The 57,671-nt window shown below is 35.4% G+C and carries 58 protein-coding genes and 1 riboswitch (1 of these 59 running past the window's edge); of the genes, 49 read left to right on the forward strand and 9 right to left on the reverse strand.

The window, feature by feature from the left end; genetic code table 11:
• Window positions 1-19 precede the first annotated feature (19 nt).
• Complete coding sequence (locus CDIMF43_RS05380) at window positions 20-778, reverse strand: FtsX-like permease family protein (RefSeq protein WP_074401949.1); 759 nt, start codon at window positions 776-778, stop codon at window positions 20-22.
• Window positions 779-942: 164 nt separating this feature from the next.
• A complete protein-coding gene (locus tag CDIMF43_RS05385; protein WP_109841399.1) occupies window positions 943-2,202 on the reverse strand; it encodes a BaiN/RdsA family NAD(P)/FAD-dependent oxidoreductase in 1,260 nt (419 codons plus the stop codon).
• Window positions 2,203-2,383: 181 nt separating this feature from the next.
• Here CDIMF43_RS05385 and CDIMF43_RS05390 point away from each other — a divergent pair, with 181 nt between their 5' ends.
• The 6 genes from CDIMF43_RS05390 (at window position 2,384) to CDIMF43_RS05415 (ending at window position 11,057) form a co-directional block, all read left to right on the forward strand.
• A complete protein-coding gene (locus CDIMF43_RS05390; RefSeq protein WP_109841400.1) occupies window positions 2,384-3,235 on the forward strand; it encodes a GRP family sugar transporter in 852 nt (283 codons plus the stop codon).
• 131 nt (window positions 3,236-3,366) lie between these two features.
• Complete coding sequence (locus CDIMF43_RS05395) at window positions 3,367-4,758, forward strand: amino acid permease (protein ID WP_109841401.1); 1,392 nt, start codon at window positions 3,367-3,369, stop codon at window positions 4,756-4,758.
• A gap of 118 nt (window positions 4,759-4,876) precedes the next feature.
• A complete protein-coding gene (locus tag CDIMF43_RS05400) occupies window positions 4,877-5,578 on the forward strand; it encodes an ABC transporter ATP-binding protein (protein ID WP_109841402.1) in 702 nt (233 codons plus the stop codon).
• A 15-nt stretch (window positions 5,579-5,593) separates the two neighbouring features.
• Window positions 5,594-8,899 (forward strand): ABC transporter permease, encoded by a 3,306-nt coding sequence (locus CDIMF43_RS05405; protein WP_109841403.1) that lies wholly within the window; start codon window positions 5,594-5,596, stop codon window positions 8,897-8,899.
• Window positions 8,900-9,045: 146 nt separating this feature from the next.
• The gene (locus tag CDIMF43_RS05410; protein WP_074401955.1) at window positions 9,046-9,561 is read left to right on the forward strand and encodes an NfeD family protein; all 516 of its coding nucleotides are present in this window, start codon (window positions 9,046-9,048) and stop codon (window positions 9,559-9,561) included.
• Window positions 9,562-9,599: 38 nt separating this feature from the next.
• A complete protein-coding gene (locus CDIMF43_RS05415; RefSeq protein ID WP_034571005.1) occupies window positions 9,600-11,057 on the forward strand; it encodes a flotillin family protein in 1,458 nt (485 codons plus the stop codon).
• Between the two features lie 20 nt (window positions 11,058-11,077).
• Here CDIMF43_RS05415 and CDIMF43_RS05420 read toward each other — a convergent pair whose 3' ends face one another.
• Entirely contained in the window at window positions 11,078-11,671 is a 594-nt protein-coding gene (locus CDIMF43_RS05420) for an FUSC family protein (protein WP_074401956.1), read from the reverse strand.
• A 30-nt stretch (window positions 11,672-11,701) separates the two neighbouring features.
• Entirely contained in the window at window positions 11,702-12,334 is a 633-nt protein-coding gene (locus tag CDIMF43_RS05425) for a hypothetical protein (RefSeq protein WP_109841404.1), read from the reverse strand.
• Window positions 12,335-12,471: 137 nt separating this feature from the next.
• Between CDIMF43_RS05425 and CDIMF43_RS05430 the strand changes: the two genes are divergently transcribed.
• Window positions 12,472-13,452: an aromatic acid exporter family protein gene (locus CDIMF43_RS05430; protein WP_074401958.1), complete on the forward strand. Its 981-nt coding sequence runs from the start codon at window positions 12,472-12,474 to the stop codon at window positions 13,450-13,452.
• Window positions 13,453-13,578: 126 nt separating this feature from the next.
• Here the strand turns inward: CDIMF43_RS05430 and CDIMF43_RS05435 are convergent, their stop codons facing one another.
• A complete protein-coding gene (locus tag CDIMF43_RS05435) occupies window positions 13,579-14,511 on the reverse strand; it encodes a helix-turn-helix transcriptional regulator (protein WP_074401959.1) in 933 nt (310 codons plus the stop codon).
• A 210-nt stretch (window positions 14,512-14,721) separates the two neighbouring features.
• Between CDIMF43_RS05435 and CDIMF43_RS05440 the strand changes: the two genes are divergently transcribed.
• From CDIMF43_RS05440 to CDIMF43_RS05470, 7 genes are all read left to right on the forward strand, one after another.
• Window positions 14,722-15,360 (forward strand): DJ-1/PfpI family protein, encoded by a 639-nt coding sequence (locus CDIMF43_RS05440; protein ID WP_109841405.1) that lies wholly within the window; start codon window positions 14,722-14,724, stop codon window positions 15,358-15,360.
• 220 nt (window positions 15,361-15,580) lie between these two features.
• Window positions 15,581-16,723, forward strand: coding sequence for an ABC transporter substrate-binding protein (locus tag CDIMF43_RS05445; RefSeq protein WP_109841406.1), 1,143 nt, complete (start codon window positions 15,581-15,583; stop codon window positions 16,721-16,723).
• A 100-nt stretch (window positions 16,724-16,823) separates the two neighbouring features.
• Entirely contained in the window at window positions 16,824-17,702 is an 879-nt protein-coding gene (locus CDIMF43_RS05450; protein WP_074401962.1) for a branched-chain amino acid ABC transporter permease, read from the forward strand.
• A 9-nt stretch (window positions 17,703-17,711) separates the two neighbouring features.
• Window positions 17,712-18,683: a branched-chain amino acid ABC transporter permease gene (locus CDIMF43_RS05455; RefSeq protein ID WP_034570974.1), complete on the forward strand. Its 972-nt coding sequence runs from the start codon at window positions 17,712-17,714 to the stop codon at window positions 18,681-18,683.
• Window positions 18,680-19,453, forward strand: coding sequence for an ABC transporter ATP-binding protein (locus CDIMF43_RS05460; protein WP_074401963.1), 774 nt, complete (start codon window positions 18,680-18,682; stop codon window positions 19,451-19,453). Before CDIMF43_RS05455 ends, CDIMF43_RS05460 begins: the two co-directional genes overlap by 4 nt.
• Before the next feature lies 1 nt (window position 19,454).
• A complete protein-coding gene (locus tag CDIMF43_RS05465) occupies window positions 19,455-20,159 on the forward strand; it encodes an ABC transporter ATP-binding protein (protein ID WP_109841407.1) in 705 nt (234 codons plus the stop codon).
• A gap of 3 nt (window positions 20,160-20,162) precedes the next feature.
• Window positions 20,163-20,813: a CBS domain-containing protein gene (locus CDIMF43_RS05470; protein ID WP_109841408.1), complete on the forward strand. Its 651-nt coding sequence runs from the start codon at window positions 20,163-20,165 to the stop codon at window positions 20,811-20,813.
• Between the two features lie 57 nt (window positions 20,814-20,870).
• Here the strand turns inward: CDIMF43_RS05470 and CDIMF43_RS05475 are convergent, their stop codons facing one another.
• Entirely contained in the window at window positions 20,871-21,839 is a 969-nt protein-coding gene (locus tag CDIMF43_RS05475) for a Gfo/Idh/MocA family protein (RefSeq protein WP_109841409.1), read from the reverse strand.
• A 212-nt stretch (window positions 21,840-22,051) separates the two neighbouring features.
• Here CDIMF43_RS05475 and CDIMF43_RS05480 point away from each other — a divergent pair, with 212 nt between their 5' ends.
• From CDIMF43_RS05480 to CDIMF43_RS05555, 16 genes are all read left to right on the forward strand, one after another.
• Complete coding sequence (locus tag CDIMF43_RS05480) at window positions 22,052-23,083, forward strand: AI-2E family transporter (RefSeq protein WP_109841410.1); 1,032 nt, start codon at window positions 22,052-22,054, stop codon at window positions 23,081-23,083.
• Between the two features lie 479 nt (window positions 23,084-23,562).
• Window positions 23,563-24,096, forward strand: a complete 534-nt coding sequence (locus tag CDIMF43_RS05485) for a hypothetical protein (protein WP_414734973.1) — start codon at window positions 23,563-23,565, stop codon at window positions 24,094-24,096.
• 127 nt (window positions 24,097-24,223) lie between these two features.
• The gene (locus CDIMF43_RS05490) at window positions 24,224-24,757 is read left to right on the forward strand and encodes a hypothetical protein (protein ID WP_109842338.1); all 534 of its coding nucleotides are present in this window, start codon (window positions 24,224-24,226) and stop codon (window positions 24,755-24,757) included.
• Window positions 24,758-24,770: 13 nt separating this feature from the next.
• Window positions 24,771-26,096 carry a hypothetical protein gene (locus CDIMF43_RS05495; RefSeq protein WP_233218295.1) on the forward strand — a complete coding sequence of 442 codons (1,326 nt, stop codon included), beginning with the start codon at window positions 24,771-24,773 and terminating at the stop codon, window positions 26,094-26,096.
• 1 nt (window position 26,097) lies between these two features.
• A complete protein-coding gene (locus CDIMF43_RS05500) occupies window positions 26,098-26,403 on the forward strand; it encodes a hypothetical protein (protein WP_109841412.1) in 306 nt (101 codons plus the stop codon).
• A 17-nt stretch (window positions 26,404-26,420) separates the two neighbouring features.
• The gene (locus CDIMF43_RS05505; RefSeq protein ID WP_109841413.1) at window positions 26,421-26,684 is read left to right on the forward strand and encodes a hypothetical protein; all 264 of its coding nucleotides are present in this window, start codon (window positions 26,421-26,423) and stop codon (window positions 26,682-26,684) included.
• 427 nt (window positions 26,685-27,111) lie between these two features.
• Window positions 27,112-27,645 (forward strand): hypothetical protein, encoded by a 534-nt coding sequence (locus tag CDIMF43_RS05510; RefSeq protein WP_074401970.1) that lies wholly within the window; start codon window positions 27,112-27,114, stop codon window positions 27,643-27,645.
• A gap of 428 nt (window positions 27,646-28,073) precedes the next feature.
• Window positions 28,074-28,829: a M15 family metallopeptidase gene (locus CDIMF43_RS05515; RefSeq protein WP_109841414.1), complete on the forward strand. Its 756-nt coding sequence runs from the start codon at window positions 28,074-28,076 to the stop codon at window positions 28,827-28,829.
• 38 nt (window positions 28,830-28,867) lie between these two features.
• A complete protein-coding gene (locus tag CDIMF43_RS05520; RefSeq protein ID WP_227001198.1) occupies window positions 28,868-29,500 on the forward strand; it encodes a glycoside hydrolase family 73 protein in 633 nt (210 codons plus the stop codon).
• Between the two features lie 88 nt (window positions 29,501-29,588).
• Complete coding sequence (locus CDIMF43_RS05525; RefSeq protein ID WP_109841415.1) at window positions 29,589-30,284, forward strand: beta/alpha barrel domain-containing protein; 696 nt, start codon at window positions 29,589-29,591, stop codon at window positions 30,282-30,284.
• Between the two features lie 21 nt (window positions 30,285-30,305).
• On the forward strand, window positions 30,306-30,626 hold the full coding sequence (locus CDIMF43_RS05530) for a putative heavy metal-binding protein (RefSeq protein ID WP_109841416.1): 321 nt from the start codon (window positions 30,306-30,308) through the stop codon (window positions 30,624-30,626).
• A gap of 138 nt (window positions 30,627-30,764) precedes the next feature.
• Window positions 30,765-32,792, forward strand: coding sequence for a penicillin-binding protein PBP4(5) (gene pbp4 / locus CDIMF43_RS05535; RefSeq protein ID WP_233218296.1), 2,028 nt, complete (start codon window positions 30,765-30,767; stop codon window positions 32,790-32,792).
• Window positions 32,793-32,858: 66 nt separating this feature from the next.
• The gene (locus tag CDIMF43_RS05540; RefSeq protein ID WP_109841418.1) at window positions 32,859-33,500 is read left to right on the forward strand and encodes a DNA alkylation repair protein; all 642 of its coding nucleotides are present in this window, start codon (window positions 32,859-32,861) and stop codon (window positions 33,498-33,500) included.
• A gap of 194 nt (window positions 33,501-33,694) precedes the next feature.
• Window positions 33,695-33,795: riboswitch (purine riboswitch) on the forward strand.
• A gap of 118 nt (window positions 33,796-33,913) precedes the next feature.
• Window positions 33,914-34,498 carry a xanthine phosphoribosyltransferase gene (locus CDIMF43_RS05545; RefSeq protein ID WP_074401977.1) on the forward strand — a complete coding sequence of 195 codons (585 nt, stop codon included), beginning with the start codon at window positions 33,914-33,916 and terminating at the stop codon, window positions 34,496-34,498.
• 53 nt (window positions 34,499-34,551) lie between these two features.
• Window positions 34,552-35,814, forward strand: coding sequence for a nucleobase:cation symporter-2 family protein (locus CDIMF43_RS05550; protein WP_233218340.1), 1,263 nt, complete (start codon window positions 34,552-34,554; stop codon window positions 35,812-35,814).
• A 61-nt stretch (window positions 35,815-35,875) separates the two neighbouring features.
• Window positions 35,876-36,451 carry a DUF2179 domain-containing protein gene (locus tag CDIMF43_RS05555; protein ID WP_152877661.1) on the forward strand — a complete coding sequence of 192 codons (576 nt, stop codon included), beginning with the start codon at window positions 35,876-35,878 and terminating at the stop codon, window positions 36,449-36,451.
• A 73-nt stretch (window positions 36,452-36,524) separates the two neighbouring features.
• Here the strand turns inward: CDIMF43_RS05555 and CDIMF43_RS05560 are convergent, their stop codons facing one another.
• Window positions 36,525-36,971, reverse strand: coding sequence for a VOC family protein (locus tag CDIMF43_RS05560; protein ID WP_109841420.1), 447 nt, complete (start codon window positions 36,969-36,971; stop codon window positions 36,525-36,527).
• A 117-nt stretch (window positions 36,972-37,088) separates the two neighbouring features.
• Here CDIMF43_RS05560 and CDIMF43_RS05565 point away from each other — a divergent pair, with 117 nt between their 5' ends.
• From CDIMF43_RS05565 to tuf, 6 genes are all read left to right on the forward strand, one after another.
• Complete coding sequence (locus CDIMF43_RS05565; RefSeq protein WP_109841421.1) at window positions 37,089-38,033, forward strand: helix-turn-helix transcriptional regulator; 945 nt, start codon at window positions 37,089-37,091, stop codon at window positions 38,031-38,033.
• Window positions 38,034-38,139: 106 nt separating this feature from the next.
• Window positions 38,140-38,628 (forward strand): 5-(carboxyamino)imidazole ribonucleotide mutase, encoded by a 489-nt coding sequence (gene purE, locus CDIMF43_RS05570; RefSeq protein WP_199198153.1) that lies wholly within the window; start codon window positions 38,140-38,142, stop codon window positions 38,626-38,628.
• Window positions 38,615-39,742: a 5-(carboxyamino)imidazole ribonucleotide synthase gene (gene purK, locus CDIMF43_RS05575; protein ID WP_414734734.1), complete on the forward strand. Its 1,128-nt coding sequence runs from the start codon at window positions 38,615-38,617 to the stop codon at window positions 39,740-39,742. Before purE ends, purK begins: the two co-directional genes overlap by 14 nt.
• 14 nt (window positions 39,743-39,756) lie before the next feature.
• The gene (gene purB / locus CDIMF43_RS05580) at window positions 39,757-41,055 is read left to right on the forward strand and encodes an adenylosuccinate lyase (protein WP_074401982.1); all 1,299 of its coding nucleotides are present in this window, start codon (window positions 39,757-39,759) and stop codon (window positions 41,053-41,055) included.
• Window positions 41,056-41,354: 299 nt separating this feature from the next.
• On the forward strand, window positions 41,355-42,119 hold the full coding sequence (locus CDIMF43_RS05585; protein WP_109841422.1) for a DUF817 domain-containing protein: 765 nt from the start codon (window positions 41,355-41,357) through the stop codon (window positions 42,117-42,119).
• A gap of 126 nt (window positions 42,120-42,245) precedes the next feature.
• A complete protein-coding gene (gene tuf / locus CDIMF43_RS05590; RefSeq protein ID WP_109841423.1) occupies window positions 42,246-43,433 on the forward strand; it encodes an elongation factor Tu in 1,188 nt (395 codons plus the stop codon).
• Between the two features lie 45 nt (window positions 43,434-43,478).
• Here the strand turns inward: tuf and gloA are convergent, their stop codons facing one another.
• Window positions 43,479-43,859 (reverse strand): lactoylglutathione lyase, encoded by a 381-nt coding sequence (gloA, locus tag CDIMF43_RS05595; RefSeq protein ID WP_109841424.1) that lies wholly within the window; start codon window positions 43,857-43,859, stop codon window positions 43,479-43,481.
• A gap of 189 nt (window positions 43,860-44,048) precedes the next feature.
• Here gloA and CDIMF43_RS05600 point away from each other — a divergent pair, with 189 nt between their 5' ends.
• A complete protein-coding gene (locus CDIMF43_RS05600; RefSeq protein WP_109841425.1) occupies window positions 44,049-44,909 on the forward strand; it encodes an MBL fold metallo-hydrolase in 861 nt (286 codons plus the stop codon).
• A 189-nt stretch (window positions 44,910-45,098) separates the two neighbouring features.
• Here the strand turns inward: CDIMF43_RS05600 and CDIMF43_RS05605 are convergent, their stop codons facing one another.
• The gene (locus CDIMF43_RS05605) at window positions 45,099-45,305 is read right to left on the reverse strand and encodes a LapA family protein (protein WP_109841426.1); all 207 of its coding nucleotides are present in this window, start codon (window positions 45,303-45,305) and stop codon (window positions 45,099-45,101) included.
• A gap of 425 nt (window positions 45,306-45,730) precedes the next feature.
• On the opposite strand from CDIMF43_RS05605, the gene purC reads away from it, so the two are divergent.
• From purC to CDIMF43_RS05665, 12 genes are all read left to right on the forward strand, one after another.
• Window positions 45,731-46,450, forward strand: a complete 720-nt coding sequence (gene purC / locus CDIMF43_RS05610) for a phosphoribosylaminoimidazolesuccinocarboxamide synthase (RefSeq protein WP_074401989.1) — start codon at window positions 45,731-45,733, stop codon at window positions 46,448-46,450.
• Between the two features lie 27 nt (window positions 46,451-46,477).
• Window positions 46,478-46,726 (forward strand): phosphoribosylformylglycinamidine synthase subunit PurS, encoded by a 249-nt coding sequence (gene purS, locus CDIMF43_RS05615; RefSeq protein ID WP_034570911.1) that lies wholly within the window; start codon window positions 46,478-46,480, stop codon window positions 46,724-46,726.
• A complete protein-coding gene (purQ, locus tag CDIMF43_RS05620; RefSeq protein ID WP_074401990.1) occupies window positions 46,727-47,401 on the forward strand; it encodes a phosphoribosylformylglycinamidine synthase subunit PurQ in 675 nt (224 codons plus the stop codon). It begins immediately after the preceding gene.
• Window positions 47,401-49,629 (forward strand): phosphoribosylformylglycinamidine synthase subunit PurL, encoded by a 2,229-nt coding sequence (purL, locus tag CDIMF43_RS05625; RefSeq protein ID WP_109841427.1) that lies wholly within the window; start codon window positions 47,401-47,403, stop codon window positions 49,627-49,629. The genes purQ and purL overlap by 1 nt, the downstream gene beginning before the upstream one ends.
• Window positions 49,614-51,053: an amidophosphoribosyltransferase gene (gene purF / locus CDIMF43_RS05630; protein WP_109841428.1), complete on the forward strand. Its 1,440-nt coding sequence runs from the start codon at window positions 49,614-49,616 to the stop codon at window positions 51,051-51,053. Before purL ends, purF begins: the two co-directional genes overlap by 16 nt.
• 41 nt (window positions 51,054-51,094) lie before the next feature.
• The gene (gene purM / locus CDIMF43_RS05635; protein WP_109841429.1) at window positions 51,095-52,135 is read left to right on the forward strand and encodes a phosphoribosylformylglycinamidine cyclo-ligase; all 1,041 of its coding nucleotides are present in this window, start codon (window positions 51,095-51,097) and stop codon (window positions 52,133-52,135) included.
• 2 nt (window positions 52,136-52,137) lie between these two features.
• The gene (gene purN / locus CDIMF43_RS05640; protein ID WP_109841430.1) at window positions 52,138-52,719 is read left to right on the forward strand and encodes a phosphoribosylglycinamide formyltransferase; all 582 of its coding nucleotides are present in this window, start codon (window positions 52,138-52,140) and stop codon (window positions 52,717-52,719) included.
• 22 nt (window positions 52,720-52,741) lie between these two features.
• A complete protein-coding gene (gene purH / locus CDIMF43_RS05645; protein ID WP_109842341.1) occupies window positions 52,742-54,274 on the forward strand; it encodes a bifunctional phosphoribosylaminoimidazolecarboxamide formyltransferase/IMP cyclohydrolase in 1,533 nt (510 codons plus the stop codon).
• A gap of 71 nt (window positions 54,275-54,345) precedes the next feature.
• Window positions 54,346-55,614 carry a phosphoribosylamine--glycine ligase gene (gene purD, locus CDIMF43_RS05650; RefSeq protein WP_109841431.1) on the forward strand — a complete coding sequence of 423 codons (1,269 nt, stop codon included), beginning with the start codon at window positions 54,346-54,348 and terminating at the stop codon, window positions 55,612-55,614.
• A 30-nt stretch (window positions 55,615-55,644) separates the two neighbouring features.
• A complete protein-coding gene (locus CDIMF43_RS05655; protein ID WP_109841432.1) occupies window positions 55,645-56,292 on the forward strand; it encodes a GntR family transcriptional regulator in 648 nt (215 codons plus the stop codon).
• A 98-nt stretch (window positions 56,293-56,390) separates the two neighbouring features.
• Window positions 56,391-57,497, forward strand: coding sequence for a YibE/F family protein (locus CDIMF43_RS05660; protein ID WP_193553778.1), 1,107 nt, complete (start codon window positions 56,391-56,393; stop codon window positions 57,495-57,497).
• On the forward strand, window positions 57,494-57,671 hold the 5' portion of the coding sequence (locus CDIMF43_RS05665; protein WP_109841433.1) for a YibE/F family protein. 581 nt of this gene lie beyond the right edge of the window; the window shows 178 of its 759 coding nt (coding positions 1-178); its start codon is at window positions 57,494-57,496; its stop codon lies off the right edge, out of view. The genes CDIMF43_RS05660 and CDIMF43_RS05665 overlap by 4 nt, the downstream gene beginning before the upstream one ends.

Here is a 57,671-nt window from a genome sequence, read left to right on the forward strand (position 1 = left end):
TGTATACCTCCTTTGAAGATCAATTAAACGAGTTGCTTCTTTGGACAAAATAGAAAGTGGGCAAAATTAAGCTGCTTGCAATAAAAGCGTTCATTACTAAAATAAACTTTAAATAATCTTGAACAGTAGTCGCAAAGTTCACCGTGAAATTCTCTTGAGAACGCGTAATCGGCAAAGTAGTATTAAAACGAGTCACCTTCATTTCATTATCAGACTGACTTGGTTCATTGTTTAAGGATTCCTGGTGTGGAGAGACAGATAGTGCCACTTGATTGCTATGAATAAAATTTAATTCAAGTTGTTGAATTTGAGTGGTAATTGGACGAGTAAAAAAACTTAAAATAACAACTAAACTCAATAACGCAACATTTAAAACAAGAACATTTTCTAATAAGATTTGTGCGAACAGGTTCTTCTTTTTTTCTCCAATTAAACTAAAATTTTGAAATTCTTTTTTTCGTTGATATAAAAAGAAAGATTGAAGTGCCAGTAAGAAAAGCAAAGAGAAGATCACTATCAGTACCAAATAGTGATTAAGCGTCTGTTGTTGTTGCGTAACATTTGCTAATAAGGTTTTAAAAGATTTAGCAAGTGCAATTTGATGCTTTTGATTAAAGGATAAGGCATCATTTAAATAGAGTAAGGAATTACTCAACTGATTTTGAATAGAAAAGAGGACATAGAACGTAGAGGCAATGCCAATGTAGATTAGAAATAATAGACTGTTTTTGACAGGTCGATGTCGAATACTTAAAACGGCCCGTTCCATCAATGACATATAAAGTAGCTCCTTTCTATTTCCAATTGTTCATTTAATTATATAAAAGAGTTGTGAAAAAAGTGTGAATAGAGAATGTTTTTTCTGGTAAAGAAGAAAGGTAACCTAACTAAAAAAAACAAGGGCATCAAGAATTAGTTCTTGATGCCCTTGTTTTGATAAGGTTAATCTAGTGCAGCGTGCATTCCTGCAATGCGTCCAGTTACAAAAGCAGCCGTAATATTATAACCGCCGGTGTAACCATTGACGTCGAGGATTTCACCCGTAAAGTACAACCCGTTTTTGAATTTACTTTCCATCGTTTTGGGATTGATTTCTTTTGTGTTGATTCCGCCACCTGTGACAAAAGCTTTTTCTAAAGGATGTGTTCCGTTAGCTGTAAAACGAAAATCTTTTAAGAAACTGCAAAAAGCTTTTAGTTGGTCAACCGTTAATTGTTTTAAAGGCATATTTTCATCTAAGTTTAAGCGTTGGAAACAGAAAAGTAAATAGCGCTCAAAGACCAGTCCTTTTAACGCATTTTTTAGACTTTTATCGCCATCGTTTTTTAGTAGTTTTTGAAGTTCTTGTTCAACTTGACCTAGGCTTAAATCTGGGAGTACATCTAGTTTCATGGTTACTTCTTCCGATTTATCGCGATTCATTGTCTGATGAACAAACATCGAACAACGCAAGGCTGCTGGACCAGAAACTCCAAAATGGGTAAAAATCATATCCATTTGGTGGGTGATAACGATTTTTTCTTTTTTATTTAAAACACTTAATGCTACATTACGCAAAGATAATCCTTGAAGAGTTTTATCTTGAATAAAGGGTTCGTCAGATAAAATAGGGGCTTCGGTTGGGTAAAGCGTCTTTAGTGTATGCCCTGCTTTTTTAGCCCATTTGTAGCCATCTCCAGTTGAACCTGTCCGTGGCATGGCGCGACCACCGGTGGATAAAATCACTTTGTCCGCTGTTAAAGTACGGCCATCAAGTAGAAGGACACCAGTGACAGCATCTTCACTATAAAGAACGGTTTCTACTGGATTTTCAGTAATAATGTCAACACCTAATTGTTCCATTTTTGTTTGCAATGCTTCTAGGATCGTTTTTGATTTATCTGTAACGGGAAACATTCTGCCGTGATCTTCTTCTTTTAAACGAACGCCATTTGATTCAAAGAAATTGATAATATCATAGTTATCAAATTGGTGAAAAGCGCTATATAAAAAGCGACCATTGCCAGGGATATGCTGAATGATTTCGTCGGCATCACGATTATTGGTTACATTACAACGTCCGCCACCTGTTACAAGTAGTTTGCGTCCTAATTTTTTATTTTTTTCAATTACAGTCACTTTTGCATTGTTTTCTGCAGCAGCAATAGCAGCCATCATGCCACTTGTGCCACCGCCAACAACGATTACGTGGGGGTTCGTCATGAATCGTTCCTCATTTCTTCATAAGTTCTTCTATCAATGTAGCATATTTTTTGATAAAAAGAAAAGCAACCTTCTGTAATTTGAAAATTTTAGTAAGTTTGTACAGTAATTTCTTGTTGTGTGAACGTTTTCTCTGTTATGATGGTTAGATAAGTTTATTTTTAGAGGAAAGAGGTTTAGTATGGATATTTTAATTGCAATGATCCCCGCATTAGCTTGGGGAAGTATTGGTTTAGTAAGTAATAAAGTCGGTGGAACTGCCTATAATCAAACACTTGGAATGACCATTGGCGCATTTATTTTTTCAATTGGCATTTATTTTGTCTACCAACCAGTAATCGATATGAAAGTGATGATTGCAGGAGTGTTATCGGGTTTATTTTGGGTTCTTGGTCAACAGCAACAATTTCAAAGTATGAAATATATGGGCGTTTCAGGAGCCTTACCTATTTCAACTGGCGGTCAATTGATTGCGAATACCTTGGCAGGTGCTATTTTATTTGGAGAATGGCAAACGACGAGAGATGTTAGTATTGGAACCATTGCCTTAGTTATTTTGATTTTAGGGGCTAGATTTACAGCCGTAACGGATCACAAAGAAGAGGGGAAAAATCACCAATTGAAAAAAGGGTTGCAAGCCATTGGGATTTCAACAATTGGGTATGCGTTGTATACAATAACTGTTAAAGCAGCAAATGTAGATGCTATGGCAGTTATCTTGCCTCAATCAATAGGGATGCTGATTGGTGCGATTATATTCTCTATTAAACAAGATGTTATGAACAAATATACAGCTCGTAATTTGATTACAGGGTTGCTTTGGGCAATTGGAAATATTTTTATGTTGATTGCTATGAAAAAAATCGGCTTAGCCGTTAGTTTTTCACTTTCTCAAACCGGAATTATTATTTCAACATTAGGTGGAATTTGGTTATTAGGTGAAAAGAAAACCAAACGCGAATTTCGTTATGTTATTATAGGCTGCTTATTAGTGATTGCAGGTGGCATGCTACTAGGATATTTGAAAGCGTAGACCTTTTTTATTGAATGTGTCATTTATAGGAAATTATGTTAAACTAAGAGCGTTCTGAAAAAAATTCAGAGCGCTCTTTTCAAAAATTTTTGATAAAAACGAAATTATTCTCTTAAAAGGTAGGAAATTAAATGAGCTATTTTAGAAAGAAAGAAATTGATCCAACAGTTCACCAACACTCGAAACTAAAAAAAGAATTAAAAACGTTTGATTTGATTTTGTTAGGGTTAGGCGCGATGGTTGGAACTGGTATTTTTGTTATTACGGGAACAGCAGCAGCTAAATATGCAGGACCATCTTTAATTATTTCGTTTGTGATTGCGGCTTTTTCATGTGCACTATCAGCATTGTGTTACGCCGAATTTGCTTCAAGAGTACCGATTGCAGGTGGAGCTTATTCTTATGCGTACACCATCTTTGGTGAATTGGTAGGCTGGATGACGGGATGGCTTGTACTATGTGAATATTTATTAGCAAATGCATCCGTTGCTTCTGGTTGGTCTGGATACGTTCATGGTTTTTTAGAAGGTTTAGGGATTCCTTTTCCAACAGCATTGACTGCGTCGTATAATTCTGAAAAAGGAACCTATGTAGATATTATTGCTGTACTGATTACGTTAGTTGTCATGTATTTAGTGATGCAAGGAGCCAAGAAGGCCTTACGTTTAAACAATGTGATGGTAGCAGTAAAATTTGGTTTAATTGTTTTGTTTTTAGTTGTTGGTATTTTTTACGTGAAGCCAGAAAATTGGACGCCTTTTGCGCCATTCCAATTTAAAGGAATTGCGACAGGAGCAGCCATTGTTTTCTTTGCTTTTTTAGGCTTTGATGCGGTAAGTATGGCAGCTGAAGAAGTTGAAAATCCGCAACGAGATATTCCCAGAGGAATTATTGGTTCATTAGCGATTGCGACGATTCTATATATTGTTGTGACACTTGTTTTAACCGGAATGGTCCCTTATTTACAACTAGATGTTAAAGATCCAGTGGCTTTTGCGGTTCGTTTTATTGGACACGACTTGATTGCAGGAGTCATTTCAGTGGGGGCTATTTTGACATTATTAACAGTGTTGATTTCAATGATGTATGGTTTAACGCGAATGATTTATGCAATTGGTCGTGATGGTTTATTGCCAAAAACATTAAGTAAAGTTGATAGTAAAACAAAGACGCCAAAAAATGCGACGATTTTAATCGGAATTGTCTCGGCTGTTTTAGCAGGTGTGATTCCTTTGGAACAATTAGCTCAGTTGACGAATATCGTGACATTGATGGCATTTGCAATAATGGCAGCAGGAATTATTAAACTTAGAAAAGACTACGGTCAACCCTCAGTTAATGAATTTAAAGTTCCTTTCGTTCCAGTATTTCCAATTATTTCAATGGCTGTTTGTTTTTACTTAATGATTCAATTAGAAGTTAAAACGTGGATTGCCTTTATTATTTGGTTGGTTGTCGGTTTCTGTATTTATGTTTTATATGGCTACAAGCACAGTGAACTTGGTAAGATGAATAAAAAATAAGGATATGAATAAAATCGTTAAAGAAGAGTCTTTTCTTTAGCGGTTTTTTGTGTTTATATAATGATTTTTTTTATGGTAAACTACATATAGAAGAAACTAACAATAAGAGGGTGACAAGATGGCTTTTGTGAAAATGAAAGATGAATATAAACGTTATCAAATGGGGGATAGTGTCATTACCGCAAATGATGGCATTAATTTTGAAATTGAAAAAGGCGAGTTTGCCGTTATTTTAGGACCAAGTGGTGCTGGGAAATCAACTGTATTGAATATTCTTGGTGGGATGGATAGCGCAGATGATGGACAAGTATTCGTTGATAATGTCGACATTGCCACCTTTACTAAAAAGCAGCTAACGACTTATCGTCGAAATGAAATAGGTTTTGTATTTCAATTTTATAATTTAGTCCCTAATTTAACGACCAAAGAGAATGTTGAATTGGCAAGTCAAATTTCTCCTCGTGCCATGGATGCAACGGAAGTCTTGCAACAAGTCGGTTTAGGGGAACGGTTAACTAATTTTCCAGCTCAACTTTCGGGAGGCGAACAACAACGTGTTGCGATTGCTAGAGCATTAGCTAAGCAACCTAAATTATTGCTCTGTGATGAGCCAACAGGCGCCTTGGATTATGAAACGGGGAAACAGGTACTAAAGCTCTTACAAGATACTTGTATCAACACAGGAACAACCGTCATTGTGATTACGCATAATTCTGCAATTGCTCCAATGGCAGATCGAGTGATTGAAATCAATAATGCGAAAGTTCGAAGTGTCAAAATTAACGAAAATCCAGTGTCTGTTGCAGACATTGAATGGTAGAAGGGCAGTGAGAAGATGAAAAAAACAGCACTTCTAAAAGATATTTTTCGTGAAATATGGCATACAAAGGCGCGTTTTTTATCTATTTTTGCCATCATAACGCTTGGCGTTGGTTTCTTTTCAGGTATCAAGGCTACAGGACCGAATATGATCGATACTGCGGACCATTATTTTAAAGAAAAAAAGCTCATGGATGTCAAAGTTGTTTCTACCTATGGGTTGAATAATGAGGATTTAACCTTACTCAAAAGTATAAAAGGTGCAGAGGTGGCAGGAGGCTACAGCCAAGATGTCTTTTTAGGAAATACAGGAATCGTGACGAAGGTGATGTCCTTACCAGAAAAAGCGACAATGAATGATTACCGAGTAATGAAAGGCCGTTTGCCAGTGAAAAAAGGCGAAATAGCATTAGATGACACTGAAAAAATGCAGCAAACATTTAAAATTGGGGACAAGGTCAGTTTGACTACAGAAGGAGATAAAACCGATTTAACGAGTGTTTTTAAGCAAGTTGAGTACCAAGTTGTTGGCTTTGTAAACAGTCCTCAATATATTGAAACTTTTCAACGAGGTAGTAGTACGATTGGAAAAGGAACAGCAGATGCCTTTGCTGTTATTCCAGAATCAGACTTTAAATCGGATCTTTATACAGAAGCTTATTTGACCTTTGATACTACCAAAAAATTAGCGGCTTATTCTACAGACTATGAAAATCAAATCGCTAAAGAAATCAAAGTTGTTGAAAAGAAAGTTAACCAACGTCCTGAAGAAAGGCTAGCAGAACTTAAACAAACTGGAGCCAAAAAAATAACTGATGGAACCACTAAAATCACAGAAGCAAAACAACAATTAGCAGATGGTCAAAAACAACTTGATGAAGCAAAAGCAAAGCTAGTTAGTGGGGAGTCAGACTATCAAACAGGACTAGCAACGTTTCAATCTGAAATAGCAAAAGGCGAAGCAACGCTAACTGAAAATCAAGAAAAACTTACTTCAAGTCAAGCAGAGCTTGAAGCAAATGAAACTCAGTTAAATGAAGGGAAACAACAGCTTGTGGCTGCCCAACAAGAATTAGCAACGAAAAAAGCAACGGTGATTGAAAGCATTAATCAAGGGCAGACCCTTGTCGCCTCTATCCGAGACAGTTTGAAAATACCAATTACATTAGTTCCAGAAGCAACAAAAACTACTTTAATCACTAGTAGTACACAAGTAGATAAACAGTTGGGAGAACTAATTGCTGCCTACTTTGCTGGTTCAGTATCCGCTCAAGAGGTGACGGTCTCTCTTGATACAATAGAAGCAAAATTAAGTGCTAGTCAAACAGAATTAGACCAAGCAGAGTCTGCGTTAAATCAAAAAGCGACAGAATTAGCGAATGGAGAAACGGCTCTTCTTAATGGAAAAACACAACTTGACGCTGGAAGAAGGGCTTTGTCAGAAGGTCAACAAAAATTAGCTTCTGAAAAAGCGACGGGTGAAAAAAAATTAGCCGAGGTAAGAAATCAACTAGATGAAGGAAATAAAGAATACGAGTCAGCTAAAGCTGAATTTGATCAAAAAAAACAACAAGGAGAAGCTGAAATAGCCAAAGGCGAACAAGAGTTAGCAGAAGCAAAAGAGCAGTTAACCACGTTAAAAAAACCTGAATATTTTGTGATGGATCGGACTTCAAATCCTGGCTACGAAGAATTTAGTGACAATGCCAATCGAATTTCAGCCATTGCGCAAGTCTTTCCAGTCTTTTTCTTTTTGATTGCTGCCCTAGTAAGCTTAACGACGATGACTCGAATGGTTGAAGAGCAACGACTTCAAATTGGAACCTTAAAGGCACTAGGTTATACAAGTTTTGATATTTCTAAAAAATTTCTGATTTATGCCTTATTAGCAAGTGGTAGCGCGAGTTTGGTTGGATTATTTATTGGGTATCAACTCTTTCCAACAATTATTTTTAATGCGTATGGGGCCCTTTATAACTTACCGGCTATTCGAATTACCTATTATCTAAGCTACGGAATGCTGTCGTTAGTAGTTGCACTATTTTGTACCGTATTGCCTGCTTTAATCGCCACCAGAGTTGAATTAATGAGCAACCCTGCAGCTTTAATGCGTCCTAAAGCACCTAAAAATGGCAAGCGAATTTTGTTAGAGCGCATAACCTTTCTTTGGGATCGTTTTAATTTTATTGAAAAAGTAACCGCTCGAAATTTATTTCGATACAAACAACGAATGCTGATGACGGTTTTAGGTGTGGCAGGTTGTACGGCTTTAATTTTAACTGGATTTGGTTTAAAGGATTCAATTGCGGATATTGCAGGATTACAGTACGGGAAAATTATGAAATACCAAGCAATTGTTGCTTTTAATCCAGATGCTAAACAAGCAGATAAAGAAAAATACAATCAGTTAATGACAGATACTAAAGAAATTACACATCAATTAGCAGTTCATCAAGAAAATTTTAAAATGGAAAAACAAGGAGTCAATACACAAGAAGTGACGCTGTTTACTCCAGAAAAAACAACAAATTTCGATCAGTTCGTCCTTTTGGCTAATCGTAAAACAAAAGCCAAAGAAGAAATTCCTAAGCAGGGTGGCGTGATTACTGAAAAACTTGCAAAATTATTTGATTTAAAAGTAGGCGACAAACTTTCTATCAAGGATACAAACAATAAAACCTATTCTTTGAAGGTTACTGGCATTACTGAAAATTATGCAGGCCATATGATTTATATTAGCCCCACTTATTATCAAAAACTCTTTAAAAAAGAACCTCTTTATAATACTCAACTATTAAATTATAAAGGGAATCAAAAATGGGAAGATCAATTTGGTGCTCAATTAACGGAGAACGGAAGCGTGGCACGAGTAACCTTTGTTGACCGCGTTGGGAGTTCTTTTAAAGACACCATGTCCAGCTTAAATATTGTGACGTTAGTGTTAATTATATCAGCTGCAGCCCTTGCTTTTGTTGTGTTGTATAATTTAACGAACATCAACGTCTCCGAACGGATTAGGGAGCTTTCAACAATTAAAGTTCTTGGATTTTACGACGGGGAAGTTACGATGTATATCTATCGCGAAAATATTATCTTAACCATGATGGGCATTGTGACGGGTTCCTTTTTAGGAATCTTCCTTCATGGATTTGTGCTACAAACCGCAGAAGTTGATATGATGATGTTTAGCCCAACCATAAAAGTGTTAAGCTACGTCTATTCAGCAGCTTTAACCTTCCTGTTCTCTGGAATTGTAATGTGGGCAATGCATTTGAAATTAAAACATATTGATATGATTGAAGCCTTAAAATCAGTCGATTAAAAATTTAAAAGGGTTATTAGAACAACTTTGTTTTAATAACCCTTTTTTCACTTTAATGTTATTCTTTATGTTGTTCTTTTAACGAAAATGATATCTTTCTCATAAAAAGATTGATACAATATTTAATATAGAGGGGATGTGAGAAAATGTTGTGGGGATATAGTTTGGAAACTATTTATTTTTACGTGTTAATTGTAACCGCATTATTAGCCGTGATTAGTTTTTTTGTTGGAGACATTATCAATTTTGATGGCCCTATTGATCCGGTTTTAATCGTTCCTTGGTTTGCATTTATCGCTTTGTTTGGTTATTTAGGAGAAGCACATACTGAATTTCATAGCGGACTCATCATACTTACCAGTGGAATCCTTGCTTCTATTATTATTTTTTTACTGAATTTCTATTTAATTGTTCCATTAAGAAAATCTGATGCAACTCTTTCCTCTTCTGAAAAAGACTTAGAAGGGCGAGTAGGAACGGTGATTACACCAATTCCATTAAAAGGGATGGGGGAAATCAGCATTAAAAGCGTCACGGGTTCGATCACGAAGCCAGCAAGCTTGTATCAACCTCTTGCGGAAATTAAGGCAGGAGAAAAAATATTGGTGATTGAGATTAACAATCGAGTTGCCTACGTGATGCCCTACGAAGAAAATTTTTAAGCGTGAATAAAATTGAAAGATGAAAAGGATGGGGAAAAATGTCAATTATAGTAATTGGAATATGTGGTTTTGTTGTGTTAATGTGTTTGCTAGTTTTTATTTCAAAATACCAAACAGCAAATCCAGATGAAGCGTTAATTGTAAGTGGAAGTTATTTAGGTTCAAAAAATGTCTTTAAAGACGATGCTGGCAATAAAATTAAAATTGTTCGTGGGGGCGGAACGTTTGTGATGCCCGTTTTTCAACGATCAAATCGTTTAAGCTTATTATCAAGTAAATTAGATGTTTCTACACCAGAAGTCTATACAGAACAAGGCGTTCCAGTTATGGCAGATGGAACATCAATCATTAAAATTGGTTCCTCTGTTGAAGAAATCGCAACAGCAGCAGAGCAATTTTTAAGTAAATCTCGTGAAGAGCTAGAAAATGAAGCAAGAGAAGTCTTAGAAGGGCATCTACGTTCAATCTTAGGCTCGATGACAGTCGAAGAAATCTATCAAAATCGAGATAAGTTTAGCCAAAGTGTTCAAGAAGTTGCCAGCGTTGATTTAGCAAAAATGGGCTTAGTTATCGTTTCATTTACCATCAAAGAAGTACGGGATAAAAATGGTTATTTAGATTCACTTGGAAAACCAAGAATTGCGCAAGTGAAACGAGATGCGGATATTGCCATTGCCGAAGCAGACAAAGAAACACGTATCAAACGTGCGGAAGCTGAAAAAAATTCTAAGAAATCAGAATTAGAACGTGAAACAGAAGTCGCCGAAGCATTAAAAGAAAAAGAATTGAAATTGGCAGCGTATAAACAAGAGCAAGATATTGCCAAAGCGAAAGCCGATCAAGCCTATGGGTTAGAAAGTGCAAAAGCACAACAAGAAGTAACGGAACAAGAAATGCAAGTAAAAATCATTGAGCGTCAAAAACAAATTGAATTAGAAGAAAAAGAAATCACTCGTCGTGAAAAACAATACGATTCAGAAGTGAAGAAAAAGGCAGATGCAGATCGTTACGCACAAGAGCAAGATGCACTTGCAAATAAAGCCAAAGAAGTTGCTGAAGCCGAAGCGGATCAATTCCGTGTAGAAGCAATGGCCACAGCCAATGCAAACCAAGTCCGCTTAGAAGGACAAGCCTTAGCCGAAGCTATTTTAGCTAAAGGTCAAGCCGAAGCCGAAGCAAAACAAAAAATTGCTGAAGCCTTCAAGGAATATGGCGAAGCAGCAATTCTTTCAATGGTTGTTGAAATGCTACCAAGTATGGTGAAAGAAGCTGCACAACCAATGGCAAATATCGAAAAAATTACCGTAATTGACAACGGACAAGGTGAAGGCAGTGGTGCAGGAGCCAATCGTGTGTCAAACTACGCTACCAACCTTTTAGCGACAACTCAAGAAACCTTAAAAGAAACAACAGGATTGGACGTTAAAGAATTAATTGAAAAATTTGTTTCAAAAGCGCCACAAACAATCCATCAGGATATTCATCAAGATAAATAAACCAATAAAAAACCAAGAAACTAATCAGTTTCTTGGTTTTTTTCTTCGTTTTCTTTTTTAGTTAACAAAACATTCAGTTCATTTTCTTCTGTTTGAATGTCAGAAAGTTCTTCTTTAAGATCAGCTACTTCTTCGTGAGTAGGGACCTTAATTAAGTGATTGACAGCAACGGCGACAAACGTACCAATAAAGGTATCAAATACACGCTCTAAAGCATAAATAATGGTTTCATTAGGTGGTATCGAAAAATAAATAATTAATAACGTAGCAATAGCCCCAATGATTCCAGAGTTATAATTGATACCATCGCAAATGACAATAATCAACATAACAGCTACCGGAACGCCAATGACTTCAAGAATAAACAAGTTGCCAGACGAACGATAAAGCAAAATAAACAAAGCAGCCAATAAAGCGCCAAGTGTATTCCCTAAAATTCGCGATTTCCCAAATTTTACAGTTGTTTCCATATCTTGTCTTAATGCAAACACAGCAGAAAGCGAAGCAATCATTGCTGTTCCGCGACCACTATAATGAAATAATAGGATACAAACGGCAACAGCAATCCCTGTTTTAATTGTTCTCATCCCTAATCTGAAATTTCCAACTTCCATCAATTCATCACACTTTCACCTATAAATTTCTCACTCAACAGCCTTATCTAAAGCCTTCATACTCGCATTTCCAGAACTTAAATCAGCAGTAAGGACTTCTAATTGTTGGAATAAAGCGCCATGTGCTAAATTGATTTTACTTAAATAAGTAGTAATGTCTTCTTGACTCAAGTCAGCTTTGTATTTTTTATAAAACGTTTCTTCGCTTTCTTTAGCTTCTGTTGCATAATGAGCGAATGCTTCATAGGTTTTATTTAATTGAGTTAAAGTAGCAATTGCTTGGGTTACATCCTCTTTAGGCAAATCCACTGCCTTTTTTTGTTGATAATCTTCTAAGGTTTGAATCGTTTTTTGAATGTTTAACATTTCGTCTTGAACGACAGTCAATTCTTTTTGACGCGCTTTGAAATTTTTCCCAACTGCGCCTTTTTGTTTAGAAATCAAACTTTCAGAACGTGAGCTTTTCAAGTCTTTCGCTAAAGCGTCCATCATCTCATCTTCTAAAGTCTCAAATTTCTCTAAAGAAGTGTCAACTTTTTTTAGACTAGCTAAGTTTTGTTGAGCGATTTCTTGTGTACCCGCCCGTTCCTGAGAATGACCACAAGCTCCAAGAATGACTAGTAAGCAGCCTGTTATCAAGATCGTTAGTGTTTTATTTTTCATAAGAAATCCCCTTTAACGCGTTAAATTTTATAGTACTAATAATATAGTAAAATGAGATAATTGCAAGTTCGTAAAAAAGACTATTAGAATAAACAAAAAAACATGGTATGATAAAAGAAAAATGCAGGAGTGAAGCCATGAAAATCGGGTTACGTACAATTAAAACAGCCATAGGAGCTGCCCTTGCGATTTTTATTGCAGATTACTTAAAGTTAGACTATGCCGTTTCAGCCGGAGTGATAACAATATTAAGTGTGCAAAATACAAAGAAAAAATCCATTACATTAGCAGGTCAACGCTTCTTATCAACCGCATTAGCCATTGCCATTGCTATTTTCTTCTTTTTAATAATTGGATTTAATCCAGTATCCTTTGGTCTTTATTTATTAATTTTTATTCCAATAGCTTCAAAACTTCAATTAACAGACGGTATCGTTGTTAGCTCAGTTCTCGTTACACATCTCTTGATAGAAGAAAGTGCTTCTTTTCACTGGGTTTTAAATTGTTTTTTATTAATGTTTGTCGGAGTAGGAACAGCAATTGTATTGAACTTGTACATGCCATCTAGTGAAAAAAAATTAAAAGAATTGCAATTGATGATTGAAAAAGACATGAAATTGGTACTCTTAGACTTTTCAAAAGCCTTAAAACACGTTACGGAACCTCATCAATTAGACGCTTCTTTGCAAGAATTGAATGCGACAGTATTAAAAGCAGAAAAATTAGCCATGGAACAATTTAATAATCGACTGTTTGATCAATCCTATTACTATATTAAATATTTCGATATGCGAAAAATGCAATTGTATGTCTTAAAACAAATCAAAGTAGACATTACCTTGTGTCAGTTGCCAACGGAGCAAAATAAGAAACTAGCAGAAATTTTTGTGGCTACGGCAGAAAGTCTTCATGAAGACAATCCTGTCATCGAGTTATTAGAAGAAATCAAAGCGCTATTTGATTACTTTAGAAATAGCCCATTGCCAACGACGCGCCCTGAATTTGAAAACCGTGCGATGTTGTTTCAAATGCTAAACGATTTTAACTATTTCATTGAAATAAAAAAAGTATTTTATGAAGAATTTCGAACAGAAAGACAGCTTGCACAAGGAGAATAAAGAGGGAAGAAACTTACAAAGTGAATTTCCAAAAGGCAACTCATCTTTTCAGTCAGTAAAAGCACACAGTTATCAAAATTGTGTGCTTTTTTTTAATTCTATAGCTCGTTCTATTTTTAAGAACGATTAATTTTCATACATAGTAGCTAATTCATTCACTCTACGTTTCATTTCTGTGCGGATATGTTGTGGCTCTAAACATTCGCATTTATTTCCAAAACTGAAAAGAATAGTGTAGTAATAGTCGTTTTCGATGAAAGGAAAATTAACCATATAATGGTCATCCCCGTCTGGTGAGAACTCTTCATAAGCACAAAAATCAAGCACTCTGTCCATAACGGATTGATGAATCCGAATCTGGATAGTTTCTACCATTGTTGCCACCTCATCAGTAAAATCTAACTGAGGTTTTTCAAAATCGCGTGGTGTAAAAAAAGTATCTTCCAGTTGTAAGTTAGACATCCGAAATAATCTAAATAAGCGGAAATCATTTCGTTTCAGGCAATACCCATGCACATACCAATGGCTATTTTTCATGACCAATTGATAAGGCTCCACTAAACGAGTCGTTTTATTTCCATAGCGATCTGCATAGTCAAACGATAGATTGTTTTTTTCATGTAAAGCTTTTTTAATCATTTCTAAATAGTTTTGTGCATCTCTGCCACCCATCCATGGACTTAAGTCTATATAAATTTGGTTTGCTTTTAGTTCAATATCTTTTGCGCTGTTAGCAGGAATAAAACTTTTTACTTTTGCAAGTGCATTTGACAGTTCCTTACTTTGCATCATATTAGAAATATTGGAAAGCCCCATTAAAATAGCAGAAAGATCATTAGTTGAAAATGTTTTTCGATCCATCTTATAATTTGGCATAATCTCAATACCGCCTCCCACACCGGATATCGATCGAACCGGAATACCAGCCATGTTTATAGCATCTATGTCACGATAAATAGTGCGAAGAGAAACTTCAAACCTATCCGCTAATGTTTGTGCACTAATGCGTTCCTTATCGAGGAGAACCATAATAATACTAATAAGTCTTTCAACTTTCATCTAAAGAAGCATCTCCTAACTGATTTTTTAATTAGTGTCTATTGTTGACATCCTGATGTCAACAATAGCTTGATATACTAAGAAAGTAAAGGAAGAAGGGGAAGCTCATAAAAAATGATTGATTAGACGTTTATCTTCCAATAGCAAAAAAGGAATGATTTTATCTTAAGAACAGGCATTAGCAACAAATTAAATTTGGAGGGGATTTTGATGGTTACAGTTTATAGTTATGTTTTGGATACATTAGCAGATTGGGAATTGGGGTATGTTACTTCAGAGTTAAATTCAGGTCGCTTTTTTAAAGAAGGCCAGCAACGCTTATCGCTTAAGATGGTTAGTTATTCTACCGAAACCATTCATACAATGGGGGGACTTGCAATAGAGCCAAATTATGTAATTGAGGATATTGAGGTGAGTGAAACGACTGTGTTGTTATTACCAGGCGCAGAAACATGGAGTGATCCAAAACATGGTGCCATTATCGAAAAAGCAAAGGAGCTTCTTCAAATCGGTGGAACCGTCTGTGCTATTTGCGGTGCTACAGCTGCCCTTGCGAATGCAGGGATATTGAATGACCGTCCCCATACAAGTAATGGATTGGGATTTCTTGAAATGGTTTCTCATGGCTATAGTGGACAAGAATTTTATATAGAAAGCCCTTCTGTCGTGGATAACAATCTAATAACGGCAAGTTCTACTGGTGCTTTGTTATGGACAAAACAAATTATTGAACATTTAGGTGTTTTTCAATCCAGTACATTAGAATTTTGGTATGACTATTTTAGTACCGGCGATCCTAAATACTACTTTGCCCTCATGGAGACATTACCTGTTAATCATGAAAATTAAAGGAACTAAAGGTGTAGAAATTTATTAGTAGCAAGTAGCCTTTTTAAAGCACTTTTTAAAAAGCTTAGGTTTTGATTGCTTTTTAAGAAGTGCTTTTTATTTTAATGCAGAAAACTATTGCTTAAATTGTCAGAATATTCTATACTATCTAACAAGGAGATTAATTGTCAGAATATTTAAATAATTAAACCTGAATAGAAGCACATTGGGAGGAAAAGATATGAAAAGATTCGTTGCAAGTTTAGCAGTATTGGCATTGTTTGCTACAGGATGTGGTGCTGGGGGCGCCGCAAAAGATTCAGACACCATCAAAATTGGAGCAAACTTTGAATTATCAGGGGAAGTTTCAGCTTATGGAACAGCAGAATATCAAGGAGCAAAACTAGCTGTTGATGAGATTAACAAAGCCGGTGGCGTTTTAGGAAAAAAATTAGAATTAGTCAAATTAGATAATAAATCAGAACCAACTGAATCAGCAAGTGTAGCGACCAAATTAGCCACGAAAGAAAAAGTAGTAGCAATCGTTGGCCCTGCAACATCAGGAAATGTAAAAGCAGCAACTCCAAGTGTCACAAAAGCAAAAGTTCCATTAGTTACCCCTTCAGGGACAGATGACTCTGTCACAGTTGAAAAAGGACGTCTTCAAGAATACATTTACCGTGTTTGCTTCCAAGATTCTTTCCAAGGTGTAACCTTAGCGAATTATGCGAACCAAGATTTGGGCGCGAAAAAAGCCGTCATTATTGGGGATAGCTCAAGTGATTATGCAAAAGGATTGACTAAAAGTTTTGAAAAAAGCTTCAAAGGAGAGATTGTTGCAAAAGAAAGTTTTACAACAGGAGATAAAGATTTTAAAGCTATTTTAACAAAAATCAAGGACAAAGATTTTGATGTTCTATATATGCCTTCATACTATGAAGAAGCAGGATTAATTATCAAACAAGCTCGTGAATTAGGCATTCAACAACCTATTCTTGGAGCAGATGGTTTTGGAAATGAAAAATTAGTTGATTTAGCATTGCCTGAAAATTTAAACAATATCTATTATACGGCACATTATTCGGATCAAAGTACAGATAAAAAAGTCCAAGATTTCGTAGCGGCTTTTAAAAAGGAAAACAAAAAAACACCTGATGCGTTTTCAGCACTTTCATACGATTCTGTATACATGATTGCAAAAGCAATTGAAAATGGAAAAGAAGCAACACCAGAAAAAGTAAATGATGCTCTTGGTAAAATAAAAGATTTTGAAGGCATTACAGGGAAAATTACAATGGATAAAGAACACAATCCAGTAAAATCAACCCTTGTAATCAAGCTTGAAAATGGGAAAGAAGTTAGCAACACAGTAGTAAATCCTTAATCCAAGTAAAAAGGTGACTAGGTGTAACGCTTGCCTAGCGCCTTTTTGATTTAAAAATGGCAAAGAGTTCTTTGCAAACGAATGAATAGTGAGGTGTCAAATGGATAACTTAATTCAACAACTAATAAACGGACTGTCCTTAGGCAGTATTTATGCATTGATCGCGCTAGGCTATACAATGGTTTATGGCATTATCAAATTAATCAACTTTGCTCATGGTGAAATCTACATGGTTGGCTCTTACGTGGGATATACTGTTATTCGTAATTTTAATCTTGGACTTATTCCAGCTTTACTTTTTTCAATGATTTTTTGTGCAATCTTAGGAGTTATAATTGAACGTGTAGCCTATAAACCTTTACGAAAGGCAACCAGAGTAGCGGCTTTGATTACCGCAATTGGGGTGTCCTTCTTATTGCAGTACACCGTGCTGCTGATTATGGGACCTGAAGTTCGGGCGTTCCCTGAGACAATCAAAAATAAAAGTTATGAATTTTGGGGCATTACCATCAATGAACAACAGATTACTATTTTTGTTGTGACCGTTGTTTTGATGTTGGCGTTACAGTTTATTGTGAAGAAAACCAAAATGGGGAAAGCCATGCGTGCAGTAAGCGTGGATGCAGATGCGGCTAAATTGATGGGAATTAATGTAGACAATACTATTTCATTTACCTTTGCGATTGGTTCCGCATTAGCGGGTGCCGCAGGTGTTTTGGTAGGGATTTATTACAATTCGATTGCGCCAATGATGGGAACAGCACCCGGATTGAAAGCTTTTATTGCAGCTGTTTTAGGTGGAATTGGCATTATTCCAGGAGCGATGTTTGGCGGATTTACTATCGGAATTATTGAAACATTAATTAGCGGATATGGCAATTCAATGATTAAGGATGCAGTAGTTTATGGCATCTTAATTTTAATCTTAGTTGTGAAGCCTTCTGGACTTCTTGGTAAAAATACAAAAGAAAAAGTGTAGGTGATAAAAATGAAACAATTTAATAAATACAATCTTGGCTGGCTCATTTTTATTGCGGGCGCTTATTTACTAATTTGGTTAGGAATTTATCTTGGATTAATTGATGCTTTTTATGAAATCACCCTGATTACAATTGGCCTTAACATCATTTTAGCGCTAGGGTTGAATTTGATTATCGGATTTTCGGGACAATTTTCATTGGGTCACGCAGGTTTTATGTCGATTGGTGCGTATTGTTGTGGAATTATGACTTTAAAAATTCCTACAATGCTAGGGTTTGCAGCGGGGATTTTACTTGGGATAGCCGTAGCTAGTTTGGTGGCGTTGGTAGTTGGAATTCCAACGTTACGTTTAAAAGGAGATTATTTGGCCATTGCAACATTAGGTGTGTCAGAAATCATTCGAATCGCTATTTTAAATATGGGAGATTTGACAAATGGAGCTGCTGGTTTAAGTGGCATTCCGTACTTTACAACATGGCAAATTTTATTTATCTTTGTAGTTTTAACAACCATTATCATTGTAAATTACATTCGTAGTAGTCCGGGAAGAGCGACAATTGCTGTTCGAGAAGATGAGATTGCAGCAGAATCAATGGGAATTTATACGACAAAATACAAAACCATTGCCTTTATCATTGGCGCAGCGACGGCAAGTATCGCAGGTTCGTTACACGCGACTTACTTCAGTGTGATTAATCCATCTGATTTTGGTTTTATGAAATCTGTTGATATTTTAATTATTGTGGTTTTTGGTGGTTTAGGGAGTATTACCGGAACCTTTATTGCAGCGATTCTATTAGGGATTATCAATATTGTTTTGCAAGATTTTGGTGCAATTAGAATGATTATCTATGCGGTAGCATTGATTGCGATTATGGTATTTAAACCTTCTGGTTTGTTAGGCACAAAAGAATTTACGATTAAAGGATTGCTTGATCGATTGCATAAAAATTCTCCTAAAAAGGAGGGAGAAGAATGAGTTTATTAGAAGTAAAAAAATTAACGAAGAACTTTGGCGGTTTAGCGGCTGTTTCAATGGTGAATTTAGAATTAGGAAATAATGAATTGGTGGGCTTAATTGGGCCAAATGGTGCGGGGAAAACGACCTTATTTAACTTGTTAACAGGCGTTTATGCTCCATCCGAAGGAACCATTGATTTAACAGTAGACAATAAAACGCAGAGACTTAATGGCAAGAAGCCCTATAAAATTACCGATTTAGGGTTAGCAAGAACGTTTCAAAACATTCGTTTATTTAAAGAACTAACTGTGTTGGACAATGTTTTAATTGCGATGCATGGCAAAGATAAGGTCGGTACTTTACGAAGTATTTTAAGAACCCCAGCGTTTTATCAATCGGAAGAAAAAATGAAACAAGAAGCCATAGCGTTGCTTAAATTGTTCAAATTAGAAACAAAAGAAAAGGAATTAGCTAAAAATTTGCCTTATGGGGAGCAACGAAGATTAGAAATCGTTCGTGCTTTAGCAACAAAGCCTAAAATTTTATTTTTAGATGAACCGGCAGCTGGGATGAATCCGCAAGAAACAGCTGAGTTAACAGCCTTGATTCGCCAAATTCAACAACAATTTCAAATGACCATTTTGTTGATTGAACACGATATGTCTTTAGTAATGAAGGTGTGTGAACGAATCTATGTTTTAGAATACGGTCGCATGATTGCCCATGGAACGCCAAATGAGATTAAAAATAACGAGGCTGTTATTAAGGCCTATTTAGGTGGTGACTAATATGTTAAAAGTATCCGATTTATCAGTTCATTATGGAGTAATTCAAGCAATTAACAAGATTAATTTTGATGTTCAGGAAGGCGAAATCGTGTCGTTGATTGGTGCCAACGGGGCTGGGAAATCAACGATTTTAAAAGCAATTACAGGCTTACATCGAAGCAGTCAAGGAGAGATTCTCTTTAAAAATCAAGCCATTCAAAAAGCTACGACTAAAAAAATTGTGGAAGCAGGCATTTCTCTTGTTCCGGAAGGACGCCATGTTTTCAGCGGTATGACCGTTTTAGAAAATCTTGAGTTAGGTGCTTATTTAAGAAAAGATAAAGCTGAAATCAAAAAAGACCTCGAACACATCTATGATCGTTTTCCTGTTTTAGCCGAACGAAAGAAACAAGATACCGCTACATTATCAGGTGGTGAGCAACAAATGGTAGCAATGGGGCGAGCAATGATGTCTCGACCAAAGTTGTTGCTTCTCGACGAACCGTCAATGGGGCTAGCGCCTATCTTCATTAAAGAGATTTTTAATATTATCGAAGCTATTAATCAACAAGGAACGACAGTGCTTTTGATTGAACAAAATGCGAAAGCCGCTCTTTCAATAGCTGATCGAGGATACGTTCTTGAAACTGGAAAAGTTGTATTAACAGGAACAGGAAAAGAATTATTAGCCAGCGATGAAGTTCAAAAAGCTTATCTAGGAGGGTAACCAATGGATGTCCATACGTATATGTCAAAAGAAGTGATTACCATTTCGCAAGATACAAAAATTTTAGAAGCATTGGATGTGATGAAGGCCCATAAAATCCATCGCTTGCCAGTAGTTGAAAAGGGGCAGTTAATTGGGTTAGTAACAGAAGGTGTAATTCAACAAAATTCACCATCTACTGCAACCAGCTTAAGCATTCATGAATTAAACTATCTGTTGACTAAAACGACGGTTAAGGAAATTATGCTAACCGATGTTCAAACGATTTCCCCAAATGCTTTACTAGAAGAGGCTGCGGTAAGAATGCGAGAGAATCAGATTAGTGTCTTACCAGTCGTTGAAAACCAAAATCAAGTAGTGGGAATCATCACAGAAAAGGATATTTTTGATGCATTTATTGATTTACTAGGTTATTACAATCAAGGCTGTCGCGTTGTAGTAGATATTCCAGAAGATCATACTGGTATTTTAGAAAACATTACTCACTTATTTGCCACAGAAAAGATGAGTATCGATCAAATTGCCGTATATCGTAAGACTGGGTTAACGCAAGTCGTGATTCAAGTGGCAAGTACCGATGATGCGAAAATTAAAGAGATGTTAACCCAGCAGCACTACCATGTAAGTTCGTGTCTTTTGAAAAATGGAAAATAAACTAAAAATCATAGGATGTATCGGTCTCGCACCAATACATCCTATGATTTTTTAGTTTTATTCAAAGTCGTAATGTAATCCCCATCGTTCACGAACGGTATCCATTATAGTTAAGACATCGTATGAAAGTGGTAAGAAAGGATCTTTTTTATTTGCTAATATCCAATCTGTCAGGGCAGTAGCCTCGTAATTTAACGCCTCTCCACTATTTCCAGCTTCAATAAGTTCTGTTTTTCCATCAGGTCGAGTTAATGTCGCTGACGTTGCACGAGGGTAATCATCTACAGTGATGTACCCATCTTCGCAAGCGATGATCCCACGTTTTGGCATTTTCGCACGGAAGGTAAGTGAGACAACAGCCATCTCATTGTCTTTATTTTTTAAAATAATCCCTGATTGCTCATCTACTCCTGTTTCAAATAGATTCATAGTAGTTAAGATTTCATGTGGCTGACTATTTAAAAAGAAACGAGTAAAAGATAATGCATAGGTGCCGATATCAAGTAAAGCACCACCAGCGAGGGCTTTATTGTAAAAACGATTAGTAGGATCAGTTTCCTTTAAGCTACCAAATGACACTTGAAGCATTTTTAATTTTCCAATGGTTCCACCATCTATAAGTTCTTTTAATTTATGGTAAAGCGGCATATGGTAAATCGTCATAGCTTCTGATAAAATCAAGTGTTTTTCAGCTGCCAAATCCATAGCGGCTTTTAATTGTGTGCCATTCATTGTAATGGCTTTTTCACAAAGAACGTGTTTGCCTGCCTGAAGACTCTTCATAATCAAGTCGTAGTGATGACTGTGGGGTGTTGCAATGTACACGATGTCGATGGCTTGATCATTTAATAGTTCGTCGTAATTGCCATAAGCGTTTTCAATTTGATGCTTTTCTGTAAATGCTTTTGCTTTTTCAAGAGAACGTGACCCCGCTGCATAAAGCGTAGCGTTTGGTGCCTTAAAGCTAGTGGCAAAGCTACTTGCGATATCCCCTAAACCTAGTATTGCCCAGTTGACTGTTTTCAATATAAAAACCTCCTAAGAATGAAGATAAATCAATCATCTTTCAGCATCATTGTAACAAAAGAACTAGTTAATTCATAGTATAAAAAATGGGCTGAATCATTCCTTTTTCAATAATCAATTAAAGAAATTACTAAAATCGTCTTGATTTTCTCAAAAACGATTTTCTTATAGTGTCTCATAGGTTAGAATAGAAATGAAGGGGTTGAAGGTGAATGACAACATGGGAGAAGTTTAGACAAAATGCGTCACTAAGACGTTTTGTCGTTTTTTTAGTAATTTGTTTGGTTTTGTACTTAATTAAAGAAGTTTTAAGTTTGATTTTATTAACTTTTATTTTCACCTATTTAGTAATGCGGTTAGTAAAATCAATTCAAAAACGAGTTAAAATATCCCCTAAGATTATTGTGGTGGTTACGTATTTATTGATTGTTTCTTTATTTTATTTTGCAGTGACACACTACGTACCAAAACTAATTTCTCAAACGGGACAAATGATTGAATCAGTTTACCATTTTTATGAAAAACCACATAATAATAGTGTGATTTTAGATTGGATCGGTCGAAATTTAGATAGTGCAGAAATAAAAGATCAAGTGAAATCGGGAATTGCATTGATCTTTAGTTATATTACAAGCATTGGCTCAATGAGTTTAACGTTCGTTTTATCTTTCATTTTAAGCTTTTTCTTTTCAGTAGAAGAAGAGCGTGTTGCGAGTTTTAGTAAGTTATTTTTCAAAAGTAAAATTGGGTGGTTTGCTAAGGACGTCGCTTATTTAGGTGGGAAATTTATTGATACTTTTGGAGTTGTGATTGAAGCGCAATTCTTAATTGCGATTGTGAATACAGTGATTACGATGATAGGGTTATACATTTTAGGCTTTCCTCAATTATTAACATTGGCGATTATGGTCTTTATTTTAAGTCTAATTCCAGTAGCTGGAGCCTTTATCTCTTGTATTCCTTTAAGTCTGATTGCCTATACAGTTGGTGGTTTCCAAGATGTGCTTTATGTCCTAGGTATGATTTGTATCGTGCACATGCTTGAATCCTATGTCTTAAATCCTAAATTAATGTCTTCAAAAACAGAGCTTCCTATTTTTTATACCTTTATTATTTTAATGTTTTCTGAACGATTCTTTGGAGTCTGGGGATTGATAGTTGGAATTCCAATTTTCATTTTCTTATTAGACTTACTGGATGTAAAAACGATTCGCCGTAAACTGACTAAAAAAGAAAGTTTCTGAAGTTTCTAATTTTTATTTACAGCTATTAAATAAAGTGAAAGTCCAAGTTAGTAAGTGAACCATTCTTACTAGCTCGGGCTTTTTTGTTTTATTAAAAATATATAATGAATTCCCCTTAAAAAGAATTTAATTAATTTTAGTACAACTATTTTAATTCTTGTTGATTTATGTTTAAATAATAAAGAACGACAGTTTTTTTTAGTTGTTAAAGGAAGGTTTTTTTAATGGGAATAATTCAAAGTACCTTAAGACAAAAGTATTTTTTAGTAAGTGAGCTAAAAACGCTATACAATTATCCTTATTTACTCAAGCTAGTTTAAGTTCAAAAACGTCACCTACGAATGTATAAAATAGGAAGAAAACTATGGATAAATACAAGGAAATTTTCATAAATTCACTCGACCACTATTCATCAAATAGTCGGAGAAAACGTTGTTAATAGAAAAAACCGAGAAAAGGAAGGATTATCCATTATGCAGATGAAAAAGAAATTGATAGTAGTTATGATTGTAGGCATACTATTCATGCTGTCGATTATAGTAGGAAGAAAGTATTTGGATAAAAAATCAGCAGAAAAAGAATATCAAAATGGCGTGGAATTAATTCAAAATTACGTAACAGATTACCTAGTCCACAACTACGAAGGTATTGAAAAAATTGAATGGCAAGGTGTTGGAATTGAGTGGCGAAATTCACCAATATACGGGACGTCACTGTTTGGAAATTATGTAAATAGTAAAGTAAAGATATTTGTTTCTAAAGATAATTATTTTACTGTAAGATTTACTCTGACAGATGAAACTGACTATGACAATGTCTTAAAAAGATATGTTGAATCAAACTCTTTAAATCCTGAAAATACAGATTTTTCTATTAAATCAGATTTAGAAAATACAATCTACAGCTTGAGTCAAGTTGAAAAAGAAGAGTTTAATAAATTAAAAAAATCTAGTAAGGGAAGTCAAGATGCTAAGGTGGTTTATAATTTAAGCATTCATGAATTGAAACATTAGGAGATTTGAGTTTATGAGTAACGAAATCACTATATAAATTGGAAGTAGCCAAGTTAATTTTTGAAAAATTGGGTGCATACTAATCTCACACTTCATAAGAGGAGAGGACGTTTTATCGATGTTAGAAATGAACAAGAAGTGGATACTAGTTATAATTATAGGAATAGTAACTATGGTGTTAATCATTGGAGGGAAAAAGTATATGGATAAAAAATCCGCAGAAAAAGAATATCAAGATGGTGTGGAATTAATTCAAAATTACGTAACAGATTACCTAGTCCACAACTATGAAGGTATTGAAAAAATTGAATGGCAAGGTGTCGGTGTAGAATGGCGTAATTCCAAAACTAGGGGATCTTCTTTGTTTGGAAATTATATAAATAGTTATGTAAAAGTATATATATCTAGAAAACAGTATTGTCAAGTAGGATTTACACTATCTGACGAAACTAACTATGATAATAATTTGAAGAAGTATGTCTTATTAAATTCATTGAATCCTGAAAATATAGATTCGCTTCTTGAAATGGAGATAAGAAATACCACTAGACATTTAAATGCAGAAGACAAACTTCATTTTAAAAAAATTGAAAAATCGAGTAAAGGCAGTCCAAATGCCAAAATTGTTTATAATTTAGATATCCATGAACTAAAATATTAGGAGGAATGAACCTATGAGTATCGAAATAACAAGTGAAGTTTTAGCTGCTACTATTGATAAAACTAAAGATTTTGTTCAAAATAAAAATAGTGGTGATGAATTCAAATTAAACATAGGAAATGAAAAACAAAATTATTACATCGTAAACAAAGCAGCAAGTGATACTAACAATCAACTAAACGCTATGGCTATCGCCCCTATTATGGAAAATGGCAAGCCTGACTATAATAATGTGGGGGTAGTATTCGCAGGAACCAATATGCCACAAGAAAAAGGCGCAAGTGGATTTGGAACGGCCATCGATTCGGGTTTTGGCGGTCTTTCTGGTGAATACAAATTAGCAGAAGATTTCTTAAAGGAGACACAAAAAAAAGTCGCAAAGCAAAATGGGAACATTACCGATGTCGCAGGCTTTAGTCAATCAGGTGGCTATATGATGAAAATGGCTGCGGAGCATGGACGAGTGAGTGGTTTTAAAACAACTAGTTTTGATGACTGGGGCAAACAACAATTTGATACATTGACAAAAAAAGAACAAGAGTGGCTAAAAGAAAATCCAGCATTTCTATTACGTTATCAAAATGATTCATGGGCTGATTTGCCAGCGCGTGATCATGAATATGGGAATATCCTAACAATTATAGGAATCGGTGATCATAATACTCTTTCAAAATACTTTGATGGGGATTCATTAAATTTGGACCGTTTAGCAAAAGATGGTATTTTTGCCCCTCATATGACAAAAAAACAAGTAGAAGAAGCAGCGAAAAATTGGGCGAAGACACATGGCGATTGGAATCCATTTACAAATGATAATGATGAAGCTATTAATCGAGTAAAAGAATATTTAAAAATGTATGGAGCCTATGCTACAGAGGATTTCAGTATTAAAATGACCACATTAAGTAAGTTGAAATTAGCGTTAACTGCAAGTGGCGGAGGGCTTTCTTCTTCTGAAAAGATTTATTTAGACAGCCAAGAAGCATTGTTTTTTGTTGAGAAAGCAACTTCAAACTTTAAAATTGCAACAGAACAAATTGTCAAAATTTATCAAAACGCTATGAAAGAAGCACAGGAATTATGGCGAGCAACACTATCTGAAGCAAGGAATAAAGGTTCTTTACTGGAAGAATGGGAAATACAGGAGACTTTAGATAGGATAGGGTGCACAGATAAGAAAATTGTGACAGATTCATGTGAAATCTATCAAAGAAAATTAGATAAAATCAAACAAATAGAAAAGAAATTCATTGAATTAGTCACTAAAATTAAAGAGAAAATTGCTGAAATTATTCAAAGAGACAGTGAATTAGCCCAACAACTTAAAGGAGTTAATTGATATGGAATTAGAAGAAGAATTCGCTTCGGAATATAAAAATAATAGACGGCAGTTAGAGGAAGAAGAAGAATTTATTAAAACATTCAAACGAAAGGGTGATCAAGCTCTCGAACAGGCTTATCATGAACTAAGTATCCAAGCTAGAAACAATGACTTAGATGCCCAGACAATAGCCTTTATCCGTCAAGAAATCTTCAAAGCACAAGAAGATTACGAAGAAATAATAGGTCAAGAGAGAAAAAATGTAATCCAAAGATTAGATAATAATGAACTGGAATACCGACAAAAGCTAAGACAAAATAACTAAGACAGGAGGTCCCCTCTGTGACAGAAATAGTAGAAAAAGCGTTCGAGGAATTACAAAAAAAATTACAAAAAATCACTATTATGGGTATTGCGATTAATAAAATAGGTATTAGCTCAAAAAATCAAAAACAGGTAGAAAAAATAGGAGAAACGGAATTGGAAAACATAAAAGCCACTTTGAGTAGTTCCTCGAAAAGTTTGGAGCATGCTATAAAAGGACATTTTGGAAAAAAACTAACAGAAGTACTCGACAAACAAAAACAAACATTAGATGATTTTTAAAAAATTTTTGATTAAAAAACAGTGCCAGTTCATTCCTACTTAATTTTTAATGCTAATTTCATAAGACATAGGCATTCTTGAAATAGAAACTCCAACTAATATTGAACTAGATAAAGAAACTTTTTTAGTTCTTACAGAGTACAAACAGGGGAGAGTAATTTAGAATGATGTAAAGAACTTCTAAGATGAAGTTCTTTTTTTATTATTTATGAATTCAAACATAATATTCTCAAAAAAAATGTGTTCTTTAGCTAATTTGATAGTTAGTAACTAGGTGTAACTTTTAATAGAAGGTCTAAAAAATAATTTTAAAACTAGTAAAAAAGTCATTTTCCGCTATCGTTTTAGTTGTAAATTCACTTATTAAGTGTAAAATAAAGGTAGTTGTAGCAATCATTTAACTTTTTATTCTAAGGAGGAACCAATGATGAATCAAGCACTTGTTAGAATTGTTTTAATGGCTATTAAGGAAAAATATGTAAGTGAAAAGGCATTTTATAAAGATCAATTAGGAATCACCCCTCAAAGTTGGGATCGCTGGAAAAAAGGCGAGCAAGGACTGAAAAGTGAAAATATGCAGAAAATCGCTCGATTGTTTACGGAATACGAATGGATGCTTGTTCAAAAAGTCTGCCGAAATGCGACAATTTTACCAGAAGTCGAAGCCAATCCAGTCACTGAATTTCAATCAATCAAATTTCATGTTGCAAAAAAATGGGTAGATACTGGAGTAGCAACGCTTAAATTCAAACAATCCAATCAAAAGACAAATCAATCATCTCAATTAAAACCAGCCGTAACAACACTAAGCATTGAAATGAATTATGATTTTTGGAGCTATAAAGATCGAATTGAGTTGCGTTTGCCAGGTGTGATTCAGCAGCAGATCGAAACAGAAAAACAAGATTTACTAGAATGGTTTAATGAAAATATTGAAGAAGAGTTTAAAATAATTGAATAACATTTGTAAAAAAGGGATTTGTGAATAATAACAAATCTCTTTTTCATTTAAATAATGAAAGGAAGTCATTTGCTTATTAAAAAATTAACTTTTTAATGGTATGATAGCTCTAGATGTTTAATAGTAAAAATTATTTTATTTAAAAGTGGAGATATTCTGATAAGTTTTACTTTAGCAAATGGATTTAAAATAACAACCTTAATAAATATTGTTGAAAGTCCGATGGATCTTTTTTTTGACAAAGTTTCTAATAATATGGTAGTTTTAAAACAGTCGTATTTATTAAACCAATCCGCCTACAGAATAGCTCCTATTAAAATAGTTATTGAAAAAATATCTCGAACTGTTTATTGCTCTGCTTGTTTATGAACAACATACATAAATAACTTGCGCATAAAATTTGAATAAGAGAATTGGAGTTTTAAGTTATGTACAAAAAAGTATCAATCGCGTTATTAAGTTTAACAATTCTAAGTGGATGTCACTTATCTGGAACAACTTCAGAAACTACTAAAGACACTTCCCATTCAAAAGAAATCGCCAAAGACACAGCAACAAAAACAAAGAAACAAGAAGCTCCTTTACCTAATGTTTCTTCAAATGATTGGAATTTAATTTTAGTCAACAACGACCACCCGATGGAAGCGATTGAAACACCGTTGAAGGTATTACCAAACGGGTTACAAATTGATGAACGCATGGAAACGGATTACAATGCTTGGATGAACGCAGCCAAAGAAGCTGGTTTTAATATGGTATTAGTTTCTAGCTATCGTTCATATGATTTACAAAAACAAGTATACAATCAATCCATTTCAGACAATCAAAGTCAAGGAATGAGTTACGAGGATGCTGTTGCTGAAACAAAAAAATATGTTGCTTTTCCTGGCTCAAGCGAACACCAAACGGCTTTAGCAATTGATATTGTTGACGATGAATGGTTGGCAACAGGAAAAGGATTGATTCCTGAATACGATCAAACAGCCTCTCAAAAATGGCTTGTTCAAACAATGAAAGAGTATGGCTTTATTTTAAGATTTCCTAAACACAAAGAAGATCTTACTAAAATCAGTTATGAATCTTGGCATTTTAGATATGTTGGAAAAGAAAATGCTGCCTACATTATAGATCATGATTTATCGTTAGAAGAATATATTACCAAACTGCAAGCTGCAGGAAAATAATACATTCGAATGAAACTTAATAGAAAGGAGAGAGTTTGTTGGTAAAAAAGAAAAACAAATTTGCATTCTTTGGAAAGAAACGCACGATTTTCCCAAGTTATATCGTAGCCATCTTATTTATTGTGACCCTTATTTTTTTCGGCACTCTTTCTCTTCTTTCTAAGGTTTCGCCAAAAGAAGAAGCGACTGTTGAAATGAGCCAAGAAGAACAGTTTATTCAAAAAATCGCTAGTCATGCACAAGTTCTCTACCAACAATATCAAGTATTGCCTAGTATCAGTATTTCCCAGGCAATATTAGAGTCGGATTGGGGAACAAGTGAATTGTCAACGTTGAACAATAATTTCTACGGAATCAAAGGAACAGATGAACGCAATACGGTTCTAATGACTACAAAAGAATTTGAAAATGGACAATGGATTGAAATCAACGCACGTTTTAGAAAGTATGAAGACTGGAAAGAGTCCATGGAAGATCACGCAAAACTCTTTGTTAATGGAACAACTTGGAATGCAGATCAATATGCGACTGTTAGAGCTGCTAAAAATTATCAAGAAGCAGCCCATGCTTTGCAAGCCTCCGGATACGCAACAGATCCAGACTACCCAGCTAAATTAATCGAATTGATTCAACAGTACAAGCTTGATCAGTATGACCAAAAAGAACTTTAAAAATTTATTTTTTAGAGTTCTTTTTTTTGTTTTTCAATAGCTTCTTTTCTGTAAAACAAGTAAAATAGAATTACAAAGGAGTGATACAATGCAAACTAAACAAGAACAAAACATTCCAACGATTACAACGGATTTACGAAAAGATATTATTACTGTTCCAAAGTCTATTAGTCAAGCTAGTGGTATTCGTATTTTTGGAAAATTGATTCGATCTATTATTTTTACAACAGATATCGCCATTATTTGCAACAATGATGCAGATGCAGTAATTGCTGTGTATCCTTTTACGCCTCATCCAGCAATTATTCAAAGTATTACTTTAGCAGCGAATATTCCTGTATTTTCAGGTGTTGGCGGTGGACTTACTCATGGAAAAAGATCGGCGAATATCAGTTTGTTTGCTGAAGCCCAAGGATCATTAGGAGTCGTAGTGAACGCGCCAACGCCTACAAGTACGATTAAAGAAATCAGCGACAATATCGATATTCCCATTATTGGAACCATCGTTTCAGAATTTACAGATATTAAAGAAAAAATTACTGCCGGTATCAGTATTTTAAATGTGAGTGGGGGTACCCAGACGGCTAAAATGGTAAAAAAAATCCGAGAAGACTTTCCTGATATCGCTATTATTGCTACAGGTGGACCAACGGAGGCCTCCATTCTTGAAACAATAGAAGCAGGAGCCAATGCCATCACTTATACACCACCATCAAATGGCGTTTTATTTAGTAAAAAAATGGAGAAATATCGTGATCAAGAAGAAGCTCATTATCAAGAATAGATAAAGAAGGAGGAAGGGAAAATGATTATTACAACAACCAATTCAGTTGAAAATCAAACAATTAAAAGCTACGAAGGCATCGTATTTGGTGAAGTGATTTCAGGTATCAATATGCTAAAAGATATGGGGGCAGGCCTTCGCAATATTTTTGGCGGACGCTCACAAGGATATGAGAACGAATTGCTAAATGCTCGTACTGAAGCGTTGAAAGAAATGGAAGAACGAGCTAAAACAATGGGATCCGATGCTGTTATTGGAGTGAAGATGGATTACGAAGTATTAGGTGCTGATAACGGAATGTTGATGGTAACTTGTAGTGGTACAGCAGTTAAATCAAATTAAACATATGAAAAATTAGAGGAAAAAGTACAAATCCAACTCTAATTTTTTTATTTCTTAACAAATTATTTACTATCAATCCCTATTTTATTGACTTATAATAAAATAGAGAATGTTTAAATTGAAAGGAAGTTGATGGTTGTGGGAGAGTTTCGTAGTCAAGAAAAAAAGCCAACTAAACTAGGATTGATTATTGGTGCAGTGGTTTTAGTTGTTGCTATCATTGGAGGAACAAGTTATTATTTTTGGAGTAATAGTCACAAAGATGAAAAGGCGGCGAATGATGCAGCGAAGCAATTTACGACTGCTTTAAAAAAGCAAAATTTTAAAAAGGTAAGTCAATTAGCATCTCCTCAGTCTCTAAAAACAGTCAATTATACAAAAACCAGTTTAACTGATAAATACACAACGATTTTTGATGGCATTGGAGCCAGCACTATTGAAATCAACGATTTAAAAGTTGAACCTGTTAAAAAAAATGAAGAATATAAAATGAGTTACACAATGAAAGTTACAACTAGTTTAGGTGAGTTGAAACCAGAAAAACACGAGGCTAAGCTGACGAAAGCAGGAGATGCTTATCTAGTAGATTGGGATGCCCATTTGATTTTTTCTAAAATGGAAGCAACGGATAAAATCAGTGTGACCACCACAACAGCGACTCGTGGAGAAATTCTTGATAAAAATGGAGAACCCTTAGCCAATCTTAAAAAAATTCCAGAAGCGGGTATCGTCCCCAATGATTTAGGGGAAGGCGATGCGAAAACCGAAGCAATTAAAAACATCAGTGAAAAACTGAGTGTGCCAGTTGAAACGATTGAAAAAAAATTAAATGCAGGTTGGGTAAAACCTGAATTATTAGTTCCAATCAAAACGATGAAAGCAGGGGATACACCGGTTATTCCAGGTGTTCAATATACCTTAAAAGAAATGCGCAATTACCCTCTTAATGAAGCTGCTGCGCATTTAATTGGTTATGTCGGGGAAGTTTCAGCAGAAGACATTGAAAAAAATAAAGCCTTAAATGCTGGAGATATTATTGGGAAGTCGGGATTAGAAGCAGCTAAAGATAAAGAATTACGTGGTAAAAATGGCGGGCGCATTGTTATCAACGACAAAGACCAAAATTTAAAAGCAGTTCTTCAAGAAGTGGATAAAGTCGAAGGTCAGACGATCAGCTTGACAATCGATAGTAAGATTCAAAAGCAAGCTTATGACCAAATTCAAGGTCAAAAGGGGTCAGCAGTAATGATGAATCCAACTGATGGTTCTTTAATGGCTTTAGTAAGCAGTCCATCTTATGATGCTAATTTAATGACAAGTGGCATTTCATCAGCAGAGTACGACCAATATGCAAATGACAAAAATTTACCATTCTTAGCTAGATACGCTAGTAATTATGCGCCAGGTTCGACGTTCAAAACAATTACTGCAGGAATTGGGTTAGATGCAGGAATCACTACACCAGATAAAACCCATGATATTAGCGGATTAAAATGGCAAAAAGACTCCTCTTGGGGGGATTATTTTGTCACCCGAGTAAGCGACGTGCCAACCGTTAACATGACACAAGCTCTTGTTTATTCTGATAATATTTATTTTGCCAAAGAAGGTTTAGAAATGGGCAAAGAAACCTTTGAAAAAGGATTAAACAAATTTATTTTTGGTGAAACGTTAGACTTGCCAATTGCGATGGATCCAGCACAAGTAGCCAATAAAAAAGGCCTTAATAGCGATATCTTATTGGCAGATACAGCTTACGGACAAGGTCAATTGCTAATGAGTCCGATTCAACAAGCTGTGTCCTACACGCCTTTTGCAGACAACGGTCAAATCATGTATCCAAAATTACAATCCGATCAAAAAACAGTTGAATCAAAACAAGCGATCACGGATAAATCTGCTACAATTGTAAAAGATGCGTTGATTGAAACAGTGAATTCACCGCAAGGAACCGCTCATACCTTAGCAATTCCAGGGCATCAAATTGCCGCTAAAACCGGAACCGCTGAATTAAAAGAAAAGCAAGACACTAAAGGAGACGAAAATGCGTTCTTACTAGCCTTTGACGCTGACAATAACAATTATTTATTAGTAGCGATGCTAGAAGGCGGAACGAGTCGAGATGTTATTTCAAGAATGCGTCCTGTTCTTGAAGGTATGTATTAAAAAATAACAAAAGCAGTTATCTTTTCTAAGGTAGCTGCTTTTCTATCTATGAAAAAGGAGAAATAGATGATAAAAGTTGAATTGATTCAAAATCCAATCAAGCAAGAAGCGATGGCGAAATACATGAAAAATCAGTTTCCATTTGCAGGAATAAGCGCACCCCTTAGAAAAAGCCAATCTAAAGAGATGTTAAAAGAAAGTAAAACTTGGCCAATTCAAGAAGTTTTATCAGAAGTTAAACGCTACTATGGGCTAGAAAGTCGCGAATATCAGTATATTGCAATTGATTTATTGCAACAAAACATCAAGCGACTCAGCTATGAAGAGTTCGCCCCCTTATTTTACTTAGTGACGGAAAAGGCGTGGTGGGATTCTGTAGATTCATTAAGGGCAGTTATTTCAAGATGGTGTCTAGTAAATCCAGAAAAATTTGATTTAGTATTTCAGCATTTTACAACAAGTGAAAATTTTTGGAATAGACGAGTGGCAATCAATTTGCAGCTAGGCTACAAGGAAAAAACACAAACAAATTATCTGCAAGCAGCCATTGTTCAAGATATTGATACGAATGAATTTTTTATTCAAAAAGCCATTGGCTGGTCACTTAGAGATTATAGTAAAAACAACCCGGATTGGGTAAGAAAGTTTATTTCAGAAACGCCCCATTTAAGTTCATTAGCTGTTCGAGAAGGGTCGAAGTATCTTTGATAAAGGCGAATATTAAAACAAGACATTTTTTTAATGTCTTGTTTTTAATTATTCTTCAAAGAGAACGTTTTCAGCTAATTTCCATCAAATTAGTGTTGCTCTTTTAGGGTTTGTGTGTTAATTTAATAGAAATAGAAATCCTATATTTACTAGTTTAAATCATTAAAATAAAATTGGATTGTTGGTCTTTTGAGGAACATCCTTCAATAAAAACTTATATAATAGCCAAAATAAGGTTGGCGAGTATCTACCCAGAACCGTAAATTACTGGACTATAAGTAAAGAAATGAATGAACAGTTTGACTGTGTTTTTTCTTTGCTTTGGTAAAAAAGCAAAGGAAAGACACAGTTTTTATTTTTTTAATTTAAGCACTAAATTTAGGCGATTTAACAAAAAAAGGAGTTTATCAAACATGAAATTATTAGAAGACCGTATTTTAACAGATGGCGTTGTCCTTGGGGAAGATGTATTGAAAGTAGACAATTTTTTAAATCATCAAATTGATCCAGTATTGATGCAAGAAATTGGCAATGAATTTGCACGTATTTTTAAAGACCGAGGAATCAACAAAATAATTACAATCGAGTCTTCTGGTATCGCTCCAGCAGTATTTGCAGGTCTTAAAATGGAAGTTCCTGTTATTTTTGCAAGAAAACACAAAAGCTTAACATTAACTGACAACTTATACAGCGCGAGTGTCTATTCCTTTACAAAAAATGTTACAAATGAAATTGCGGTCTCTAAAAACTTTTTAGATGCTTCTGATAATGTGTTATTGATTGATGACTTTCTAGCAAATGGACAAGCTGCAATTGGCTTGATTGATATTTGTAAACAAGCAGGTGCGAAAGTAAGTGGTATGGGAATCGTGATTGAAAAATCTTTCCAAAAAGGTCGCCAAATTGTTGAAGAAAGTGGTATCGATATTGCATCACTAGCTCGAATTGAAGCATTTGTAGATGGCAAAGTAACCTTTGTGAAAGAGGAGGAAGCATAATCGTGTTATCAAATGGAAAAGCAGCAGCTTTAGGATTGCAACATGTTTTAGCTATGTATGCTGGGGCGGTTATTGTACCTCTTTTAATAGGTGGAGCGTTAGGTTTTAATGAAACGCAAATGACGTATTTAGTTTCCATTGATATTTTTATGTGTGGCGTAGCGACACTTCTACAATTAACAGTTAACAAATTTTTTGGAATTGGACTACCGGTTGTATTGGGTTGTGCAATTCAAGCAGTATCCCCTTTAATTTTAATTGGATCTAACCAAGGAATCAGCGCAATGTATGGATCAATCATTGTAGCAGGAGTTTTTATTTTATTGATTTCTGGTATTTTTTCAAAGGTCAAACGATTTTTCCCACCGGTTGTAACCGGAACGGTCATTACTGTAATTGGTCTAACCCTAATCCCTGTTGCGATTGAAAAAATGGGTGGCGGATTAAAAACAGCGGCAAATTTTGGCGACAGTCAATTTTTAATTTTATCCTTTTTAACGGTAGCGGTTATCTTGGGTGTTCAAGTGTATGGCGTTGGGTTTATGCGGTCAATCGCCGTGTTAATTGGTTTATTAGTTGGAACGATTGTAGCTGCAATGATGGGCTTAGTTAGTCTAGCTCCTGTTTTACATGCTACATGGTTTCATATGCCAACACCATTTTACTTTGGCACTCCAACGTTTGAATGGTCTTCTATTGTGACGATGATTCTTATTTCGTTGGTGAGCATGGTAGAATCAACAGGTGTTTATTTTGCACTTGGTGAAATTACTGAAAAAGATATTAGCGAAGATGACTTGAAACGCGGCTATCGAGCTGAAGGGTTAGCTGTTTTATTAGGTGGAATTTTTAATACATTCCCCTATACCGGATTTTCTCAAAATGTAGGGCTAGTTCAATTATCGGGTATTAAAAACCGTAAACCAATTTATTTTTCAGCTGGCTTTTTGATTTTACTAGGATTATTGCCTAAGATTGGCGCGATTGCCACTATTATTCCTGAACCAGTTCTTGGTGGAGCCATGTTGGTTATGTTTGGTATGGTTGCAATTCAAGGCATTCGTATGTTAGTGAAAGTTGATTTTAGGGTAGATGCAAATCTATTGATTGTTGCGGTGTCAGTTGGGTTAGGACTAGGTGTTACAGTTGTACCTGATTTATTCAAACAATTTCCAGCAACCGTGCAATTGTTTACAGGTAACGGAATTGTCGTAGCAAGTATCACATCAATTGTATTGAATTTAATTTTAAATCCAAAAAGTTTGAAACAAACCAATCGAGTGGTGGGCAGTGAATTTGCTGAAACTGGAAAATAAAAATAAAAACAGTGAAGAGAATGATTTCTTTTCATTGTTTTTTTTGTTTCTTTTCTTTATCATGGAGGTTGTAAGGAAAGAAGGTTTTAAAGTGGGAATTGATTTAAAAATAATTGGCATGATTTTTGTGATTAACTTTTGTTACATCACACTTAACACCATTCGATTTATGCTAACAATGAAAGGGTATCGTTTAATCGCACCAATTGTCAGCGTATTTGAGGTTACAATTTATGTTTTAGGACTAAGTATGGTCTTAAATCGGTTGGATAATCCTTGGAATTTGGCAGCCTATGCAATTGGTTATGGTGTCGGAGTTGCAGTTGGTATTAAAATTGAAGAATATCTAGCTTTAGGTTATATTATGGTCACTGTGATTATTCCAGATGTAGAAAGCAACGTTCCAGAAGAATTAAGAAATCTGGGGTACGGGGTAACAATGAATTATGCTTATGGACGTGAAGGTGAGCGGATGATTTTAGAAATATTAAGTCCTCGTAAAACCGAAAGACTTCTCTATAAAGAAATTCATAAACTAGAACCAAAAGCATTCGTCATTTCCTATGAACCTAAATATATTAGTGGAGGCTTTTGGACTAAAAAAGTTCGAAAAAGAAGAAAAGCCATGCAAGATTAAAACACATAAAAACGAAGTCAGACATGAAAAAATGTCTGACTTTTTTTCATGTCATGAAATAGATCATTAAGATCTATAAACGATCATCATGGTTTAACTGAATAAGAACCCCAAATGGATCTTGAATAACGCCGTATGCCTCACTAAAGGCATTGCTAGATAAAGGAACAAGCACCTTTACTTGTGGTGCACTCACTAAGCTAGTATAAAACTGTTGAATTTGTTGCAAATCAGCACTTTGAATACATAAAGAAAGGTTGTTTCCAATTTGAAAAGGGTGTTCCAAGTCCATATTTTCTTCAGCAATCATGACTTTGGTTTTGCCAATTGTTAAAACAGAGTGAGAAATAAACTGTTTATTTTCTTCGGTTACTAGGAGAGAAGAGTCACGCTTCGCCATTTCCTCATAAGTGATTTTAAATTGTTCCTTGGCATGGAAGTGTTTTTTGTAAAAAGTGATGGCCTCTTGTGCTTGGCCATTCATTGAAAGAAAAATGCCGATTTCTAACGATTGATTCATCCTAAAAAACTCCTTTTTATTTTATTGATAATCGCTTCATTTAGTTGATTGATTATCTTGACTTCAGTATAGTAGATAAAGAGGTCAAAACATGACACCTTTTAAAGGAGCAGAAGAATGAAAAAATCAGAACGGTTAAATGATATGATTCGATACTTGAATGATCGCTCTTTCTTTAACTTGAAAGAGCTAATGGAGCGTTATACCATTTCCAAAAGTACGGCACTTCGTGATGTGCGTTCTTTGGAAGAGTTGGGAATGCCCATTTACACTGAGTATGGACGCTATGGAAAATATGGTATTTTGCAAAATAGACTCTTATCGCCAATTTTATTTACGATTGATGAAATTTATGCTCTTTATTTTGCGATGCTTACATTAGAAGCATATCAATCCTCACCATTTCATTTAAGTGTAAAAAAATTGAATGAAAACTTTGAAAACTGTTTATCGAAAGAGCAATTGCACCATCTTCATAAAATGAAGAAGGTTCTTAATTTTGAATCATACCCACACCCTAATGTGAGTTCTTTTTTAGATCAAATTTTAGAAAGTATTTTAACTGGAAATGAGTGTACTGTTAGTTATTTAAAAGGAGAAGTGGAACAAGTTTATTCTGTCCAATTCTTTAAAATATCGGCTAAATTTGGACAATGGTATGTTAGTGGAATTAATTTGAAAACAAAGCGCATGATTGTTTTTAGAGGTGATAAAATAACTAGTTTTGATGTGGGAACGACACCTTCATCATTTCTTTCAGAAGACTTATTACAGTTATCTATTCACCAACAGACGAAATTAGGAACAGATTTTGAAGTTGAGATAAAAGAACAAGCTAAGGATCTATTTTACAAAGAAAATTACCCATCTATGAAGTTGATCGAAACCGATAAAATTATAATTAAGGGAAGCTACCAACAGCATGAAGAGCCTTTTATTGCTAATTATTTATTACGATATGGAGAGACTATTTTGGCTATTAGGCCTCCAGCATTAAAAAAAATAGTTGAAAATAGAATAAACGAGTTAGCAAAATATTATCAAAACGTAAAACAAGCTTAAAAGCGAACGATTTATTAAAAAATAGATATAATATTCGATAATAATTGACTCCTTTACACGGCCTTGTTAAAATCAAAGAGAAGAGATTGGATGAGGGGGAAATAAGTTGATCAATGAAGTCGCTGTTATTATGGGAAGTACTTCTGACTGGGAAACAATGCAATACGCGTGCAAAATTTTAGATGAATTTAAGGTTCCATATGAAAAAAAAGTGGTTTCCGCTCATCGAACACCCGACTATATGTTTGAATTTGCAGAAACGGCTCGCTCTAAGGGGATTAAAGTGATTATTGCTGGTGCAGGAGGTGCGGCTCATCTACCAGGAATGGTGGCGGCAAAAACAACGTTACCTGTAATCGGAGTCCCAATGGAATCAAAAAGTTTAAAAGGAATGGACTCCCTGCTTTCAATTGTACAAATGCCAGCCGGGGTTCCAGTAGCAACAGTTGCGATTGGAAAACCAGGAGCCACAAACGCTGGATTATTAGCTTTACAAATGTTGTCAATGACAGATGAGGCAATTACTGATAAACTAAATAAGAGAAGAAAAGAAATAAAAGAAAAAGCAATGGAAAGTAGTGATGAACTTGTCTAATCTGATCGTTCCAGGAAAAACAATCGGAATCATTGGTGGGGGACAACTTGGGCGCATGATGACCCTATCCGCTAAAGAAATGGGTTACCGAGTAGGAGTCTTAGATCCAGAAGCTAATTGTCCAACTGCCCAAGTAGCAGATTGGCAAATTATAGCAAAATATAACGATGCAGAAGCATTGATGGAATTGGCTTTAAAATGTGATGTTATTACCTATGAATTTGAGAATGTTGACGTAGATGCATTAAGTAAAATTGAATCTATTGTGAAAGTTCCACAAGGTAGCGATTTATTATCTATTACACAAGATCGTTTATTAGAAAAAGCGTATCTAGAAGAAAATAATATTAATATTGCTCCTTATGCGACGATTATTGATTTAGAAGATATTCGTTTAGCTATTGATAGTATTGGGTTTCCTTGTGTCTTAAAAACCATTCGTGGCGGATATGATGGCAAGGGACAAGTCGTTTTATATAGTGAAGAAGACATTCCAAAATGTGAATTTTTACTTCAAACAGGCATTTGTGTCCTAGAAGCATGGATTCCATTTGAACGTGAGTGTTCCGTTATGGTGGCGCGAAACGAAGCAGAAGAAATTACCGTATTTCCAGTTGTAGAAAACTTGCATCGTAAAAATATTTTACATGAAACAATTGCTCCAGCAAGAATTCCTGTAGACGTTGCAGAAGAAGTTAAACGCGTCGCGATTGTGATTGCAGAAAAGTTAGAGTTGGTGGGGGTGTTAGGCATTGAGTTGTTTTTAACTTCAACAGGCACACTCTACGTTAACGAATTAGCGCCTCGTCCGCACAATTCGGGACATTATTCAATTGAAGCTTGTTCATTTTCACAATTTGATGCACACATTCGTGCAATTTGTGGATGGCCATTACCTCAAGTTGACTTGCTCTCACCAGCAGTCATGGTGAATATATTAGGCGAACAAATTGAAGAATCGTTATTTCAAATTTTATTAAAACCAGATTGGCATTTCCACTATTACGGAAAAGGAATTGCAAAACTAGGTCGTAAAATGGGACATATCACAATTTTAACAGAAGACATTGAACGAACATTAGAAACCATCGAAGATACTGGGATTTGGGAATAGGAGCGAATTAAACAATGATAGAACGTTATACAAGACCGGAAATGGGTAAATTATGGACAGATGAAAACCGTTATGATACATGGCTTGAAGTTGAAATACTAGCAGATGAGGCATGGGCGGAACTAGGAGAAATTCCAAAAGCTGATGTAGAAAAAATTCGTAAAAATGCTCGTTTCGACGTAGCAAGAATTTTAGAAATTGAGCAAGAAACAAGACACGATGTGGTGGCCTTTACTCGTGCAGTGTCAGAGTCTCTTGGGGAAGAACGAAAATGGGTTCATTATGGTTTGACAAGCACAGACGTTGTCGACACAGCTTACGGTTATCAATTAAAACAAGTGAATGATCTTCTTCGTCAAGATTTGACTAACTTCTTAACGATCATTGGTGAAAAAGCGAAAGAACATAAAATGACGGTTATGATGGGAAGAACTCACGGCGTTCACGCTGAACCAACAACCTTTGGTTTGAAATTAGCTTTATGGTATTCCGAAATGAAACGCAATATTGAACGCTTTGAACATGCTGCAAAAGGTGTTGAAGCTGGGAAAATTAGTGGCGCTGTTGGAACTTTTGCGAATATCTCTCCCTTTGTTGAGGAATATGTATGTGATAAATTAGGGATAAGAGCGCAAGAAATCTCAACTCAAGTATTGCCTCGTGATTTACATGCAGAATACTTGTCTTCGATTGCATTAATTGCAACAAGTATCGAAAAATTTGCCACTGAAATTCGTGGCTTGCAAAAATCGGAAACCCGCGAAGTAGAAGAATTTTTTGCAAAAGGTCAAAAAGGGTCATCAGCAATGCCTCATAAACGCAACCCAATTGGTTCAGAAAATATGAGTGGCTTAGCTCGTGTGATTCGTGGGCATATGGTAACTGCTTATGAAAACGTAACGTTGTGGCATGAACGTGACATTTCACATTCATCTGCTGAACGGATTATTTTACCTGATGCAACGATCTTATTAGATTATATGTTAAACCGTTTTGGCAATATTGTGAAAAAATTGACCGTTTTCCCTGAAAATATGAAACGCAATATGGATGCAACATTTGGCTTAATATATAGCCAACGAGTATTGTTAAAATTAATTGATAATGGAATGAGTCGTGAAGGAGCCTATGATTTAGTTCAGCCTAAAACAGCTATTTCATGGGACAATCAAGTGCCATTCCGTCCATTATTAGAAGAAGATGCAGAAATTATGTCGATTCTATCAATGGAAGATTTAGACGATGCATTTGACTATCATTACCATTTAAAGAATGTCGATACGATTTTTGAACGTGTTGGTTTAAATAAATAAATCAAAACTTCCCTTTTTAGGGAAGTTTTTTTTATAAAAAAAAGCCACTTGAACTAAATCAAGTGGCTAAAAGGAGTTGGTTCTTTACTTTGGAGGAGTAAAGAAATGAAAAATAAAAAAGTTGGTTGTTGTTTGGTTATAAAGATAGTATAAGCAATAAATAGGAAGAAATCATGATGAAATTGGTACGAATATGTAAAAAAAGTGTGAATTTTTTTTGAATTTATTTTAAATTTAGTTTTATCTTAGTTCTTTCTTTAGAATAAAAAGTGAAAATAGAAAATGAAGGAAGTGGAGAGATGAAGGTTATTAAAGGAGTTACGCAATTTACTTATCAACAGCTACAGTGTTGTTTATTTCCGGCAATTATTGTGATGTCATTAGGAATCACGAAATACATATCTATTGGAACTATACCACGATATGACGTATTGCTTTTTATTTGCATTATGACACAGCTTGCATTGCTTTATTTTAAATTAGAAACAAAAGATGAATTAAAGGTTATTATGCTCTTTCACATCATTGGATTGGTGTTAGAAATATACAAAGTTCAATATGGATCATGGAGTTATCCTGATGCTGGTTTTTGGAAAATTGGTGGGGTACCTTTGTATAGTGGGTTTATGTATTCAAGTATTGGGAGTTATATTTGCAAGGCATGGAAGGTTTTTGACTTAAAAATGAGCAATTGGCCAAACACTAAAGCCGTGATTTTGTTGTGTAGTTTTATTTATTTGAATTTTTTTACCCATCATTTTATGGTTGATATACGGTGGGGGTTAATTGGACTGGTTTTTTGTTTATTTTACCCAACATGGGTGTACTTTACAGTCGGCGACAGTCGTTTGAAGATGCCATTGAGTCTTTCTTTTCTGTGTATTGCTTTTTTTATTTGGGTAGCAGAAAATATTGCCAGTTTTTTTGGAGCATGGGCGTATCCTGATCAGTTAAAACAATGGCGCTTAGTACATCTTGGAAAAATTACAAGCTGGTATTTATTAATTATTATTAGTATTATGATTGTCGCGCAGTTAAAGATGACTAAAAAAGAAATTAAATAATAAACTTACAATAAATAAGTTTAAATGCTTGCAATATTTCCTGAATGGGTGTATAACTATCTTAAGAGTTGGTCAGTGATGGTCAGACTCTAAATAGAGAACATAAACCAAGGAGGTTTGTAAGTTATGGCAAAACAACATTATGAAAGAACAAAAGAGCATGTAAACATTGGAACAATTGGACACGTCGATCATGGGAAAACAACATTAACAGCGGCAATCACATCAGTTTTAGCGAAAAAAGGTCTTGCAAACCCTCAAGATTACGCTAGTATTGATGCTGCTCCAGAAGAACGCGAAAGAGGAATTACCATTAATACAGCTCATGTAGAGTATGAAACAGAAAAACGCCACTATGCTCATATAGATGCACCAGGACACGCAGATTACGTAAAAAACATGATTACTGGAGCAGCACAAATGGATGGCGCAATTTTAGTAGTATCTGCAACAGATGGTCCTATGCCACAAACACGTGAACATATTTTGCTTTCACGTCAAGTTGGAGTAGAAGATTTGATTGTTTTCATCAATAAAGAAGATTTAGTCGATGATCCAGAATTAACCGATTTAGTTGAAATGGAAATTCGTGAATTATTAACAGAATATAAATACCCAGGTGATGACATCCCTGTGATTCGTGGTTCTGCTTTAAAAGCATTAGAAGGAGATCCAGCAGCAGAAGCAAAAATTATGGAATTGATGGATACCGTTGATAGCTACATTCCAACACCAGACCGCGATAATGCAAAACCATTCTTAATGCCAATTGAAGATGTCTTTACGATTACAGGTCGAGGAACTGTCGCAAGTGGTAGAATCGATCGTGGTACCGTTAAAGTTGGCGATGAAGTCGAATTAATTGGATTATTCCCTGAAACGAAGAAAACAACCGTGACAGGAATTGAAATGTTCCGTAAAACACTTGATTTTGGAGAAGCAGGTGACAATGTTGGCATTCTATTGCGTGGTATCGGTCGTGAAGAAATTGAACGTGGTCAAGTATTAGCAAAACCAGGCAGTATTACACCTCATACAAAATTTAAAGGTGAAGTATATGTCTTGTCGAAAGAAGAAGGAGGACGTCATACCCCATTCTTTAATAATTACCGTCCACAATTCTACTTCCACACGACTGATGTAACTGGAGTGATTGAGCTTCCAGCAGGAACTGAAATGGTGATGCCAGGTGATAATGTAACAATTGATGTAACGTTAATTGCACCTATCGCCGTTGAAATGGGAACGAAATTCTCCATTCGTGAAGGGGGTAGAACTGTTGGTGCAGGAGTTGTAACTGAAATTGAAGATTAAAAAAAAAGACACTTTTGAAGAAAATTCAAAAGTGTCTTTTTCTGTTTAGTTAGGAATAACTTCGATTTTATAACCATCTGGATCTGTAATAAAATAATAGCCAAATTCCAAACCAGGCAATCCTTTGAAATCTGTGACATTCAAACCAGCTGCCACTTGTTTTTCATGAAGCTCTTTAATATTATCCACGCCAATAGCAATATGACCATAGCCATTTCCTAAGTCGTAAGCCGTTTCTTGGTCATAATTATAAGTTAGTTCCAACTCATAGTCACTGCTATCAAAAGCGAGATAAACCAGTGTAAATTGATGCTCCGGAAAATCAAGACGACGACTTTCTTTTAAACCCAGTACATTTGTGTAAAAATCAAGAGACTTATCTAAATCTTTAACACGAATACAAGTGTGTAACATTTTTGAAGACATATTGGCAACCCCTTTAAAATTTAATTATTCTTTGTATTTAGAATACAGGGAAATGAGAAATAAAACAAGAGATGCGTTTTTTTTCATAAAAAGTTAAAACAATTATTTTTTTGAATTCTTATTGACTAATAGCTACTATAAGGTGTTACGATTAAAATGTAAAAAATAAAAAATAAGAGGTGAAGGTATATGAATAAAAGAATCGTTTTTATAGGCAGTATCGTTTTCGGAGTAGTAGTCCTTTTAGTAATTGGAGGTATGATAGGGAAAAGTTTAAATTCAGAAAGAAATGATAACATTACGGTAGAAACTTTGAAAAATGAAAAAAATCAAAAGTTTACGCCGAAAAAAATTACATTTGATGATATAAATATTGAAGGAATGGAAGTTACAAAACTCTCGTCCTCTGTTTATAAGGTAGGTTTTTTGCCAGGAACAATCGTGGAGACAGCACCAACTGTTAATGTTTGGTTAGTTGTCAATGGAGAGGATGTTCATATCATTGATACAGGTTTTGCTGAAATGACAGAAGGAGTGATGCAAGTAGCTGAAAAACTAGGGACTCCAGCATCTGTTTTAATTACTCATGGACATTTAGATCATGTTTTAGGTGTTCATCAATTAGTAGAACGGTTTGAAGGAATTAAAATTTATGTAGATTCTAAAGAAATCGAAGAAATTAATAAAGGAATTCCACCATATCCTGTAAAAGATGAAAATATGGAAGGGATGTTTGAAGAATTAACTGACGAGGTTGTATTAGCAGCTGGATTAGAACATTATATTACCCCAGGACACTCTCCAGGGCATGCTATTTTTTACCATAGAAAAGATAAAGTTTTGATGGTGGGAGACTTATTTATTACTACTGATACACGCTTGTTGCCACCGATTAAACGTTTTACTCCAGATATGAATGAAAGTATTGATAGTGGATCGATTGTTGACGAGATAAAACCTCGTATTATTACTTCTTCCCATGGCGATGATCTATTATATACTAAAGATTTATACACTCAATTAGCTTATTTTTTCAGAGATGCTGACTAAATTTAAAGTTAACTGTAGATGATGACTCAAAAAGAGGCTGAGTCTACAGGAGTTTTTCAAATCGTAAGGAACAATTTTTTTAATTCAACTTTGTTTAAGCTTTTAATAATAATAAATGGATTTTAAACTTAAAGATACTAAATAGTCGTTCAATGATTTTTATAGATGAAAAAAAATAAGCCGAAAGGCTTATTTTTTATTTTTTAAAAAGTAACCACAGATAAAACCAATTACTCCAATTCCCACTATCTCATAAAATAATGGAATCTTAACCTCTGCAACTAAAAAATTTACAGATACAGGTTCAAGATTACTGAATGCAAATATAAGAATTAAGATAATTCCAATAAGTATTAAAGTTCTTTTAATTGTAAAAAATTTTTTTAATTTTTCCATAAAAACACCCCTAGATTACGAATAATTAGAATAAGATAATTAGGAGACCACTTCAAAATTAACTTAATACACAGTTAAGAATTTTCTTAACTATTAGAATAATACCATAGTTAACCATAATTATATAGTTATAACTCTTTTTTGTTTAAAATTAGTATCAAACTAGAATTTTTTAGTTTTAATCATAATGACGATAAATAAAATCAAAACAAACATATAATAAAGCTTTTTAACTCTCATTCTCTATACAAAGAAAATTAGTTTTAAAGCGAACTATATTCAGATTAAAAGTTTTTAATGTTCGTTATTTAAGTTGACATCGAATTGGCAGATTGTTAAAATGAATATGTGTTTAAGGCGAACGATTTATAGTTTCGAACCTTTTATTGTTCACTTATAAGATAATGTTAATTGGAGGTCTTTTTTTGGAAAAGCAGGAGCTTTTATATGAAGGGAAAGCAAAAAAATTATATAAGACAAGTGAATCAGATGTGATATGGGTTGAATATTTAAATCAAGCAACAGCATTAAATGGAAAAAAAAAGGATTTGATTCAAGGCAAGGGTGAATTGAATAACCAAATTACAAGCCTACTTTTTAGCATGTTAAAAGAAGCAGGTGTTCACAATCACTTTATAAAAAAACTATCAAAAACCGAACAATTAATTGAGTCAGTTACAATGTTTCCTTTAGAGGTCGTTCTAAGAAATATTTCTGCTGGAAGTTTTTCAAAAAGATTTGGCGTGAAGGAAGGAACTCCTTTAGCTAATCCAATCATTGAATTTTACTTAAAGGACGACAAGCTAGACGATCCGATGATGAATGAGGAACATATTCAATTATTAGAGCTAGCAACAGCAGAAGAAATCAAAAAAATTAAAAAAATGACATTAGAAGTAAATACAGCCTTACAAAAAGTATTTAAGGAAATCGATATCCAATTGATTGATTTTAAACTAGAATTTGGCAAACAAGCAGATGGAACCATTCTATTAGCTGATGAAATATCTCCAGATACTTGCCGCTTATGGGATGTAAAAACAGGCGAGCATTTAGATAAAGACGTTTATCGCCGGGATTTGGGGAATCTAGTTCCCGTCTATCAAGAAGTATTCGAACGTTTGTTAAAACTTGAATCAATCTAAAAAATTAATGAAAAGGGAGTTGCTTAGATGTATTTTGTAAAAGTTTACGTCACTTATAAACAATCGGTTTTAGATCCACAAGGAGAGGCCGTAAAAGGGGCCGTTCATCGTTTAGGCTATCAAGAGATTGAAGAAATTCGAATCGGAAAATATTTTGAAATTAAAGTGAAGAAAACGACTCGACCAGTTCAAGAAACCATCGAAGAAATTTGTGATAAATTACTCAGCAACGTTGTGATGGAAAGCTATCGTTACGAAATACAGGAGGAAAACTAAATGAAATTTGCAGTCATTGTTTTTCCAGGTTCTAACTGTGATGTGGATATGCTGACGGCGATAACAGATTGTTTAGGAGAGGAAGCAGAGTATGTTCGTCATGATGAAACCAGTTTAGCAGGATTTGACGGTGTTTTATTACCAGGAGGTTTTTCTTACGGTGATTATTTAAGGTGTGGCGCAATTGCACGTTTTTCTTCGATTATGAGTGAAGTCATCCGTTTTGCAAATGAAGGAAAACCTGTTTTTGGGACCTGCAATGGGTTTCAAATTTTATTGGAAGCAGGCTTGTTACCTGGTGCATTACGTCGTAATGAATCGTTGCATTTTGTGTGTAAAACAGTCGAATTGGTAGTCAATAATCAAACACCGTTTACATCTTGTTACCAAGCGAATGAAACCATTCAGATTCCAATTGCCCATGGGGAAGGGAATTATTATTGCGATGAAGCGACATTAAAAGAATTACAAGAGAATCATCAAATTGTGTTTACTTACGGAAATGAAAATCCAAATGGAAGTATTGCGAATATTGCAGGCATTATCAATAAAGAAGGAAATGTACTAGGCATGATGCCTCATCCAGAAAGAGCGGTTGAACAATTACTAGGTTCTGATGATGGCTTAAATTTCTTTAAATCAATGATAGAGAACTTTAGAAAGGTGACAAACTAATGACAACAATCCAATACACAGAGCCGACAGCAGAAGAAATTAAAGAGCAAAAAATTTACCAGCAATGGGGCCTAACGGATGAAGAGTACACAATGATTAGCGAGGAAATCTTAAAACGTTTGCCTAATTACACAGAAACAGGTCTTTTTTCAGTGATGTGGAGTGAACATTGCTCTTACAAAAATTCAAAACCGGTTTTACGTAAATTTCCAACTACAGGAAAGCAAGTTTTACAAGGACCTGGTGAAGGTGCTGGAATTGTCGATATTGGAGACAATCAAGCGGTTGTGTTTAAGGCGGAAAGTCACAATCATCCTTCTGCTGTGGAGCCTTATGAAGGAGCAGCAACAGGTGTTGGTGGAATTATTCGTGATATTTTCAGTATGGGGGCAAGACCCATTGCTATTTTAGATTCCCTACGCTTTGGCGAGCTAACTAACGAGCGAACCAAATATTTGTTTGAAGAAGTTGTAGCGGGCATTGCAGGCTATGGAAATTGTATTGGAATTCCAACAGTTGGTGGTGAAATTGCCTTTGATGAGTGCTATGCAGGAAATCCACTTGTGAATGCTATGTGTGTAGGTTTGATTGATCATAAAGACATTCAAAAAGGACAAGCTAAAGGAATAGGGAATTCTATCATGTATGTTGGCGCTAAAACAGGGCGAGATGGCATTCACGGTGCGACCTTTGCTTCTGAAGAATTCAATGATGAAGAAGAAACCAAACGTTCTGCCGTTCAAGTAGGCGATCCTTTTATGGAAAAACTATTATTAGAAGCCTGTTTAGAGTTAATTTACGATTATCAAGAAATTTTAGTTGGGATTCAAGATATGGGGGCAGCTGGACTCGTTTCGTCAAGTGCCGAAATGGCTTCTAAAGCGGGGAGTGGCTTGATTCTTAATTTAGATGACGTACCACAAAGAGAGACACAGATGACGCCTTATGAAATGATGCTTTCTGAATCACAAGAGCGTATGCTGATTTGTGTGAAAAAAGGGGAAGAAAACCAAGTAGTTGAGCTATTTAAAAAATACGGATTAGATGCTGTAACAATTGGAGAAGTGACAGATGACGGTATGTATCGACTGTATCATAAAGGAAGCCTAGTGGCTGATTTACCTGTAGATGCTTTAGCAGAAGATGCTCCAACGTATTATAAACCTTACACTGAACCGGCTAGAATTCAAGCTTTTAAGGAGATGGAAGATTATCAACCAGAAGCCAATTCGTTTATTGATACATTAAAAAAGCTGCTACAACAGCCCACAATTGCTTCTAAAAAATCTGTTTTTGAAAAATATGATTCAATGGTTCGTACCAATACAGTGGTGGGACCAGGAAGTGATGCAGCCGTTTTACGCGTTCGAGGAACGGACAAAGCCATTGCGATGACAACGGATTGCAATGCACGTTACTTGTATTTAAATCCTGAAGTAGGTGGACAAATTGCGGTCGCCGAAGCAGCTCGAAATATAGTGTGTAGCGGAGGAAAACCTCTAGCCATTACAGATTGTTTGAATTACGGAAACCCTGATAAACCAGAGATTTTCTGGGAATTATGGACGTCAGCTGACGGGATTTCAAAAGCCTGTGAAGTTTTAGATACTCCTGTAATATCAGGAAATGTATCTATGTATAACGAATTTAATGGTCAAGCCGTTTATCCAACTCCAGTGATTGGAATGGTTGGTTTAGTAGAAAAGTTAGCGCATATAACAACACAAGGCTTTAAACAAGCAGGTGATTATATTTATGTCATTGGAAATACCAAAGCGGATTTTAATGGTTCTGAATTACAAAAAATGGAAATAGGAAAAATTGAAGGAAAGTTGATGGACTTCGATTTAGCAGTCGAGCAAAAACGCCAAGCAAAAGTACTAGCAGCCATTCAATCAGGTTTAGTTGAAAGTGCTCATGATACGAGTGAAGGCGGACTAGCAGTTGCGTTAAGTGAGTGTGCGTTTGAAAATGAAATAGGAATCAATGTGGCGGTTGATTTACCAGATATGTGGCTATTCTCAGAAACGCAATCACGATTTGTGCTTTCCGTTAAGCCAGAAAATGCAGCAGCTTTTTCAAAACTGATGGAGGAAGAGGCTGTTTTAATTGGAGAAGTGACAGCTGAACAAATTTTAACAGTGAATACCCAACAAGGAACGTATCAAATCGCAACAAATGAACTAAGACAACTATGGGAGAAGGCGATTCCGTGCTTACTGAAGTAAAAAGTTTAAACGAAGAGTGTGGTGTTTTTGGTGTGTGGGGTCATCCGGAGGCTGCACGCTTAAACTATTTTGGATTACACAGTTTACAGCATCGTGGGCAAGAAGGTGCTGGTATCGTGGCAAATCATCAAGGCGCATTAAAAGGCCATCGAAACGTCGGCTTGATTTCAGAAGTCTTCAAAGACGAGAGAGAACTAGAGCGTTTAAAAGGCGATTCAGCAATCGGTCATGTTCGCTATGGAACAGCTGGTAGTGGAGGAATCAATAATATCCAGCCTTTTTTGTTTAAATTTTATGACGAAGAGATTGCTTTAGCTCATAACGGCAATTTAATTAATGCAAAAAGTTTACGATTAGAACTAGAACAGGCAGGTGCAATTTTTCATTCCAATTCGGATACAGAAGTTTTAATGCACTTGATTCGTCGAAGTAAGGAAGTCCGATTTATTGATAAATTAAAAGAAAGCCTAAGAACCGTTAAAGGGGGCTTTGCTTATCTATTAATGACAAGCGATGCGATGATTGGAGCGCTTGATCCAAACGGATTTAGACCTCTTTCAATCGGACAAATGAAAAACGGAGCCTATGTGTTAGCTAGTGAAACTTGTGCTCTTGACGTTGTGGGGGCAACCTTTGTCAGACAGGTGATGCCGGGTGAGATTGTCATTATTAATGACGAAGGGTACACCATTGAAACGTACACAGATGATACCACAATGGCAATTTGTTCAATGGAATATATTTATTTTGCGAGACCAGATTCTGATATTGCTGGTGTGAATGTGCATACGGCTCGAAAAAATATGGGACGTAGATTGGCAGAAGAAGCGCCAATTGATGCAGATATTGTGATTGGGGTACCGAATTCTTCCCTATCTGCTGCTAGCGGATACGCTGAGAAAAGTGGCATTCCATATGAAATGGGTTTAATTAAAAATCAATACATTGCTAGAACGTTTATTCAACCAACACAAGAATTAAGAGAACAGGGAGTTCGTATGAAACTGTCGGCTGTTCGAGGTGTTGTAGCTGGAAAAAAAGTGGTGATGGTAGATGATTCAATCGTTCGTGGAACGACAAGTCGCCGTATTGTGCAACTTTTAAAGGAAGCTGGAGCAAAGGAAGTTCATGTTCGCATTGCTTCTCCGCCATTACGCTATCCTTGTTTCTATGGAATCGACATTCAAACTAGAGAAGAACTAATAGCAGCCAATCATTCCGTTTCGGAAATTAAAGACTTAATCTTTGCAGACAGCCTATCTTTTTTAAGTGAAGAAGGACTGATTGAATCAATTGGATTAAATTTTGATGCGCCTTATTCTGGATTGTGCATGGCCTACTTTAATGGCGATTTTCCAACAGCTTTATATGATTATGAAGCAGATTATCTTAAATCATTAGAGATAACGCCGGTACTTAAATAAAAATGGGATCAAAAAGCAACGAATTTGGAGGGAATTAGATAATGGCAAATGCTTATTCAAAAGCAGGAGTAGACGTTGAGGCTGGATATGAAACCGTTGAACGCATTCAAAAACATGTGAAAAAAACAGAACGCAAAGGTGTTATGGACATGATTGGTGGATTTGGTGGTTGCTTCGATTTAACCCAATTAAATGTGAAGGAACCGGTTTTGGTTTCAGGTACAGATGGGGTTGGAACAAAGTTAATGATTGCTATTCAACAAAATAAACATGACACAATTGGAATTGATTGTGTGGCAATGTGTGTAAACGATATTGTGGCCCAAGGAGCCGAACCTCTTTATTTTTTAGATTATATAGCGACCGGAAAAAATGTCCCTGCTCGTTTGGAAAAAGTAGTAGCAGGTGTAAGTGACGGGTGCATTCAAGCAGGAGCTGCTTTGATTGGTGGCGAAACTGCAGAAATGCCTGGTATGTACAACGATGATGACTATGATTTAGCTGGTTTTGCTGTTGGTGTAGCAGAAAAAAAGGAATTGATAAAAAAAGCGGATATTAAAGAAGAGGACATTTTGATAGGCATTGCTTCAAGTGGAATTCATTCAAACGGGTATTCCTTAGTTCGTAAGGTGTTCTTTGAACAAAATGAGTTTGATTATGACTCGTTATTACCTGAATTAAAAGGTGAACCATTAGGCTCCGTCTTGTTAACACCCACTAAAATTTATGTTAAAGCACTGCTTCCATTAATCAAAGAAAGAAAAATTCATGGAATCGCTCATATAACTGGTGGCGGGTTTGTTGAGAATATTCCACGGATGCTTCCTACGAATTTAGCTGCCCATGTGCAGTTGGGAAGTTGGGATGTATTGCCTATTTTCCAAGCATTGCAACTTTACGGTACTATTCCTGCTCATGAGATGTACGAAATCTTCAATATGGGGATAGGAATGGTAATTGCTGTTTCAAAAGATGACGTTAAAAGCGTTTTAGAACAATTGGAAAAGGCCGGAGAGACAGCTTCAGTGATTGGATGGATTACGAAACGAACGGATGAAGCATTGATTTTAGAAGAGGTGTAGGGATGAAAATAGCCGTTTTTGCTTCTGGAAACGGAAGTAATTTTGAAGCGATTGTGAAAAGCATGAATCAAGGAGAAATTGAAGGTGCGATTGTGTTGGTTTTTTCTGACCGCACAGATGCGTATGTTTTAGAGCGAGCAAAAAGCTTACAAATTCCAGTTCGGTCTTTTTCACCGAAACAATTTACAAATAAAGTTGAATATGAAAAAGAAATTTTAAAAGAACTGAAAGCAAAAGAAGTGGAGTTGCTTGTTTTAGCAGGATATATGCGTTTGATTGGTCCAACTTTACTAAATGCTTATCCAAATCGTATTTTAAATATCCATCCTGCCTTACTTCCTGAATTCCCAGGATTGCATGGCATTCGAGATGCTTTTGAAGCAGGAGTTAAGCAAACGGGTGTGACGGTACACTATGTTGATAATGGCGTGGATACAGGTCCCATTTTAGCTCAAAAAAGAGTTAATATAGAAGAAAATGAAACGTTAGCAAGTTTGGAATTAAAAATCCATCAAGCGGAACATCAGCTTTATCCAGAAGTGATTCAAGATGTCATTCAGGCGATTAAAAAAACTGAAAATTAAACATAAAGGGGCGTTTTTCAAAATGAAAAGAGCGTTAATCAGTGTGTCAGATAAAGCAGGAATTGTTGAATTTGCAAAAGCATTAGTTGAAAATCAAGTAGAGATTATTTCAACAGGTGGAACAAAGCAAGTTTTAGTAGAGGCGGGAATTCCAACGATTGGAATTGAGGAAGTTACCAACTTCCCTGAAATGATGGATGGCAGAGTGAAAACCTTACATCCGTTAATTCATGGTGGTTTGCTAGGACGTAGAGACTTAGTGAGTCATACAAATGCAATGGAGGAGTATGGCATTCAACCAATTGACTTCGTTTGTGTAAACCTTTATCCCTTTAAAGAAACCATTCTGAAAAAAGACGTGACGACAGCCGATGCGATTGAAAATATTGATATTGGTGGGCCTAGTATGCTTAGAAGCGGAGCAAAAAATTATGCCTCGGTTACTGTTGTAGTAGATCCTGCTGACTATGCTCTTGTGATTGCCGAGTTGACAGAAAATGGTGGAACAACTTTAAAAACAAGAGAGCGTTTAGCTGCCAAAGTATTTCGTCATACTGCCAGTTATGATGCACTGATTGCGAATTATCTAACAGATTTAGTTGGAGAAGAGGCGCCTGAAAAAGTAACAGTTACTTATGATCGTAAGCAAAGTCTTCGCTATGGAGAAAACAGTCATCAAAAAGCTAGTTTTTATGAAGACCCTTTAACGGTTGAGTTTTCAATTGCGAATGCAAAACAAATTCACGGCAAGGAACTGTCTTATAATAATATTAAAGACGCGGATGCTGCGATTCGAATTGCAAGAGAGTTTAGTGAACCAGTAGCGGTAGCAGTGAAACATATGAACCCATGTGGTGTTGGAATTGGAGAAACAATTTATGAAGCATTTGAACACGCCTATCAAGCAGATAAAGTCTCCATTTTTGGTGGGATTATTGTGCTAAATCGCGAAGTAGATCTTGCAACAGCAGAAAAATTGCACACTATTTTCTTAGAAATTATTATTGCTCCAAGCTATACGAAAGAAGCCTTAGCATGTCTAACCAAGAAAAAAAATCTCCGTTTGATGACCTTGAATTTTGAACAGCCGGTTGTAAAAGGTACAGAACAAGTGAGTGTGTTAGGTGGCTTGCTTATTCAAGAACAAGATTTATTATTAGGAGAAGCTCCAGAATGGGAGGTTGTAACAGAAAGAATGCCGACAGCTGAAGAATTAAAAGCAATGGAGTTTGCATGGAAAGTCATGAAACATGTGAAAAGCAATGCGATTGTAGTAGCAAATGACCACCATACATTAGGGATTGGTGCAGGTCAAATGAACCGAGTAGGATCTGTTAAGATTGCGTTAGAACAGGCTGCTGGAAAATTAGAAGGAGCAGTTCTAGCAAGCGATGCGTTCTTCCCAATGAGTGACAGTGTTGAATATGCGGCAACCCATGGAATTGAAGCGATTATTCAACCAGGTGGAAGTATTAAAGATCAAGAATCAATTGAAATGGCAAATAAATACGGTATCACAATGGTCTTTACAAAGGTTAGACATTTCAGACATTAATCAAACCTGCCTTTACTAGTTTTAGTAAAGGCTTTTGTATTCTTATAAAATCAATCAAAGGCGGGATATTAATGAAAGTACTTGTAATTGGTAGTGGAGGAAGAGAACACGCAATTTGTAAAAAATTAGGAGCAAGCCCGAAAGTATCAACTGTTTATTGCGCAAAAGGAAATGTAGGGATGCAACAAGACGGCATTCAGCTTGTTGATATTGAAGAAAACAATCATGCAGCGTTGATAAAATTCGCTAAAAAAGAACGGATTAATTGGACCTTCGTGGGGCCAGAAATACCATTAATGAATGGAATTGTGGATGATTTTCTTGCAGCAGGATTGAAAATATTTGGACCAACTAAAAAAGCAGCTTTGATTGAAGGTTCAAAAGATTTTGCGAAACAGCTAATGACAACCTACCAAATTCCAACAGCAGCTTACCAAACCTTTACAGATTATGAACAAGCTTTATGTTATGTAGAAGAAAAAGGAACGCCAATTGTCATTAAGGCAGACGGATTAGCAGCAGGAAAAGGGGTCGTAGTTGCTGAAGATATGAATGTCGCAACGCTAGCATTAAAAGATATGTTGTTAGATGGGAAATTTTCAGGAACAGAAAATCGAGTAGTCATTGAAGAATTTTTAAGTGGTGAAGAATTTTCATTGTTGGCGTTTGTAAGCAACAACAACATTTATCCAATGCCGATCGCTCAAGACCACAAGCGAGCTTATGAAGGGGATAAAGGACCTAATACAGGGGGAATGGGCGCGTATTCACCAGTTCCGCAAATCCCTGAAAGTATGATTAAAGAAGCGATTGAGAAAGTTTTAAAGCCCGCTGTTGAAGGAATGCGTTCTGAAGAAAGAACATTCAATGGAATTTTGTACGCGGGTCTTATCGCATCTGAAAAAGGAGTCAAGGTAATTGAATTCAACGCTCGATTTGGAGATCCTGAAACGCAAGTTGTTTTAAATCGCTTAACAAGTGATTTTGCCCAACTTATTGATGATTTATTAAATGACCAAGTTCCTGTTGTTGAATGGCAAAAAAAAGGGTATGATATTGGCATTGTAGTTGCAAGTGATGGCTATCCCGAAGCCTATCAAAAAGAAATCGCACTTCCTGATTTAACGAAACTAGAAGAGGGACAAGTCTATTATGCAGGCGTCAAAAAAAATAAGACTGGAAATTTAGTTTCAAATGGTGGTAGAATCTATTTAATAGAAGCTCAAGGGGACACCTTAAGGGAAGCTGCCGATAAAGCTTATCAGCAATTGAAAGCAGTGGATACTGAAGGAACTTTTTATCGAATGGATATCGGGAAAAAAGCAATGAAACAGAATTGAAATAAATACTGAAGTTGGTGGGAATTCATTATGCCTAGGTCGAAAAACTTAGAAAAAGTTGCGTATCATTATTTAAAGGAACAGATTCAATCAAAAGAATGGTTGCCACAAACGCATATCACAGAACAAAAGATTTCAACTTGTTTAGGAATTAGTAGGACGCCTATTCGAAATGCTTTTTTAAAGCTACAAGAAGAGGGCTATTTAACGATTATTCCTCATAAAGGTGCAGTGGTAACAGAACCTAAAATTAAATTTAAAGAATACGCTGACCGACTAGAGTATATTGAATTGATGATTGTTCATCAACTTCATTTTATAGAACTAAAAGAGATTCAACTTGATTTTCGAGAATTAGATTGTATGTTGAATCAAATGATTGTCTGCATTGAGCAAGGCGATAGCCAACTATACAACGAAAAAGAACGTCAGTTGATTCGTATCTTTTTACAAAGTGGAAAAAATGACTATATGATGAGCAGTGTTATGGATACGATTCGTAGTCTCCACCAACAAAAAGACTCTGAATTGGCATACGTATTGAAAAAAAATATTCCCAAAAAAATTCATCATTATTCTTTAATAGTAGATCTTCTAAGGGAAGGACAATTCGGGCTGGCTAGAAAACAAGTTCGAATCGCAGTCAATCAGTTAGTTCTAAGTGTTTTAAATGATTAAAATTTAACTAAGAATTTTTCATTATACGAATTTTTGTGTAACCACAATGCTACTATAGATATTGTGGTTATTTTTGTTTGAATGAGAGAGGTGATTGTTTGAAAAGAAATAAAACAATTTTTGTTGCAGGCATTCTTTTTTTGAGTATCCTTTTATCTTGGATTTTTGTAACGAATAATGCAGGTTTTTATCAACAGACAGTTGTAAAAATAACGAAAACTACCGTTGTAAAGTCAATTGAAACAACGGATGCAACACATAATAAAGATCGAGTTACAACGCAAGAATTGACAGGGATTATAAAAAATGGTGCACATCAAGGGGATACAATTTCATTGGAAAATGACTATTCCTTATCAGGAGCTCATGATGAAAAGTACCGAACTGGCGACGAACTTTTTGTCTCCATTTCAAAAAATTCAAAAACTCCTTTAGACGGCTCGATTGATGGTGTTAAGCGAGATAAATACTTATTAATTGTCGGATGGATTTTCATATTAGCTGCTTTATTTGTTGGAAAAAAAAGCGGCGTTTTTTCAATTATCAGTTTGATTCTAAACGTTGTGATTTTATCAATTGTACTTGATTATTATATTCGTTCTGAAAATGGCAATTTACTGATTATTTCAATGGGGATGGTTGTACTATTTACGGTGATTTCACTCTTTTTAGTCAGTGGAAACAACAGGAAAACCTATGCCGCAATTATTTCCACGTTAGTTGGAACCTTTATTTCCTTTTTCGTTGCCTATGGAGTGATGAACCTACTTGGTGATCGAGGGCTAAGATACGAAGAAATGCAATTTTTAACCCGCGCCCCTCGAAAAGTTTTTTTAGCAGGAGTGCTGATTGGTTCGCTAGGTGCAGTAATGGATGTAGCTATTATTATGGCCTCAGCAGTACAGGAGTTGGTTACTAAAAATAAAGAGATTTCTAAAGAAGCTCTTGTGAAATCAGGGATGGAGATTGGCAAGGATATTATGGGGGCCATGACAAATGTACTGTTTTTTGCCTATATTAGTGGGGCAGTTCCAATGGTCTTACTGTATTTAAAAAATGGTGCCGCAATTGGTTACACACTTTCAATGAATTTATCTTTAGAACTAGCACGAGCTTTAGCAGGAAGTATTGGGATTGTCTTGACGATTCCACTTGGGTTGTACATTTCGATTTACTTCATCCATAAGAAAGGCGGGATCAAATGACTGTACTAGTGGGTCTTGCTATTATTTTATTTGTTTTAATGAGAATAATTGGTGGAGAAAAGGGAACTAAATCTTTTATTGCCTTATTTTTAAATTTTATCATTGTTTTTATGATGATAGTGTTAACGGTCTATGAAAAAGACCCGATATTCTTAACGTTTATTGCCTGTATTT

The sequence above is a fragment of the Carnobacterium divergens genome (assembly GCF_900258435.1).
Taxonomy (GTDB): Bacteria; Bacillota; Bacilli; order Lactobacillales; family Carnobacteriaceae; genus Carnobacterium; species Carnobacterium divergens_A.

Excerpts from the sequence above, each read along its gene's own strand:
- CDIMF43_RS05395 (WP_109841401.1), top strand. The coding sequence starts at position 3,367 with ATGAGCTATTTTAGAAAGAAAGAAATTGATCCAACAGTTCACCAACAC.
- CDIMF43_RS05450 (WP_074401962.1), top strand. The coding sequence starts at position 16,824 with ATGGATAACTTAATTCAACAACTAATAAACGGACTGTCCTTAGGCAGT.
- CDIMF43_RS05565 (WP_109841421.1), top strand. The coding sequence starts at position 37,089 with ATGAAAAAATCAGAACGGTTAAATGATATGATTCGATACTTGAATGAT.
- purD (WP_109841431.1), top strand. The coding sequence starts at position 54,346 with ATGAAAGTACTTGTAATTGGTAGTGGAGGAAGAGAACACGCAATTTGT.
- CDIMF43_RS05405 (WP_109841403.1), top strand. The coding sequence starts at position 5,594 with ATGAAAAAAACAGCACTTCTAAAAGATATTTTTCGTGAAATATGGCAT.
- purH (WP_109842341.1), top strand. The coding sequence starts at position 52,742 with ATGAAAAGAGCGTTAATCAGTGTGTCAGATAAAGCAGGAATTGTTGAA.
- CDIMF43_RS05400 (WP_109841402.1), top strand. The coding sequence starts at position 4,877 with ATGGCTTTTGTGAAAATGAAAGATGAATATAAACGTTATCAAATGGGG.
- CDIMF43_RS05385 (WP_109841399.1), bottom strand. The coding sequence starts at position 2,202 with ATGACGAACCCCCACGTAATCGTTGTTGGCGGTGGCACAAGTGGCATG.
- purQ (WP_074401990.1), top strand. The coding sequence starts at position 46,727 with ATGAAATTTGCAGTCATTGTTTTTCCAGGTTCTAACTGTGATGTGGAT.
- CDIMF43_RS05555 (WP_152877661.1), top strand. The coding sequence starts at position 35,876 with ATGGAGGTTGTAAGGAAAGAAGGTTTTAAAGTGGGAATTGATTTAAAA.
- CDIMF43_RS05435 (WP_074401959.1), bottom strand. The coding sequence starts at position 14,511 with ATGAAAGTTGAAAGACTTATTAGTATTATTATGGTTCTCCTCGATAAG.
- CDIMF43_RS05500 (WP_109841412.1), top strand. The coding sequence starts at position 26,098 with ATGGAATTAGAAGAAGAATTCGCTTCGGAATATAAAAATAATAGACGG.
- CDIMF43_RS05390 (WP_109841400.1), top strand. The coding sequence starts at position 2,384 with ATGGATATTTTAATTGCAATGATCCCCGCATTAGCTTGGGGAAGTATT.
- CDIMF43_RS05490 (WP_109842338.1), top strand. The coding sequence starts at position 24,224 with ATGAACAAGAAGTGGATACTAGTTATAATTATAGGAATAGTAACTATG.
- tuf (WP_109841423.1), top strand. The coding sequence starts at position 42,246 with ATGGCAAAACAACATTATGAAAGAACAAAAGAGCATGTAAACATTGGA.
- purL (WP_109841427.1), top strand. The coding sequence starts at position 47,401 with ATGACAACAATCCAATACACAGAGCCGACAGCAGAAGAAATTAAAGAG.
- CDIMF43_RS05560 (WP_109841420.1), bottom strand. The coding sequence starts at position 36,971 with ATGAATCAATCGTTAGAAATCGGCATTTTTCTTTCAATGAATGGCCAA.
- CDIMF43_RS05425 (WP_109841404.1), bottom strand. The coding sequence starts at position 12,334 with ATGAAAAATAAAACACTAACGATCTTGATAACAGGCTGCTTACTAGTC.
- CDIMF43_RS05530 (WP_109841416.1), top strand. The coding sequence starts at position 30,306 with ATGATTATTACAACAACCAATTCAGTTGAAAATCAAACAATTAAAAGC.
- CDIMF43_RS05410 (WP_074401955.1), top strand. The coding sequence starts at position 9,046 with ATGTTGTGGGGATATAGTTTGGAAACTATTTATTTTTACGTGTTAATT.
- CDIMF43_RS05585 (WP_109841422.1), top strand. The coding sequence starts at position 41,355 with ATGAAGGTTATTAAAGGAGTTACGCAATTTACTTATCAACAGCTACAG.
- CDIMF43_RS05455 (WP_034570974.1), top strand. The coding sequence starts at position 17,712 with ATGAAACAATTTAATAAATACAATCTTGGCTGGCTCATTTTTATTGCG.
- CDIMF43_RS05480 (WP_109841410.1), top strand. The coding sequence starts at position 22,052 with ATGACAACATGGGAGAAGTTTAGACAAAATGCGTCACTAAGACGTTTT.
- CDIMF43_RS05430 (WP_074401958.1), top strand. The coding sequence starts at position 12,472 with ATGAAAATCGGGTTACGTACAATTAAAACAGCCATAGGAGCTGCCCTT.
- CDIMF43_RS05440 (WP_109841405.1), top strand. The coding sequence starts at position 14,722 with ATGGTTACAGTTTATAGTTATGTTTTGGATACATTAGCAGATTGGGAA.
- purS (WP_034570911.1), top strand. The coding sequence starts at position 46,478 with ATGTATTTTGTAAAAGTTTACGTCACTTATAAACAATCGGTTTTAGAT.
- purN (WP_109841430.1), top strand. The coding sequence starts at position 52,138 with ATGAAAATAGCCGTTTTTGCTTCTGGAAACGGAAGTAATTTTGAAGCG.
- CDIMF43_RS05485 (WP_414734973.1), top strand. The coding sequence starts at position 23,563 with ATGAAAAAGAAATTGATAGTAGTTATGATTGTAGGCATACTATTCATG.
- CDIMF43_RS05655 (WP_109841432.1), top strand. The coding sequence starts at position 55,645 with ATGCCTAGGTCGAAAAACTTAGAAAAAGTTGCGTATCATTATTTAAAG.
- CDIMF43_RS05545 (WP_074401977.1), top strand. The coding sequence starts at position 33,914 with ATGAAATTATTAGAAGACCGTATTTTAACAGATGGCGTTGTCCTTGGG.
- purB (WP_074401982.1), top strand. The coding sequence starts at position 39,757 with ATGATAGAACGTTATACAAGACCGGAAATGGGTAAATTATGGACAGAT.
- CDIMF43_RS05600 (WP_109841425.1), top strand. The coding sequence starts at position 44,049 with ATGAATAAAAGAATCGTTTTTATAGGCAGTATCGTTTTCGGAGTAGTA.
- CDIMF43_RS05550 (WP_233218340.1), top strand. The coding sequence starts at position 34,552 with ATGTATGCTGGGGCGGTTATTGTACCTCTTTTAATAGGTGGAGCGTTA.
- CDIMF43_RS05460 (WP_074401963.1), top strand. The coding sequence starts at position 18,680 with ATGAGTTTATTAGAAGTAAAAAAATTAACGAAGAACTTTGGCGGTTTA.
- CDIMF43_RS05470 (WP_109841408.1), top strand. The coding sequence starts at position 20,163 with ATGGATGTCCATACGTATATGTCAAAAGAAGTGATTACCATTTCGCAA.
- CDIMF43_RS05515 (WP_109841414.1), top strand. The coding sequence starts at position 28,074 with ATGTACAAAAAAGTATCAATCGCGTTATTAAGTTTAACAATTCTAAGT.
- CDIMF43_RS05495 (WP_233218295.1), top strand. The coding sequence starts at position 24,771 with ATGAGTATCGAAATAACAAGTGAAGTTTTAGCTGCTACTATTGATAAA.
- CDIMF43_RS05605 (WP_109841426.1), bottom strand. The coding sequence starts at position 45,305 with ATGGAAAAATTAAAAAAATTTTTTACAATTAAAAGAACTTTAATACTT.
- CDIMF43_RS05525 (WP_109841415.1), top strand. The coding sequence starts at position 29,589 with ATGCAAACTAAACAAGAACAAAACATTCCAACGATTACAACGGATTTA.
- CDIMF43_RS05380 (WP_074401949.1), bottom strand. The coding sequence starts at position 778 with ATGTCATTGATGGAACGGGCCGTTTTAAGTATTCGACATCGACCTGTC.
- CDIMF43_RS05445 (WP_109841406.1), top strand. The coding sequence starts at position 15,581 with ATGAAAAGATTCGTTGCAAGTTTAGCAGTATTGGCATTGTTTGCTACA.
- CDIMF43_RS05420 (WP_074401956.1), bottom strand. The coding sequence starts at position 11,671 with ATGGAAGTTGGAAATTTCAGATTAGGGATGAGAACAATTAAAACAGGG.
- purK (WP_414734734.1), top strand. The coding sequence starts at position 38,615 with ATGAACTTGTCTAATCTGATCGTTCCAGGAAAAACAATCGGAATCATT.
- CDIMF43_RS05465 (WP_109841407.1), top strand. The coding sequence starts at position 19,455 with ATGTTAAAAGTATCCGATTTATCAGTTCATTATGGAGTAATTCAAGCA.
- purM (WP_109841429.1), top strand. The coding sequence starts at position 51,095 with ATGGCAAATGCTTATTCAAAAGCAGGAGTAGACGTTGAGGCTGGATAT.
- CDIMF43_RS05415 (WP_034571005.1), top strand. The coding sequence starts at position 9,600 with ATGTCAATTATAGTAATTGGAATATGTGGTTTTGTTGTGTTAATGTGT.
- CDIMF43_RS05540 (WP_109841418.1), top strand. The coding sequence starts at position 32,859 with ATGATAAAAGTTGAATTGATTCAAAATCCAATCAAGCAAGAAGCGATG.
- CDIMF43_RS05510 (WP_074401970.1), top strand. The coding sequence starts at position 27,112 with ATGAATCAAGCACTTGTTAGAATTGTTTTAATGGCTATTAAGGAAAAA.
- gloA (WP_109841424.1), bottom strand. The coding sequence starts at position 43,859 with ATGTCTTCAAAAATGTTACACACTTGTATTCGTGTTAAAGATTTAGAT.